The organism is Frigoribacterium sp. PvP054 (assembly GCF_040547465.1).
Classification (GTDB): domain Bacteria; phylum Actinomycetota; class Actinomycetes; order Actinomycetales; family Microbacteriaceae; genus Frigoribacterium.
On the sequence record NZ_JBEPPU010000001.1, the window covers coordinates 287494 to 344750 of the forward strand.

At 72.2% G+C, this 57257-nt stretch carries 50 protein-coding genes and 1 tRNA gene (2 of these 51 only partly in view); 25 read left to right on the plus strand and 26 right to left on the minus strand.

The features are described 5' to 3' along the window. A protein-coding gene (locus tag ABID81_RS01340) for an amino acid permease (protein ID WP_354593044.1) crosses the window boundary here: on the plus strand, positions 1-1272 show its 3' portion. The gene continues 267 nt to the left of window position 1, outside the view; 1272 of the gene's 1539 nt are visible here — the last part of the coding sequence; its start codon lies off the left edge, out of view; it ends in the stop codon at positions 1270-1272. A 401-nt stretch (positions 1273-1673) separates the two neighbouring features. Here ABID81_RS01340 and ABID81_RS01345 read toward each other — a convergent pair. Continuing rightward, a tRNA-Lys gene (locus ABID81_RS01345) sits at positions 1674-1746 on the minus strand. Between the two features lie 98 nt (positions 1747-1844). Between ABID81_RS01345 and bcp the strand changes: the two genes are divergently transcribed. Then, a complete protein-coding gene (bcp, locus tag ABID81_RS01350) occupies positions 1845-2315 on the plus strand; it encodes a thioredoxin-dependent thiol peroxidase (protein ID WP_354593045.1) in 471 nt (156 codons plus the stop codon). 133 nt (positions 2316-2448) lie between these two features. Here the strand turns inward: bcp and ABID81_RS01355 are convergent, their stop codons facing one another. Then, positions 2449-2904, minus strand: coding sequence for a hypothetical protein (locus tag ABID81_RS01355; protein WP_354593046.1), 456 nt, complete (start codon positions 2902-2904; stop codon positions 2449-2451). Positions 2905-3073: 169 nt separating this feature from the next. On the opposite strand from ABID81_RS01355, the gene ABID81_RS01360 reads away from it, so the two are divergent. Beyond that, positions 3074-3322: a WhiB family transcriptional regulator gene (locus ABID81_RS01360; RefSeq protein WP_043594001.1), complete on the plus strand. Its 249-nt coding sequence runs from the start codon at positions 3074-3076 to the stop codon at positions 3320-3322. A 134-nt stretch (positions 3323-3456) separates the two neighbouring features. Here ABID81_RS01360 and ABID81_RS01365 read toward each other — a convergent pair whose 3' ends face one another. After that, a complete protein-coding gene (locus tag ABID81_RS01365; protein ID WP_354593047.1) occupies positions 3457-4950 on the minus strand; it encodes a sensor histidine kinase in 1494 nt (497 codons plus the stop codon). Positions 4951-5114: 164 nt separating this feature from the next. On the opposite strand from ABID81_RS01365, the gene ABID81_RS01370 reads away from it, so the two are divergent. Next, on the plus strand, positions 5115-5681 hold the full coding sequence (locus ABID81_RS01370; RefSeq protein WP_354593048.1) for an Rv3235 family protein: 567 nt from the start codon (positions 5115-5117) through the stop codon (positions 5679-5681). 64 nt (positions 5682-5745) lie between these two features. Here ABID81_RS01370 and secA read toward each other — a convergent pair whose 3' ends face one another. From secA to mtrA, 6 genes are all read right to left on the minus strand, one after another. Further along, entirely contained in the window at positions 5746-8592 is a 2847-nt protein-coding gene (gene secA / locus ABID81_RS01375) for a preprotein translocase subunit SecA (protein WP_354593049.1), read from the minus strand. A gap of 201 nt (positions 8593-8793) precedes the next feature. Further along, positions 8794-9498, minus strand: a complete 705-nt coding sequence (hpf, locus tag ABID81_RS01380; protein WP_354593050.1) for a ribosome hibernation-promoting factor, HPF/YfiA family — start codon at positions 9496-9498, stop codon at positions 8794-8796. A 171-nt stretch (positions 9499-9669) separates the two neighbouring features. After that, positions 9670-10428 carry a ComF family protein gene (locus tag ABID81_RS01385; protein WP_354593051.1) on the minus strand — a complete coding sequence of 253 codons (759 nt, stop codon included), beginning with the start codon at positions 10426-10428 and terminating at the stop codon, positions 9670-9672. A 100-nt stretch (positions 10429-10528) separates the two neighbouring features. Further along, positions 10529-12229 carry an LpqB family beta-propeller domain-containing protein gene (locus tag ABID81_RS01390; RefSeq protein ID WP_354593052.1) on the minus strand — a complete coding sequence of 567 codons (1701 nt, stop codon included), beginning with the start codon at positions 12227-12229 and terminating at the stop codon, positions 10529-10531. Continuing rightward, the gene (mtrB, locus tag ABID81_RS01395) at positions 12226-13998 is read right to left on the minus strand and encodes an MtrAB system histidine kinase MtrB (protein WP_354593053.1); all 1773 of its coding nucleotides are present in this window, start codon (positions 13996-13998) and stop codon (positions 12226-12228) included. The genes ABID81_RS01390 and mtrB overlap by 4 nt, the downstream gene beginning before the upstream one ends. Positions 13999-14006: 8 nt before the next feature. Further along, positions 14007-14687 (minus strand): MtrAB system response regulator MtrA, encoded by a 681-nt coding sequence (gene mtrA / locus ABID81_RS01400; protein ID WP_056257433.1) that lies wholly within the window; start codon positions 14685-14687, stop codon positions 14007-14009. A 149-nt stretch (positions 14688-14836) separates the two neighbouring features. Here mtrA and ABID81_RS01405 point away from each other — a divergent pair, with 149 nt between their 5' ends. The 5 genes from ABID81_RS01405 (at position 14837) to ABID81_RS01425 (ending at position 20210) form a co-directional block, all read left to right on the plus strand. Continuing rightward, the gene (locus tag ABID81_RS01405; protein ID WP_354593054.1) at positions 14837-16039 is read left to right on the plus strand and encodes a DUF7847 domain-containing protein; all 1203 of its coding nucleotides are present in this window, start codon (positions 14837-14839) and stop codon (positions 16037-16039) included. Next, entirely contained in the window at positions 16036-16674 is a 639-nt protein-coding gene (locus tag ABID81_RS01410; RefSeq protein WP_354593055.1) for a DUF4129 domain-containing protein, read from the plus strand. Before ABID81_RS01405 ends, ABID81_RS01410 begins: the two co-directional genes overlap by 4 nt. Then, positions 16671-17876: a DUF4350 domain-containing protein gene (locus ABID81_RS01415; protein ID WP_354593056.1), complete on the plus strand. Its 1206-nt coding sequence runs from the start codon at positions 16671-16673 to the stop codon at positions 17874-17876. The genes ABID81_RS01410 and ABID81_RS01415 overlap by 4 nt, the downstream gene beginning before the upstream one ends. 85 nt (positions 17877-17961) lie before the next feature. Continuing rightward, positions 17962-18915, plus strand: a complete 954-nt coding sequence (locus ABID81_RS01420; protein WP_354593057.1) for an AAA family ATPase — start codon at positions 17962-17964, stop codon at positions 18913-18915. A 2-nt stretch (positions 18916-18917) separates the two neighbouring features. Continuing rightward, a complete protein-coding gene (locus ABID81_RS01425) occupies positions 18918-20210 on the plus strand; it encodes a DUF58 domain-containing protein (RefSeq protein ID WP_354593058.1) in 1293 nt (430 codons plus the stop codon). Positions 20211-20283: 73 nt separating this feature from the next. Here ABID81_RS01425 and ABID81_RS01430 read toward each other — a convergent pair whose 3' ends face one another. Further along, a complete protein-coding gene (locus ABID81_RS01430) occupies positions 20284-21279 on the minus strand; it encodes a stage II sporulation protein M (RefSeq protein ID WP_354593059.1) in 996 nt (331 codons plus the stop codon). An 18-nt stretch (positions 21280-21297) separates the two neighbouring features. On the opposite strand from ABID81_RS01430, the gene ABID81_RS01435 reads away from it, so the two are divergent. Next, positions 21298-22182 carry an RDD family protein gene (locus tag ABID81_RS01435; protein ID WP_354593060.1) on the plus strand — a complete coding sequence of 295 codons (885 nt, stop codon included), beginning with the start codon at positions 21298-21300 and terminating at the stop codon, positions 22180-22182. A gap of 4 nt (positions 22183-22186) precedes the next feature. Here ABID81_RS01435 and ABID81_RS01440 read toward each other — a convergent pair whose 3' ends face one another. The 3 genes from ABID81_RS01440 to ABID81_RS01450 form a co-directional block, all read right to left on the minus strand. Continuing rightward, positions 22187-22438 carry a metal-sensitive transcriptional regulator gene (locus tag ABID81_RS01440; protein ID WP_233568399.1) on the minus strand — a complete coding sequence of 84 codons (252 nt, stop codon included), beginning with the start codon at positions 22436-22438 and terminating at the stop codon, positions 22187-22189. Positions 22439-22597: 159 nt separating this feature from the next. Beyond that, positions 22598-24019, minus strand: a complete 1422-nt coding sequence (locus tag ABID81_RS01445; RefSeq protein ID WP_354593062.1) for a phosphomannomutase/phosphoglucomutase — start codon at positions 24017-24019, stop codon at positions 22598-22600. Then, positions 24009-24221 carry a DUF3499 family protein gene (locus ABID81_RS01450; RefSeq protein ID WP_354593063.1) on the minus strand — a complete coding sequence of 71 codons (213 nt, stop codon included), beginning with the start codon at positions 24219-24221 and terminating at the stop codon, positions 24009-24011. Before ABID81_RS01450 ends, ABID81_RS01445 begins: the two co-directional genes overlap by 11 nt. Positions 24222-24291: 70 nt before the next feature. Between ABID81_RS01450 and ABID81_RS01455 the strand changes: the two genes are divergently transcribed. Next, positions 24292-24741, plus strand: a complete 450-nt coding sequence (locus ABID81_RS01455) for a metallopeptidase family protein (protein ID WP_354593064.1) — start codon at positions 24292-24294, stop codon at positions 24739-24741. Positions 24742-24747: 6 nt separating this feature from the next. Here the strand turns inward: ABID81_RS01455 and ABID81_RS01460 are convergent, their stop codons facing one another. From ABID81_RS01460 to manA, 5 genes are all read right to left on the minus strand, one after another. Continuing rightward, positions 24748-26163, minus strand: a complete 1416-nt coding sequence (locus tag ABID81_RS01460; protein ID WP_354593065.1) for a DUF5719 family protein — start codon at positions 26161-26163, stop codon at positions 24748-24750. Next, positions 26156-28987: a glycosyltransferase family 2 protein gene (locus tag ABID81_RS01465; protein ID WP_354593066.1), complete on the minus strand. Its 2832-nt coding sequence runs from the start codon at positions 28985-28987 to the stop codon at positions 26156-26158. The genes ABID81_RS01460 and ABID81_RS01465 overlap by 8 nt, the downstream gene beginning before the upstream one ends. 201 nt (positions 28988-29188) lie before the next feature. Beyond that, positions 29189-29515: a WhiB family transcriptional regulator gene (locus tag ABID81_RS01470; RefSeq protein WP_354593067.1), complete on the minus strand. Its 327-nt coding sequence runs from the start codon at positions 29513-29515 to the stop codon at positions 29189-29191. A gap of 184 nt (positions 29516-29699) precedes the next feature. Then, positions 29700-30659 (minus strand): UDP-glucose 4-epimerase GalE, encoded by a 960-nt coding sequence (gene galE, locus ABID81_RS01475; protein WP_354593068.1) that lies wholly within the window; start codon positions 30657-30659, stop codon positions 29700-29702. Positions 30660-30764: 105 nt separating this feature from the next. Beyond that, positions 30765-31931, minus strand: coding sequence for a mannose-6-phosphate isomerase, class I (gene manA / locus ABID81_RS01480; protein ID WP_354593069.1), 1167 nt, complete (start codon positions 31929-31931; stop codon positions 30765-30767). Positions 31932-32086: 155 nt separating this feature from the next. Between manA and ABID81_RS01485 the strand changes: the two genes are divergently transcribed. The 3 genes from ABID81_RS01485 (at position 32087) to ABID81_RS01495 (ending at position 35971) form a co-directional block, all read left to right on the plus strand. Then, entirely contained in the window at positions 32087-33283 is a 1197-nt protein-coding gene (locus ABID81_RS01485; protein WP_354593070.1) for an acyl-CoA dehydrogenase family protein, read from the plus strand. A 64-nt stretch (positions 33284-33347) separates the two neighbouring features. Next, positions 33348-34667 (plus strand): O-antigen ligase family protein, encoded by a 1320-nt coding sequence (locus ABID81_RS01490; protein WP_354593071.1) that lies wholly within the window; start codon positions 33348-33350, stop codon positions 34665-34667. After that, positions 34664-35971 (plus strand): O-antigen ligase family protein, encoded by a 1308-nt coding sequence (locus ABID81_RS01495; RefSeq protein WP_354593072.1) that lies wholly within the window; start codon positions 34664-34666, stop codon positions 35969-35971. Before ABID81_RS01490 ends, ABID81_RS01495 begins: the two co-directional genes overlap by 4 nt. Before the next feature lie 81 nt (positions 35972-36052). Here ABID81_RS01495 and ABID81_RS01500 read toward each other — a convergent pair whose 3' ends face one another. Genes ABID81_RS01500 through ABID81_RS01515 form a run of 4 tightly spaced genes read right to left on the minus strand, consistent with a single transcriptional unit; the run spans position 36053 to position 39921 of the window. Next, entirely contained in the window at positions 36053-36841 is a 789-nt protein-coding gene (locus ABID81_RS01500; RefSeq protein ID WP_354593073.1) for a polyprenol monophosphomannose synthase, read from the minus strand. Positions 36842-36850: 9 nt separating this feature from the next. Next, on the minus strand, positions 36851-38221 hold the full coding sequence (locus tag ABID81_RS01505) for a hypothetical protein (RefSeq protein WP_354593074.1): 1371 nt from the start codon (positions 38219-38221) through the stop codon (positions 36851-36853). After that, complete coding sequence (locus ABID81_RS01510) at positions 38218-38964, minus strand: ABC transporter ATP-binding protein (RefSeq protein ID WP_502915166.1); 747 nt, start codon at positions 38962-38964, stop codon at positions 38218-38220. Before ABID81_RS01510 ends, ABID81_RS01505 begins: the two co-directional genes overlap by 4 nt. Before the next feature lie 3 nt (positions 38965-38967). Next, on the minus strand, positions 38968-39921 hold the full coding sequence (locus ABID81_RS01515) for an ABC transporter permease (RefSeq protein ID WP_354593075.1): 954 nt from the start codon (positions 39919-39921) through the stop codon (positions 38968-38970). Between the two features lie 172 nt (positions 39922-40093). On the opposite strand from ABID81_RS01515, the gene ABID81_RS01520 reads away from it, so the two are divergent. The 5 genes from ABID81_RS01520 to ABID81_RS01540 all read left to right on the plus strand — a co-directional run bounded on the left by ABID81_RS01520 (position 40094) and on the right by ABID81_RS01540 (position 46486). Next, a complete protein-coding gene (locus ABID81_RS01520; RefSeq protein WP_354593076.1) occupies positions 40094-40954 on the plus strand; it encodes a glycosyltransferase family 2 protein in 861 nt (286 codons plus the stop codon). Beyond that, complete coding sequence (locus tag ABID81_RS01525) at positions 40954-43212, plus strand: putative glycosyltransferase family protein (RefSeq protein ID WP_354593077.1); 2259 nt, start codon at positions 40954-40956, stop codon at positions 43210-43212. Before ABID81_RS01520 ends, ABID81_RS01525 begins: the two co-directional genes overlap by 1 nt. Positions 43213-43276: 64 nt before the next feature. Continuing rightward, positions 43277-44323 carry a glycosyltransferase gene (locus ABID81_RS01530; RefSeq protein WP_354593078.1) on the plus strand — a complete coding sequence of 349 codons (1047 nt, stop codon included), beginning with the start codon at positions 43277-43279 and terminating at the stop codon, positions 44321-44323. Positions 44324-44339: 16 nt separating this feature from the next. Beyond that, positions 44340-45317: an NAD-dependent epimerase/dehydratase family protein gene (locus ABID81_RS01535; protein WP_354593079.1), complete on the plus strand. Its 978-nt coding sequence runs from the start codon at positions 44340-44342 to the stop codon at positions 45315-45317. Further along, positions 45314-46486 carry a glycosyltransferase family 2 protein gene (locus tag ABID81_RS01540; RefSeq protein WP_354593080.1) on the plus strand — a complete coding sequence of 391 codons (1173 nt, stop codon included), beginning with the start codon at positions 45314-45316 and terminating at the stop codon, positions 46484-46486. The genes ABID81_RS01535 and ABID81_RS01540 overlap by 4 nt, the downstream gene beginning before the upstream one ends. Here ABID81_RS01540 and ABID81_RS01545 read toward each other — a convergent pair. From ABID81_RS01545 to ABID81_RS01555, 3 genes are read right to left on the minus strand one after another with little or no spacing between them, the layout of a single operon-like run. Then, positions 46483-47961, minus strand: a complete 1479-nt coding sequence (locus tag ABID81_RS01545; RefSeq protein WP_354593081.1) for a glycosyltransferase family 4 protein — start codon at positions 47959-47961, stop codon at positions 46483-46485. The genes ABID81_RS01540 and ABID81_RS01545 overlap by 4 nt on opposite strands. Further along, entirely contained in the window at positions 47958-49487 is a 1530-nt protein-coding gene (locus ABID81_RS01550) for a glycosyltransferase (RefSeq protein ID WP_354593082.1), read from the minus strand. The genes ABID81_RS01545 and ABID81_RS01550 overlap by 4 nt, the downstream gene beginning before the upstream one ends. Continuing rightward, positions 49484-49732 carry a hypothetical protein gene (locus ABID81_RS01555; protein ID WP_354593083.1) on the minus strand — a complete coding sequence of 83 codons (249 nt, stop codon included), beginning with the start codon at positions 49730-49732 and terminating at the stop codon, positions 49484-49486. Before ABID81_RS01555 ends, ABID81_RS01550 begins: the two co-directional genes overlap by 4 nt. A gap of 179 nt (positions 49733-49911) precedes the next feature. Between ABID81_RS01555 and ABID81_RS01560 the strand changes: the two genes are divergently transcribed. The 6 genes from ABID81_RS01560 to ABID81_RS01585 all read left to right on the plus strand — a co-directional run bounded on the left by ABID81_RS01560 (position 49912) and on the right by ABID81_RS01585 (position 56721). Beyond that, the gene (locus ABID81_RS01560; protein WP_354593084.1) at positions 49912-50493 is read left to right on the plus strand and encodes a hypothetical protein; all 582 of its coding nucleotides are present in this window, start codon (positions 49912-49914) and stop codon (positions 50491-50493) included. Next, entirely contained in the window at positions 50490-52625 is a 2136-nt protein-coding gene (locus ABID81_RS01565) for a LasA N-terminal domain-containing protein (RefSeq protein ID WP_354593085.1), read from the plus strand. The genes ABID81_RS01560 and ABID81_RS01565 overlap by 4 nt, the downstream gene beginning before the upstream one ends. Before the next feature lie 73 nt (positions 52626-52698). Next, positions 52699-53688: a GDP-mannose 4,6-dehydratase gene (locus tag ABID81_RS01570; RefSeq protein WP_354593086.1), complete on the plus strand. Its 990-nt coding sequence runs from the start codon at positions 52699-52701 to the stop codon at positions 53686-53688. Positions 53689-53691: 3 nt separating this feature from the next. Next, complete coding sequence (locus ABID81_RS01575; protein ID WP_354593087.1) at positions 53692-54639, plus strand: GDP-mannose 4,6-dehydratase; 948 nt, start codon at positions 53692-53694, stop codon at positions 54637-54639. Positions 54640-54718: 79 nt separating this feature from the next. Continuing rightward, entirely contained in the window at positions 54719-55858 is a 1140-nt protein-coding gene (locus ABID81_RS01580; protein ID WP_354593088.1) for a glycosyltransferase family 4 protein, read from the plus strand. Continuing rightward, positions 55855-56721: a glycosyltransferase family 2 protein gene (locus ABID81_RS01585; RefSeq protein WP_354593089.1), complete on the plus strand. Its 867-nt coding sequence runs from the start codon at positions 55855-55857 to the stop codon at positions 56719-56721. The genes ABID81_RS01580 and ABID81_RS01585 overlap by 4 nt, the downstream gene beginning before the upstream one ends. A gap of 17 nt (positions 56722-56738) precedes the next feature. On the opposite strand, the gene ABID81_RS01590 is transcribed toward ABID81_RS01585, so the two are convergent. After that, positions 56739-57257 carry the 3' end of a right-handed parallel beta-helix repeat-containing protein gene (locus ABID81_RS01590; protein WP_354593090.1) on the minus strand. It continues 726 nt past the right edge of the window, so only the last 519 of its 1245 coding nucleotides appear in the window; its start codon lies beyond the right edge, outside the window; it ends in the stop codon at positions 56739-56741.

A 57257-nucleotide genomic window follows, 5' to 3' on the forward strand; every position in this document is an offset into this window, starting at 1 on the left:
CGCCCGTCGTCCGGTTCGTTCGTCTCGTACGCTCGGGAGTTCTTCGGCGAGAAGTTCGCCTACGCGGCCGGCTGGATGTACTTCTTGAACTGGGCCATGACCGCCATCGTCGACGTCACCGCGGTCGCCCTCTACCTCCACTACTGGTCGGCCTTCACGGCGGCGCCCGACTGGCTGCTGGCGCTCGTCGCGCTGGCGGTCGTGCTGTCGGTCAACCTGCTGGCCGTCAAGGTCTTCGGCGAGATGGAGTTCTGGTTCGCCATCATCAAGGTGGCGGCCCTCGTGGTGTTCCTGGTGGTCGGCGTCGTGTGGTTGGCCGCCGCGTTCCCGGTCTCGCACGACGGTGCCGCCGTCGACACCGGCTGGGGTCTCGTGGCGTCGTCGGGCGTCCTGCCGAACGGCCTGCTGCCGGCGGTCATCGTGGTGCAGGGCGTCGTCTTCGCCTACGCGGCCATCGAACTGGTGGGGACGGCGTCGGGTGAGACGCAGGACCCCGAGAAGGTCGTGCCGCGCGCGATCAACACGGTCATCATCCGCATCGCGGTGTTCTACGTCGGCTCGCTCGTGCTGCTGTCGCTGCTGCTGCCCTACACGGCGTACAAGGCCGGCGAGAGCCCGTTCGTGACGTTCTTCAGCAGCATCGGCAGCCCCGAGGTGGGTGACGTCGCGGGGTCGATCATGAACTTCGTCGTGGTGACGGCGGCGCTGTCGAGCCTCAACGCGGGCCTGTACTCGACCGGCCGGGTGCTGCACTCGATGGGCATGAACGGCTCGGCACCGAAGTTCACGACGAAGATGTCGAAGGGCGGCGTGCCGTTCGGCGGCATCCTGCTGACGGCGAGCATCACGTTGCTGGGCGTGTTCTTGAACGCGATCGTCGGGGCGAACACGGCGTTCGAGATCGTGTTGAACATCGCGTCGCTCGGCATCCTGACGGCCTGGGGCACGATCATCCTGTGCCAGATGCGGCTGCGCCAGTGGGCGAAGCAGGGCAAGGCGAAGGAGCCCTCCTTCAAGCTGCCGGGCGCGCCGGTCACGAGCTACCTGACGTTGGCCTTCCTGGCCGCGGTGATCGTCCTCATGGCGATCGACTGGCCGATCGGGTCGTTCACCGTCATGTCGCTCGTCGTGATCGTCCCGCTGCTGATGCTCGGTTGGCACCTGCAGCGCGACCGCATCCTCGCGGCCGCCCGCCTGCGCGAGGGCATGACCGGCCCCTACCCCGTGACCGGCCGCGACGCCGCCTCGCAGGTCCCCCGCGACGGCCAGTAGGCGCCCCACCCCGGACGCCGGAGGCGCGGGCCGACCCCAGCCCCAGCCCGCGCCTCCCCCGCCCCTGCCCTCTGACGAGCGAAGCGAAGTCACCCCCACCCTGACGAGCGAAGCGAAGTCACCCACCCGCGACAAGCGAAGCGATGTCACCCACGCGTGACGAGCGAAGCGAAGTCACCCCCACCCTGACGAGCGAAGCGAAGTCACCCACCCGCGACGAGCGAAGCGACGTCGCCCCACCCGTGACGAGCGAAGCGACGTCACCCCCGTGCACCGGCGACCTGGCGGGCGCGGCAGGCACCCCGTGCGGGGTGTGCCGCGGTCCGCGGAGCGGACCAAACCCACACGACGAAAGAATCCCCCGGTCCTGCACAGCAGGACACGGGGGACCAATTCTTTCGTGCACCCCCTCGGACTTGAACCGAGAACCCACTGATTAAGAGTCAGTTGCTCTGCCAATTGAGCTAGAGGTGCGAGCTGCGGTGCGTTCCGCAACGAGGAATGACTCTACCATGAGTTCCGACCCCCTCAGAACCACCGGCCCCCTCGGGGCGCCCGCAGATCGGAGCACCATGTCCACGAAGCTCGAGAAGGGCGCCGCGGCGCCGACGTTCACCCTGGACGACGAGAACGGCTCGCCCGTCTCGTTGGCCGACTACTCGGGGCAGAAGGTCATCGTGTACTTCTACCCGGCGGCCTCGACGCCGGGGTGCACGACCGAGGCGTGCGACTTCCGCGACAACATCAACTCGCTGAAGTCGTCGGGCTACCAGGTGCTGGGCGTCTCGAAGGACGCCCCCGCCGCCCTGCAGTCGTTCAAGGACGAGCAGGGGCTGAACTTCCCGCTGCTGAGCGACCCCGACCTGACGGTGCACCAGGCGTACGGCGCCTACGGCGAGAAGAACAACTACGGGCGCATCGTGACGGGCACGATCCGCTCGACGTTCGTCGTCGACGAGCAGGGCGCGGTCGAGCTGCCGCTCTACAACGTCAAGGCGACGGGGCACGTGGCGTCGCTCCGCAAGAAGCTCGGCCTCGACTGACGCCCGGCGGCGACGCGAGCACAGGAGCCACTGCGCCACGACGTGGACATCCCGCCACGAGATCGTGTGGCGGGATGTGTCTTTCGTGGCGGAACGCGGGGCACCGACTGTCGGGAGCCGCTCGTGTCGGGGGTCAGTAGACGTGGGGCTCCTGGTCGCGGGCCGAGGTCGCGGCGACGACCGACGGCACGAGCAGCAGGCCCACGACGGCGACGGCCGGCACGATGAGCGCGACGCCGATGGCCGGGTCGGCGAAGACCCCCTGGAGGCTGCCGAAGCCGACGGCGAACTGGAGCACCTGCCAGACGATCGCGGCCCCGCGGATCCAGGCCCGGCCGCGCAGCGCACCGAGCACGATCGACCCGAGCCAGACGGTCGCGAGCACCGTCAGCACGACGATCGCGACGGCCGAGGGGTACGAGTCCGGGCGGGCCACGATCAGCTCGACGACCAGGAAGACGGCGGTCGCCGCGACGAGCAGGAACTCGGCCGCGAGCAGGACGATCACGACCCAGAGCAGGGCCGGGCGACCCGCCCCGGCAGACCGACCGGTCTCGTCTCGGGGGCCGTCGGTGCCTGCTGTCGTCACGTGTGAGCCTCCCGGAAATCCCTTGATTTGGCCGTACCAGTATGCGACCATATTCGAGGTCGAAGTGACGTGCACATTGCGGTGCGCGCCTCCCGAATTCTTCTCTTTCCCCACCACGAACCAGGCGCCTCGACGTGCCTGGTTCTGCATCTTTAAGGAGTACCCATCGATGGATTGGCGTGACAAAGCCGCTTGCCTGCAGGCTGACCCGGAGCTCTTCTTCCCCGTCGGCAACACCGGCCCCGCCGTCGACCAGATCGACAAGGCCAAGGCCGTGTGCGGACGCTGCACCGTCACCGAGACCTGCCTGCAGTACGCCCTCGAGACCTCGCAGGACTCGGGCGTCTGGGGCGGCCTGAGCGAAGACGAGCGTCGCGCGCTCAAGCGCCGCGCCGCCCGCGCCCGTCGCGCCAGCTGATCATCCGTCGACCGACTCCGGTCGGTCGACGCCCGGCCCTCGTGGCCGACGTCGGAGCCCGGCACCTCGTCGCAGGTGCCGGGCTCCGTCGCGTCCGGGGCAGTCGTCGAGCAGCGGGCTTCTCGACGCTCCGATCAGGGTTGCGTCAGCCAGCGGAACGGGATCTCGATGGTGACCTCGGTGCCGTTGCCGACCAGCGTGTGCCAGTCGATCGTGCCGCCGAGCTCGCCCTGGATGAGCGTGCGGACGATCTGGGTGCCGAGGCCCGAGCCGACCTTGCCCTCTGGCAGCCCCACGCCGTTGTCGCGCACCTTGACGGTGAGCTCTTCGGCGCGACGGTCGGCGACGATCTCGACCTCGCCGTCGCGCCCGTCGAGCCCGTGCTCGACCGCGTTCGTGACGAGCTCGGTCAGCGCCAGCGCCAGCGGCGTCGCGTACTCGCTGGGCAGGGCGCCGAAGCTGCCCGTCATCGTGGGACGGACCGTGGTGTTGTGGCTCGACGCGACCTCGGCGATGAGCATGAGCACGCGGTCGAACACGGTGTCGAAGTCGACGTTCTGGCTGAGGCCCTCCGACAGCGTGTCGTGCACGACGGCGATCGACTGCACGCGTCGCATGGCCTGCGTCAACGCCTCGCGGGCGACGTCGGTGCGCGTCCGGCGGGCCTGGATGCGCAGCAGCGACGCGACCGTCTGCAGGTTGTTCTTCACCCGGTGGTGGATCTCGCGGATCGTCGCGTCCTTGGTGATCAACTCGCGCTCTTGGTGCCGCAGCTCGGTGACGTCACGACAGAGCACGATCGCCCCGACGCGCTCACCCCTGTCCCGCAGGGGGATGGCCCGTAGCGACACGGTGACCCCCCGGGCCTCGATGTCGGTGCGCCAGGGGGCCCTGCCCGTGACGACGAGGGGCAGCGACTCGTCGATGACGAGCTTGCCGGCGAGCAGCCCCGTGGTGACCTCGGCCAGCGACTCGCCCTCGAGCTCGCCGGCGAAGCCCATGCGGTTGAAGGCCGACAGGCCGTTGGGGCTCGCGAAGGTCACCATGCCGTCGACGTCGAGGCGCAGCAACCCGTCGGAGGCGCGGGGTGCGCCCCGTCGCGGACCCGTCGGCGCCCCGAGGTCGGGGAAGTCGCCGGCGGCGATCATCGCGAAGAGGTCGTTGGAACACTGGTTGAAGGTGAGCTCCTGGCGACTCGGGGTGCGGGCCTCGCTGAGGTTCGTGTGCCGCGTGATGATCGCGATCGGGGCGTCGGTGACGTCGGGCCGGCTGGCCCCGAGACGCCGCAGCACGGGGACCGCACGGACGCGCGTGGGCGTCTCTTCGTACCAGTCGGGCGCTGCCGAGTCGACGATGCGCGTCGTCGTGAACGCCTGCTCGATCTGGTCCCGCCACTCGGGGCGCACCTCCTGCCCGACGAAGTCACGGTAGAACAGCGTGGCCGAACTGGACGGCCGGGCGTGGGCCACCGCGACGAAGCTGCCGGTCTGCGTGGGGACCCAGAGCACGATGTCGGCGAAGGCGAGGTCGGCGAGCAGTTGCCAGTCCCCCACCAGCAGGTGCAGCCACTCGACGTCCACCTCGCTCGAGAGGCCCTGGGCGAGAACGAGATCACTGAGCGTCGACACCCGATCAGTCTAGGTCGACGCCCGGAGCCGTGACGTCCGCGGGCCTCGTGCAGGCGCGGCGCCCGGACGGGTTCTCCACAGACCGTCGAGTCGGTCTGGTTTCGCCATCTCACATGTCATATCTTCGGAACGTGCCCGGATGACCGTGAACAGGAAGACTGCCGATGCCCTCGAACCACCAGGCCCTCGCCCTCGCCGAGCCCGCCGTCGAGCCCCGCGTCCCCGAGGCCCCGCCTCGGCCGCACCTCCGGCCCGTGCCTCCCCTCGTGAGCCCGCGTCGAGGCTCCGACCGCGACGACGACGCCGCTCTCGTCACCGCTGACGGGCCGTCCGACGACCACGCCCTCGACCCGGGTCGCCCGGCGGCCAAGGCGTCGACCACCTCGCCGTTCCCGGACGACCCGGCCCTGCTCGTCGAGAACCTGGTGCGGTGCGTCGTCGAGATCCTCGCCGGCGCACGAGACCTCGACCAGGTGTCGCGCTGGGTCACCGAAGACGTCTACCGGACCCTGCACACCCGCGTCGTCCTGGCGGCCCGTGCCCGTTCGGCCCACGGCACCCGGGTGCAGCGTCCGGCCTTCACCACCGGCGGCGTCCGGCTCAGCTCGCCGGTCGACGGCGTCGTCGAGGCCGTCGTCGTCCTGCACGGACGAGCCCGCAGCCGAGCGGTCGCCGTGCGCCTCGAGACCTACGACCGCCGCTGGCGGGCGACCGCTGTCCACGTGCTCTGACACACGACGACGCGCCCCCGACCGGTGCCGGAAGCGCGTCGTCGTGTGGGCGGTGCGGGGTGGGTCAGCGGCCCTTCTTGCCCGACGCGCGCCGCTCGGCGCGGTTGACCGGGCTGGCGCCGCCACCGGTCTTCTGCCCGAAGGCACCGACGGTGCCCTCGTCGGCGTCACGGGCGGCGGGGCCTCCGGAGGCGCGTGCCGCCGCGATCTCGGGCGACGTCGACCGCTCGGCCTCGTCCTGGGCCTTCTGGGCCTTCGCGGTCGCACCCTTCTCGAGCTGGCCGCGCTGGTTGCGGACCTCGACCTCACCGTCGATGTTCGGGGCGGAGTAGGCGAGCTGCGCCGGCGGCTGCTTCTCGGCCTCGAGGCCCTTGGCCGCGATGACCGGTGCCTCGGCGGCGTCGACCTGACCCTGCACCTCGACCTCGAGGTTGAAGAGGAACCCGACGGTCTCTTCGCGGATCTGGCCCATCATGCTCTGGAAGAGCGCGTAGCCCTCTCGCTGGTACTCGACCAGCGGGTCGCGCTGGGCCATCGCCCGGAGGCCGATGCCGTCCTTCAGGTAGTCCATCTCGTAGAGGTGGTCGCGCCAGCGGCGGTCGATGACCGAGAGCACCACGCGTCGCTCGAGCTCGCGCATCGCGGACTCACCGAGGGCCTCGGTGCGTGCCTCGTAGGCCACCTTGGCGTCGGAGAGGATCTCTTGGCCGAGGAAGGCCCGCGTGGCCTTGCCCTTCGAGCCGGCCTCGGTGATGACCTCGTCGATGGTGATCGAGATCGGGTAGAGGGTGCCGAGCTCGGTCCAGAGCGCGTCGAGGTCCCAGTCGTCGGGGCTGCCGTCGCCCGTGTGCTGGTCGATGACCTCGTTGACGACGTCCTCGAGGAACTTCTGGCTGCGGTCCTTCAGGTCGTCGCCCTCGAGGATGTGCCGTCGGTCGCCGTAGATGGCCTCGCGCTGGCGGTTCAGGACGTCGTCGTACTTGAGGACGTTCTTGCGGATCTCGGCGTTGCGCGACTCGACCTGCGACTGCGCCGAGCGGATGGCCCGCCCGACGATCTTGTTCTCGATCGCGAGGTCGTCGGGGACGTTGCCGCGCCCCATCAGCGACTCGGCGGCTCCCGAGTTGAACAGGCGCATCAGGTCGTCGGTGAGCGACAGGTAGAACCGGCTCTCGCCCGGGTCGCCCTGGCGACCGGAGCGCCCACGCAGCTGGTTGTCGATGCGGCGGGACTCGTGGCGTTCGGTGCCCAGCACGTAGAGGCCACCCGCCTCGACGACCTTGTCGGCCTCTTCTTGGACCGCGGCCTTCTTGGCGGCGAAGACGTCGTCCCAGGCGGCCTCGTACTCGTCGGGGGTGTCGACCGGGCTGAGCCCCTTGGCGTTCATCTCGGCGACGGCCAGGAACTCGGCGTTGCCGCCGAGCATGATGTCGGTCCCGCGACCGGCCATGTTGGTGGCCACCGTCACGGCACCGGCACGACCGGCCTGTGCCACGATCGCGGCCTCTCGCGCGTGGTTCTTGGCGTTCAGCACCTCGTGCTTGACGCCCTTCTTGGCGAGCAGACGGGAGAGGTACTCGCTCTTCTCGACGCTCGTGGTGCCGACGAGGACCGGCTGGCCCTTCTCGTGCCGCTCGACGATGTCTTCGACGACCTGGTCGAACTTGCTCGTCTCGTTCTTGTAGACGAGGTCGGTCTGGTCGATGCGCTGCATGGGACGGTTGGTCGGGATGGGCACGACACCGAGCTTGTAGGTGCTCATGAACTCGGCGGCCTCGGTCTCGGCGGTACCGGTCATGCCCGACAGCTTCTTGTAGAGGCGGAAGTAGTTCTGCAACGTGACCGTCGCGAGGGTCTGGTTCTCGGCCTTGACCGACACCCCCTCTTTCGCCTCGATGGCCTGGTGGATGCCCTCGTTGTAGCGGCGACCGCTCAGGATGCGGCCGGTGTGCTCGTCGACGATCAGCACCTCGCCGTTGATGACGACGTAGTCCTTGTCGCGCTTGAAGAGCGAGTCGGCCTTGATGGCGTTGTTCAGGAACGAGATCAGCGGGGTGTTCGCCGACTCGTAGAGGTTGTCGATGCCGAGGTAGTCCTCGACCTTCTCGATGCCGGGCTCGAGGACGCCCACCGTGCGCTTCTTCTCGTCGACCTCGTAGTCCGTGCCCGGCACGAGGCGACGGGCGATGGTCGCGAACTCGGTGAACCAGCGGTTGGCCTCGCCGGACGAGGGCCCCGAGATGATCAGCGGGGTGCGGGCCTCGTCGATGAGGATCGAGTCGACCTCGTCGACGATCGCGAAGAAGTGGCCGCGTTGCACCATGTCCTGGGCCTGCCAGGCCATGTTGTCGCGCAGGTAGTCGAAGCCGAACTCGTTGTTCGTGCCGTAGGTGATGTCGGCGGCGTACATCTCACGGCGCTCGGCCGGCGTCTGACCCGACAGGATGCACCCGGTCGTCATGCCCAGGGCGCGGAAGACGCGACCCATGAGCTCGGACTGGTAGCTCGCCAGGAAGTCGTTGACCGTGATGACGTGCACGCCGCGGGAGGCGATGGCGTTGAGGTACGCCGCCGTGGTCGCGACGAGGGTCTTGCCCTCACCGGTCTTCATCTCGGCGATGTTGCCGAGGTGCAGGGCGGCACCACCCATGAGCTGCACGTCGAAGTGGCGCAGGCCGAGGGTGCGCTTCGACGCCTCGCGCACCGCGGCGAAGGCCTCGGGCAGCAGGTCGTCGAGCGACTCGCCCGACGCGTAGCGCTCGCGCAGTTCGACCGTCTCGTTGCGCAGCTCGTCGTCGGTCAGGGTCGTGAAGTCGTCCTCGAGCTCGTTGACCGCCTTGGCGTAGGCCTTCAGCTTGCGCAGCGTGCGGCCCTCGCCGACGCGGAGGACCTTCTCGAGGACGTTGGCCACTGGTGTGCTCCCATGTGTTCGGTCGAACCCGCGGAACGCTCCGCGGTCTCGCTGAGGTGATCCGCATCGGAGCACCGAGATGTCGAAGGTCCGTCCTGGACCGGCCCACGATCTTAGCAAGCGTAGTGGCCGACCCCCTGGGAGGCGGCAGGGACGTGCCCTGCGCCTCCCGGGGTGTCGGCCACCGAGGACCTCGAGGCGTCAGCCCGCGAGCCCCGCCCGCAGCGCCGTCGCCGCCTCTTGCAGTTCGGGGGCGTCCTGGTCGAGCCCGATCACGCCGTAGTCCCAGCCCTTGCGGCGGTAGACGACGCTCGGCCGTTCGGTCTCGGCGTCGATGAAGAGGTAGAAGTCGTGGCCGACGAGCTCCATGTAGTAGAGCGCGTCGTCGACCGTCATGGGCGTCGAGGCGAAGACTTTCGTGCGGATGACCACGGGGCAGTAGTCGTCCTCGAACTCGTCGGAGGGGGCCTCGTCGCCCACCACCGGCACCGCGCCGGTCCGCACCAGGTCGAGGGTCTCGGCGGCGGCCGGCGTGACGCCGACCCCGCTGAAGTCGGCCGTCGACGCCTCTCGCAACGACGTCGGCCGGTGTTGCCCGCGATGGATCTTCTGCCGGTCCTTGGCTCGCCGCACCCGTTCGAGGAGGCGCCCGATCGCCAGGTCGAAGGCCGCGTACTTGTCGCCGGCCGTGGACTCGGCCCGCACGAGGGGGCCGGGGCCGATCAAGGTCAGCTCGACCCGGTCGTCGCCCGCCTGGCCGCCGGACTTCTCGTGGTGCCGCGAGACCTTGACCTCGAGTGCCAGCGCCTTGGTGGCGAGGGCGGCGACCTTGTCGGCCTTCTCGGTGGCGTACTCGCGGAACCGATCGGTGATGCCGACGTTTCGACCCGTGACGGAAATTTCCATGACGACCTCCTGTGGCTATCGACGTGCCGCCTGTCAGCCAGGCGGATGTCCTTTCACGCCTTTCGCCCCACCGTAGCCACCCGGACACCTCCCTGTCACGCACCGTCCACCCGGGCGCGGCGGATCGACAGGTGCGGCACGACCTCGGACACCCCGGCCCCGGCGCACCCGTCACGGCGTCGACCCCGACCACGACGGGGTCGACGCCAGGCACGCCGCACCGACCACCACCGCACCGCGGGCCCGCAGGGCACGGCACGCCTCGGTGAGGGTGCCGCCCGTCGTCACGACGTCGTCGACCAGCACGACGCGCGACCCCGACAGGTCCCGCGTGCAGCGCAGGCTGCCCTCGCGGGCGCGCAGCCGCTGCTGCCGGTCGCGACCCTTCTGACCTCCGCCCGCCGACGCCGTCGGCACGAGCACCCGACCCCCGACCACGAGGCCGAGCCGCCGCAGGACGAGCTCGACCGGGTCGTAACCCCGCCGCCGTCGGCCCCGGCGCGACGGAGGGACGGGGACGACCAGCAGCGAGAGGCCCGACCGAGCATCGGCGCACGCCCCGGCCCCGGCCCCGGCCTCGGCCTCGGCGATCCGGGCACAGCGCTCGAGGGCCGCGCCAAGGGCCGGGGCGAGCGCCTCGGCGAGGCGGACGCGCCCGCCGTTCTTGAAGGCCAGCACGACGCCCCGCACCTCGAACGCGTAGACCAGCCCGGCGAAGACGGGCAGCCCGTCGGGCAGGTCGACCCGCGTGACCTCGGGGACGAGACGGCGACGGCAGTCGCCGCAGAGCGCGACGTCGGGCGACCGGCACCCCGCGCACGACACGGGCGAGACGACCGAGAGCGCCTCGCGCGCGGCCTGCCGGAGGGCACCACGCCAGGCGCCGCTCTGGCGGCGGCGGCGGGGGCGGGAGACGGACGACGGAGGCACCCGGACAGCGTGACCCGCGAGGAGCACCCGCGCCGCACCTCCTCGTCCGGCTGGGGACGGGAGCACGGCCGGGCCGCCTGGGGAGCACCCGGCGCGGCCCTCAGCGCTGGGTCGCCAGCAGGTCGGCCGTGAGCCCGGTCGCCTGCCAGCTGCTGCCGCGGGGTTCGAGGACGTCGCCGTCGGCGCTCAGGACCAGCAACCGCTCGAGGCCGTTGCCGCCGACGACGGCCACTGCCTCGCTCGGCGGGCGTCCGGCGCTCGACGAGTCGCCGCCGACCTCGGACGTGGTCACGCGCGAGGACTCCCCCACGGTGGTGAGCACGGCCACGGTGAGCTGGTCGGCCCAGGTCGCGTCGACCGGGGCGCCGTCGGGCGCGGACAGCTCGAGGGGCGGGCCCAGGCGGATCGGGACGCCGTCGGAGTCGCGGACGACGGCGGCCACGAGGAGGCGCGACGCACCCTGGTCGTCGAGCAGCAGCAGGGCACGGGTGCCGTCGCGCGAGACGCGGAAGGTGGTCACGCGCGGACCCGTCGGCAGCGACGTCGCCACCGGGTGGGTCGTGCCGTCGGTCGAGTACGCCGTGAGGCTCGACGGGTCGTCGGCGACGAGGGACCAGACGAAGCCGCCGCCGTCGAGCGAGGGGGCCACGAGACCGGCCCGACCGTCGACCAGGCGCGCACCGCCCGAGGCCGTGACGGCGTACGTACCGGACGCCGTGCCCACGGCGGCGGTGGTCTGGTCGGAGGACAGTTCGACCGACCGGGGGCGCAGGGCCTCGACGGCCGTCGAGAGCCCGGGTAGTTGACTCGTGGCACTCGCCGTGGCGAATCCCAGCACCCCGTCGGCCAGCACGAGGGGCCGGGCGTCGACGGCGGGGTCGCGGACGGGCACGGGCTGCTGCATCGCCGGGACCGACAGCGGCGCCCCCTCGACGCTCAGCTCGACGGCGGTCACGGTCGCCAACGTCGAGAAGCTCGCCAGCAGTTGTGCCTGCATGCGGGCGCGGGCGTCGGGCGTCGCCTCGAGGGCGTCGGCGGTGAGGTCGACCCTGGCCGTGCCGTCGTCGACGGTGATGGCCGTCAGCGACAGCTGCGTGCCCTCGGGGAAGGCCGAGACGACGGCGCCCTGCAGCCAGTCGGAGGGGCCGTCGAGCAGTGCCGTGGCGAGGCGGGTGCTGGTCGAGGACCGGGCGAGGAACCAGCGCTCGTCGGGCACGAGGTAGGTGAAGGTCGGGTCGTAGAAGTACGCGGCGTGCGCCCGGAAGACCGAGTCGAAGGTGGCCGGCGAGAGGACGATGCCGTCCGGGGCGTCGCTGATGCGCCATTCGTCCCCCTCTTTCACGAACGAGAACGCCAGGGTCGTCGTCGACGACGAGGTGGCCGGGGTGTAGTGCCCCGCCGAGTCGACCGTCGCCGAGCCCACGAAGGCGTAGTCGAGCGTCGTCTCGCCGACCCGCGAGGTGGACCCCACGCCCGGGCGGATGGTCACGCTCGCCCGGGGCTCCCACTCGTCGGCGAAGCCCGTGCTGAGGAACTCCCTGGCGACGCCGTAGTTGTCCTGCGAGCCCGTGCCCGCCGAGAGGAAGTCGCGCAGCAGTCGCTCCTGCGAGCTGCCGGCGACCGGGCCGTTGGGTCGGAACACGAAGTCGCTCACGACGTCGTCGCTCACGGTGTCGCCCTGCTGCACCTGCCCGCCGTCGGGGATGCCGACGCAACCGGTCAGCACGGCGAGGGCGGCCACGAGGGTCGCGAGGGCGGCCGATGCCCGGCCCGCCCGCCCCGCCGGTCGACGCCCGGTCATCGGAGCCCCTCGTCGGAGCCGTTCGTCGGCGCCGTCGGCACGGCGGACGTCTCGTGGGCGGGGACCTGGCCCGTCCAGGGTTCACCGGTCACCGGCACGGTCGTCTCGCCCCGGCGGTCCGGGGGCACCACGGGCAGGGGGGACCCGTCGATGCGGCCGCCCGCCACCCGGGGCAGGGTCACGACGAAGCGGCTGCCCGACCCCGGCTCGGACCACACCTCGAGCCGTCCGCCGTGCAGGGCCGCGTCCTCGAGGCTGATGGCGAGCCCGAGGCCCGTCCCCCCGATCGTGCGTCGGCGCGAGGGGTCGGCCCGCCAGAACCGGTCGAACACCCGCGACGCGTCGTCGGGACTCATCCCGACGCCGTGGTCGCGCACCGCGACCGCGACCGCCGATGCGTCGCTGTCGACCTCGACCTCGATGGGCCGCCCCTCGCCGTGCTCGATCGCGTTGCCGAGCAGGTTGCGCAGGATGCGACGCAGTCGGCGGGGGTCGACCTCGGCCTCGAAGTACCCGCCCCTCGCGACGACCGACACGACGCTGCCGGACTCGGCCGCCAGCGGGCCGAACTCGTCGACGCCGTCCTCGACGAGCCGCACCACCGTGACCGGCTCGGTCTCGAGCTCGACGGCCCCGGCGTCGAACCGCGAGATCTCGAGGAGGTCGGCCAGCAACAGCTCGAACCGGTCGACCTGGGTGTGCAACAGCTCGGCCGTCCGGGCGGCCGACGGGGTGAACGACGTGCGCTGGTCGTACAGCACGTCGCCGGCCAACCGGATGGTGGTCAGCGGCGTGCGGAGCTCGTGCGAGACGTCGCTCACGAACCGTTGCTGGACGCGCGAGAGCTCGGCCAACTGCGAGATCTGACGCTGCATGGCGTCGGCCATGCCGTTGAACGACCGCCCGAGCGTGGCCACGACGTCCTGCCCCTTCTCGGGGATGCGCTCCTCGAGGTGACCGGCCGCGATCTTCTGGCTCGTCTCGGCCGCGGTGCGGATCGGCCCGACGACGAGACGGACCACCAGGTACGTGATCGCGCCGATCAGCAGCACGAGCGCGAGCGACCCGATGCCGAGCGTCCGCTGCATCAGGTCGAGGGTGGCCTGCGCGTCGCTGAGGTCGTAGACGAGGTAGAGCTCGTACTGGCCTGCGGTGGGCACCTGCAGGGTCGACCCGACCGCGATGCCCGGTGATCCGCCGCCCTGCGACGTGGGGGGCAGCGACACCGACTGCATCGACAGGCGTCCGTCGTCCGTCGCCACGGCCTCGCGGAGCGCCGGCGAGATCACCGAGTCGGGGAAGTCGGGGCTGGCGATGTTCTGGATCGTCTGGGGGCTGTTCTGCCCCGGGGTGCGGAGGATGGCGATGCTCGTCCCGCCGGGGCTCGAGGTCGAGCCGAGGATGGCGGTCTGCGCCTCGTTCTGCAGCGCGTCGAGCTCGACCTGGTTGGCGTCCTCGGTCGCGGTCGCCGAGTCGAAGATGTTCTGGGCCAACAGCGTGGCGCGGACGCTCTCGGCCTCGACCTGCTCGCGGCGCTGGTCGTACAGGCTCGTCCCGATGGTGACCGAGATGAGCGTGCCGATGATCGTCACGGCCACGGTCGAGAGCACCACGGTGAGCGCCACCGTGCGGAACGACAGGGACGAGCGCCAGAAGCGGACCACCCTCGTCGGCCAGGTGCGCCACGCCGGCGGCCACCAGGTGGACGCCGCGCCCCGTCGCCGGGCCGGCCCCGGTCCGGGCCCCTGCGTCGCGGACACGAGCGTCACCCGCCGGGCTACGAACCCGCGCCGGCGCGGTAGCCCACGCCGCGCACGGTGGTGACGATGCGCGGAGCGTCGGGATCGTGCTCGACCTTGGCCCGCAGCCGCTGGACGTGGACGTTCACGAGACGCGTGTCGGCCTTGTAGTGGTAGCCCCAGACCTGCTCGAGCAGCATCTCGCGCGTGAAGACCTGCTGCGGTTTCGACGCCAGCGCGAGCAGCAGCTCGAACTCGAGCGGGGTGAGGGCGATCGGCGTGTCGCCCCGGCGCACCTCGTGGGCGGCGACGTCGAGACGCAGGTCGCCGACGGTGAGCACGTCGTTCGTGGGCTCGGTGGCGGGGCGCAACCGGGTGCGGATGCGGGCGACCAGCTCTTTCGGGTTGAAGGGCTTGACCACGTAGTCGTCCGCGCCGCTCTCGAGCCCGCGGACGACGTCGGCCGTGTCGCCCTTGGCCGTCAGCATGATGATCGGCACCCCGCTCTCGGCGCGGATGAGCCGGCACACCTCGATGCCGTCGAGGCCCGGCAGCATGAGGTCGAGCAGCACCAGGTCGGGCGTGGCCTCGTGGAACGCCTCGAGGGCGCCGCTGCCGTCGCCGCAGAAGTGGGGGTCGAACTCGTCGGCGCGAAGGACGATGCCGATCATCTCGGCGAGCGCCGGGTCGTCGTCGACCACGAGGATGCGCGGGTTCATGTTCTCCGTCGGGGCTGGGCCGCTCGGGAGGCGGCACGTCAGGACAGATTAGTGCAGGAGGCGCGCATCGGCTGGCAGCGCTGCGTCCGGTGTGGAAACATGAACACACTCGTGAGGACGACCTCACGGGCAGGACGACCAGGGGGACCATGAGCGATCCGAACGCCTGGAGCACGCCCGGAGGCGACGCGTCGCCGCCGCGCTGGGGTGAGCGGGTCGACCCGTCGACCGCCGGTCCGGTGCCCACGCCGACGCCGCCCGTCGGGGGCCACCTGCCGGCCCCCGGCTGGACTCCCCCGCCGAAGCCGGGGCTCGTGCCGTTGCGTCCCCTGACCTTCGGCGAGATCCTCGGCGCCTCGTTCCAGGTCTTCCGCCGCAATCCCCGGACGACCTTCGGGACGGCCCTGCTGTCGCAGGTCGTCCTGCTGGTGGTGACCGTGCTCGTCACCGGTGGCAGCGCCTTCCTCGCCTTCGGCCGGGTCGAGCAGGCCCTGCCCCGCGACCGCGACGCGGTCCTCGCCGGGGCCGTCGCGATCGTGGCCGCCTCGGCCCTCGTGCCGATCGCCCTCCAGGTGATCGTCACGGCGCTGTTGCAGGGCCTCTTCGTGCTCGAGACGGCGCGTCAGACGCTCGGCGAGAAGCTGCGGCTCGGGGGGCTCTGGGCCCTGGCGAAGGGCCGCCTCGGCACCCTCGTCGGCTGGTCCGCCCTGTTGACCGCCGCCTACGTCGTGGCGCTGGCTCTCGTCGCCGGGGTCGTCGTGGTCGGCGTCGCCGTCGGCACGGGGCCGAGCATCGGCATCGGCATCGGCGTCGGGGTCCTGCTGGGCCTCGGCCTCCTCGTCCTCGGGGTGTGGGTGACCGTGAAGACCAGCCTGGTGCCGAGCGCCATCGTCCTCGAGCGGATGGGGCTGGGCGCGGCGGTGAGGCGCTCGTGGTCGCTGACCCGCACCTCCTTCTGGCGGACCTTCGGCGTGATCGCCCTCGTGTTCCTGATGGTGCAGATCGCCTCCCAGGTCGTCGCGACGCCGTTCTCGGTGCTCTTCAGCGTCCTGACCGGCACCCTCGCCCCCACCGGAGACGTGACCGACCCGACCTTCGTCGCGTTGACGGCGGGCACCTACGCGGTGACCCTCGGCATCACGGCGGTCATCGGTGCCATCGGCTCGGTGCTGCAGGCGGCGTCGGCCGGGCTCGTCTACGTCGACCGCCGCATCCGGACCGAGGGGCTCGACCTCGAGCTGGTGCGGTACGTCGAACGGGGCGGGCGGGCCGTCGACGGGCAGCCGGACCCCTTCCGCACCCCCGACGCCCCGATCGTCCCGACGACACCGCCGGGAGCACCGCGCTGGTGACCGGGCTGCCCTTCGCCGCCGGGCCGCCGCTGACACCCGACGCCGACGACGCGCGACGCGACGTCCTCCGTGAGCTCACGAAGCCCGAGTACGTGGCCGCGCAGCCGTCGTGGCTCGACCGGGCCGCGCAGGCGTTCTGGGACTGGCTCGGCTCGATCCGGTTCGGCGGCACCGAGGGGGCCCCGGCCGTCGCCCTGATCGTCCTGCTCGCGGTCGTCGTGGTGGTCGTCGTCGTCGTGCTGCTCGTCTACGGGGTGCCCCGGCTGAACCGCCGGTCGACCCGCGCCCCGGTCCTCTTCGGCGACGACGACGCCCGCGACAGCGAGGCGATGCGCACGGCCGCCCGCGCCGCGGCCGCCCGGGGCGACCTGACTCTGGCCGTGGCCGAGGCGTTCCGGGCCATCGCCCGCGGGCTCGACGAACGCGGCGACGTCGCGGTCTCGCCCGGCACGACGGCGAACGACGTGGCGCGACGGGCCGGTGACGTGTTTCCCGACCTGCGGGGCGGGTTCGCCGAGGCCGCGGCGGCCTTCGACGGCGTTCGCTACCTCGACCGGCCGGGCACCGACGACGCCTACCGGGCCGTCGCCGACCTCGACCGCCGCGTCACGGCCTCTCGGTGGGTCGACGCGTGACCACCACGGCACGCGACGGTGCGACCGGCATGGTGACGACGCCGACCCTCGGGGCCACGCTGCGCCGCGCCCGGTTCTGGCTCGCGCTCGCCCTCGTGCTGGCGCTCGGGGTGGCGGCCGCCCTCGTCGTCGGCTCGGGTTCGGGCGAGGGACGCCCCCTCGGGCCCGCGAACGCCGCCCCCGGCGGGGCGAAGGCGCTCGTCGAGGTGCTGGGCGCCCAGGGCGTCGACGTGACCGTGACGACGCGCTTCGACGCGACGACGGACCGGCTCGCCGGCGGGGACGGCACGGACGGTTCCGGCGGCGGCACGGTGGTCGTGGACGACGCCGACGGGTTCCTCGTCGCCGAGCAGTGGCGACGACTCGCCTCCGAGGCCTCCCACCTCGTCCTGCTCGCGCCCGGGCCCGCGGCGCTCGAGAGCCTCGGGGTCGACGTCCGAGCCACCGCCGAGGTGACCGACGCCGTGGCGTCCCCCTCGTGCGCGCTGCCCGCGTTGCGCCAGGCGTCCCGCGTCGACGTCACGGGCGTGGCGTACGACTCCGACCTCCCCGGAGCGGTCCGCTGCCTGCCGAGCGACGACGGCCACGGCCTCGTCGAGGTCGAGGACGGCGGCACCCGGGTGACGGTCGTGGGGGCGACCGGCGCCCTGAGCAACGGCTCGATCTCGTCGGACGACGACGCGGCCTTCGCCCTCGCCCTGCTGGGCGAGTCCTCCGAGCTGACCTGGTACCTGCCCTCGGCCGACGACCTGCCCGAGGGCTCCGGGACGCTGGCCACGCTCACCCCCTCGTGGGTCACCCCGTCCCTGGTCGTGTTGCTGCTCGCCGGCGTCGCGGCCATGGTGTGGCGGGGTCGACGACTCGGCGCCCTCGTCGTCGAACGGCTGCCGGTGACCGTGAGGGCGTCCGAGACCACCGAGGGCCGGGCCCGGCTGTACGAGCGGTCGGGGCACCGCGGTCACGCCCTCGACCAGCTGCGCATCGGGACGCTGGGTCGTCTCGCCCGGGTGACCGGCCTGTCGACGACCGCCTCGGTCGACGAGGTGGTCGCGCGCGTGGCCGTGCTGACGGCTGCCGACCCACGGGGCCTCCGCCACGTCCTCGTCGACGCCGATCCGGTCGACGACCGAGAGCTGGTGGCGCTCAGCGACAGCCTGCTCGACCTCGAGCGCGCGGTGCACCGGGCGGTGGCTCCGTCGTGACCCGCCCCGCGCCTCCCGTGTCCGCCTCGGGCGTCCCCGCCTCCCTCGTCCCCGCACCGATCCCCCTCACGGAGAAGACCACCAGATGAGCTCAGAACTTCAGCAGACCTTCGCCCGCGTGCGCACCGAGGTGGGCAAGGCGGTCGTCGCCCAGGACGGTGCCGTCACGGGCCTGATCGTGACCCTGCTGGCACAGGGGCACGCCCTGCTCGAAGGTGTCCCCGGGGTCGCCAAGACCCTGCTCGTCCGTGCGCTCAGCCACTCGTTGTCGCTCGAGACGGCCCGGGTCCAGTTCACCCCCGACCTGATGCCCGGCGACATCACCGGGTCGCTCGTGTACGACGCGAAGTCGGGTGAGTTCGAGTTCCGGGCGGGCCCGGTCTTCACGAACGTCCTGCTCGCCGACGAGATCAACCGCACGCCCCCCAAGACCCAGTCCGCCCTGCTCGAGGCGATGGAGGAGCGCCAGGTCTCGGTCGACGGCGTCAGCCGCCCCCTGCCGACGCCGTTCCTCGTCGCCGCGACCATGAACCCCGTCGAGTACGAGGGCACCTACACGCTGCCCGAGGCCCAGCTCGACCGCTTCCTGATGAAGCTCACGCTCGACCTGCCGCCGCGGGACGCCGAGGTCGAGGTGCTCGGGCGGCACGCCGCGGGATTCTCGCCCCGCGACCTGCGGGCCGCGGGGGTCACCGCCGTGCTCGGCCCCGACGACCTGGCCCGCGCCCAGGCCGAGGTGGCCCGGGTCGGCGCCTCCCCCGACGTGCTGGCCTACATGGTCGACCTGGCTCGCGCCACGCGGGAGAGCCCGTCGGTCAAGATCGGCGTCAGCCCCCGCGGGTCGACGGCCCTGCTCGCGGCCTCGAAGGCGTGGGCCTGGCTGACCGGCTTCGACCACGTCACCCCCGACCACGTGCAGGCCATGGCGCTGCCCGTCCTCCGACACCGCCTCCAGCTGCGTCCCGAGGCCGAACTCGAGGGCGTCGACGCCGACGGCATCGTCCGCTCGGTGCTGCAGCAGGTCCGGGTGCCGCTCTAGCCATGGCGATCACCGGGTGGTTCGTCGCGCTCGTCGCGTTGGGGGTCGTGCCCGTCGTCGCGACGGGCAGCGGTTGGGCGATCGTCGGGTGGCTGGGGGTCGTCGTCGCCCTGACGGTCGTCGACGTGGCCCTCGCGGCGTCCCCGCGGTCTCTCTCGCTGCGCCGTGACCTGCCCGGTGCCATGCGCCTGGGCGAGAGCGCGCCGGCTCGGCTGGTGGTCGTGAACGAGGGCCGACGGACCCTCCGCGGCCTGCTGCGTGACGCGTGGCCGCCCTCGGCCGGCGCCACGCCGACCCGTCACCGGGTGACGCTGCGACCGGGCAGGGCGACGACCGTCACGGTCTCGCTGACCCCGTTCCGCCGGGGCGAGCGCCGGGCCGGCGGGGTGACCGTCCGGACGATCGGGCCGCTCCGGCTCGCCGGGCGCCAGGCGACGCACGACGTGCCGGGGGCGGTGCGCGTCCTGCCCCGCTTCTCGTCACGGAAGCACCTGCCGTCGCGGCTGGCGCGCCTCCGTGAGCTCGACGGGCGCACGAGCGTCATGATCCGAGGCCAGGGCACCGAGTTCGACAGCCTGCGCGAGTACGTGCGTGGCGACGACGTCCGCTCCATCGACTGGCGGGCGACCGCCCGCCGCGACGGCCTCGTCGTCCGCACCTGGCGACCCGAGCGCGACCGCCGCGTCGTCGTCGTGGTCGACACCGGGCGCACCTCGGCGGCCCGCATCGACGACGAGCCCCGGCTCGACACGGCGTTCGAGTCCGCCCTGCTGCTCGGGGCCCTCGCGTCACGGGCCGGTGACCGCGTCGACGTGGTCCTCTTCGACCGGCGCGTCCGTGGTCGGGTGCAGGGCACGACCGGGCCGGCCCTGCTGTCGTCGATGGTCGAGACCATGGCCCCCGTCGAGCCCGAGCTCGTCGAGACCGACTGGGCCGCGGTGCCCGCCCTGGTCCGCTCGGTGACCTCGCGACGGGCGTTGGTCGTCCTCGCCACGACGGTCGACAGTCCGGGCGCCTCGCGCTCACTGCTCGCGGCCGTCCCCCAGCTGACGCGCCAGCACCTCGTGGTCGTCGCGTCGGTGACCGACCCCGCCCTCGACGAGACGGTGCTGCGCCGGGGCGACCGCGCCGAGGTCTACCGGGCCGCGGCAGCCGAGAGGGCACGCCTTGACCAGGCTCGCGTCGCGGCGGCCCTCCGCCAGGTCGGTGCCGACGTCGTCACCGGGGCACCGGCCGACCTCCCGCCGGCCCTCGCCGACCGGTACCTGGCGCTGAAGGCGGCCGGCCGGCTCTGACCCCGCCCCGACGGTGGGGCGACGGGAGGCGGCCGACCGGCTCCGACCCCGCCCGGCGGTGCGGACGACCGGGTCAGTCGGCGACGAGCTGGGTCGCCCCGGCCTCGAACTCGTCGAGGTCGCCGGTCTGACCGGCCCGGTGCGCCCGGCCGCCGAGCACCCACTGGTAGGCCAGGAAGCCGAGCAGGGCCACCGTGCCGATGCCGATCTTGACCGGCCAGGGCCAGGCCTGACGGGTCACGAACCCCTCGATGACCCCCGAGACCAGCAACGAGAGCACGAGGCCGACGGCGATGGTCACGAGCGCCCGGCCGTCCTGCGCGAGCGCCTGGCCGCGGGTGCGGGCACCGGGTGCCACCCACGACCAGAAGATCATCAGGCCGGCGGCCCCGGCGACGAAGATGCTGTACAGCTCGAGCTGGCCGTGGGGCGCGATGTAGAGGAAGAACTGGTCGAGTCGCCCCTGGTCGGCCATCAGCCCGGCCGAGATGCCGACGTTCATCGCGTTGCTGAGGATCGCGTACGGCACCCACACCCCCGTGATGCCGAACGCCACGCACTGGGCCGCGATGTAGGCGTTGTTGGTCCACACCTGGCCCGTGAACGAGGTGGACGCGCTCTCGGAGTAGTACTGCACGAAGTCCTGCTCGGCGAACTGACGACGGAACTCCTCGCTGCCGAACGACGCGAGCAGGGCCGGCGTGTTCGCCGCCCAGACGGCGAACACCGCGGCGACGACGACCGTCACGAGCGTCAGGACGAGCGACAACCAGCGCACCCGGTAGAGCGCGGCGGGCAGTTGCGCGACGAAGAAGGCGGGCAGTTGGGCGAACAGGTCGCGACCGGCGCCCGTGAACCTCAGCCTGGCCCTCGACAGCGACATCGACAGGCGGTCGGCGGGCACCGAGTCGCCGGTGGCGGTCTTGAGCGCGGACAGCTGCCCCGCCCCCGACTGGTAGAGGCGCACGAGTTCGTCGGCCTCGGGTCCGCTCAGGCGACGCCGTCGGGCCAGACGGTCGAGCTCGGCCCAGTCGTGACCGTGGGCGGCGGCGTAGGCGTCGATGTCCATTCTGCTTAGATGATAGGCATGTCGCGCACGAAGGCACGAGGCGCCTCCCCGGTGGCGTTGCGCCCCGACCAGGTCGAGGCGTTCACGGCGGGCGGCGACGAACTCGTCACGGGCGAGGCGGTCGCCCTCGACCTCCGCCCGACGAGCTTCGTGCTGCGGGCCGCGGGCGTGCTGATCGACTACCTCGCCTACGCCCTGCTGCTGGTGGGCGCGCTGGTGCTCGTCTCCCTGCTCAACGAGGCCGGGGTGCTCGACGACGCGATCTCCCAGGCGTTCCTGGTGGCGTCGATCGCCGTCTGCTTCATCGTGGTGCCGACCGTCGTCGAGACCGCGAGCCACGGGCGGTCCCTCGGCAAGCTCGCCGTGGGTGCCCGCATCGTCCGCACCGACGGAGGCGCGATCGGCCTGCGTCACGCCCTGACCCGCGCGCTGGTGGGGTTGCTCGAGATCGTCTTCACGAGCGGCGGCCTGGCCGTCGTGGTCGCGCTGCTGAACGGCTCGTCCCGGCGCCTCGGCGACCTCATGGCCGGCACGTACAGCCGCAACGAGCGCGTGCCGAGGGCGACGCACGTGGTCTACGGGGTCCCCGCACACCTGCAGGGGTGGGCCCGGGTCGCCGACGTCGCGCGCCTCCCGGACGGGCTCGCCCGCCGCATCGCGTCGTTCCTGCAGCAGGCCCCCCAGCTCTCGCCGGCCAGCCGTCGTCGCGTCGCCGACGAGCTGGCGGCCGAGGCGGTCCCCTACGTCTCGCCCGTGCCGCCCGGCGACGCGGAGTTCCTGCTCGCGGGCGTCTCGGCGCTGCGTCGGCAGCGCGAGGCCGCGGCGCTGGCCCGCGAGGCGGCGCTGCTCGCGCGTCTCACGCCGGCCCTCACCGAGACCGTGCCGGGGTTCCCCCGCCGCTAGTGCGTCACGACCGGACGAGCCGAGCGATGGCCGCCGACGCCTCGCGCACCTTGGCGTCCGCGACGTCGCCGCCCTCCCGGGCGGCCTGGGCGACGCAGTGGGCGAGGTGGTCCTCGAGCAGCTGCAGGGCCACGGTCTCGAGGGCGCGGGTCGCGGCGCTGACCTGGGTCAGCACGTCGATGCAGTAGGTGTCGTCCTCGACCATGCGTTGGATGCCCCGCACCTGGCCCTCGGCCCGGCGCAGCCGCTTGACGATCTGTTCCTTGTCGCCGCTGTAGCCGACGTGCGCCGCCGACGTCCGCTCACCGTGCTGCGCCACCCGCGCCTCCTGACCGTGTCGTGACCTCGGGCCAGGATACCCCGTGGGGGTACGCTCCCCGACGCGGCCACGGGCCGCGACGAGGAGCGCCCCGGGTCAACCCCGGATCAGGCCCAGCACGTGGTCGCGGACGCGCTCCATGCCGGCGGGCGTCGCCGCCTCGGCGTTGAGGCGCAGCAACGGCTCGGTGTTCGAGGGGCGCACGTTGAACCACCAGAACCCGTCGTCGGACGAGCCGCTCACCGTCAGGCCGTCGAGCTCGTCGAACTCGCCGACGCCCGTGTAGGCCTCGACGATGCGGGCGTAGGCCGCCGGGACGTCGGTGACCGTCGAGTTGATCTCACCACTGGCGGCGTAGGGCGTGTACCGGTCGGTCAGGGTCGACAGCGGCTCGGACTGCGAGCCGAACTCGGCCAGGACGTGCATCGCCGCCAGCATGCCGTTGTCGGCGCTCCAGAAGTCGCGGAAGTAGTAGTGGGCCGAGTGCTCGCCGCCGAAGATCGCCCCGGTCGCGCGCATCTCGTCCTTGATGAGCGAGTGGCCGACGCGCGTGCGCACCGGCGTGGCCCCCGCGGCCTGGATGGCCTCTGGCACGGCACGCGAGGTGATGAGGTTGTGGATCACCGCGATCTCGGCGTCGGGTTCGGCCGCCCGGACGCGGGCGATCTCGCGCACCGCGACGATGGCGGCCACGGCCGACGGCGTGACGGCGTCGCCCTTCTCGTCGACGACGAAGCACCGGTCGGCGTCGCCGTCGAAGGCGAGCCCGAGGTCGGCGCCGTGCTCGAGGACGGCCTTCTGCAGGTCGACGAGGTTCGCCGGGTCGAGCGGGTTGGCCTCGTGGTTCGGGAACGTGCCGTCGAGCTCGAAGTAGAGCGGGACGATCTCGATCGGCAGCTTCGGCAGGCCCGCGGCCTCGCCGAGCACGGCGGGGACGGTCAGGCCGCCCATGCCGTTGCCCGCGTCGACGACGATCTTGATCGGTCGGATGCCCGACAGGTCGACGAGGCCGCGCAGGTACGCCGCGTAGTCGGGCAGGGCGTCGTGCTCGCGCACGGCGCCGGGCTCGTCGACGGCCTCGATGCCGTCGGCCAGGAACGAGGAGGCGCGGTCACGGATCGAGGACAGCCCCGTGTCGAGGCTGATGCCCTGGGCACCGGCTCGGCTCATCTTGATGCCGTTGTAGGTGGCCGGGTTGTGGCTGGCGGTGAACATGGCGGCGGGAGCGTCGAGCGAGCCGGAGGCGAAGTACGACTCGTCGGTCGAGCACAGGCCGAGGGCGACGACGTTCGCGCCGCGGGCGCGGGCGCCGCGCGCGAAGGCGGCGGCGAAGCCCGGCGACGAGTCGCGCATGTCGTGGCCGACGACGAGGTCGCGGCCGGCGGCGTCGATCTCGTCGGCGAAGGCCGCACCGAAGGCCTCGATCACGGTCTCGGTCAACTGGCTGCCGACGAGCCCGCGGACGTCGTAGGTCTTGACGAAGGCGGTCAGGTCGACGGGGTCGTTCTCAGTGGTCATGGCCCAAAACTACCTGGCGCAGCACCTGCCATCCCTGAGGCACCGAGAGCGAGGCCGCGTGTCGGGCGCAGAGGTCGTACCCGTGGGGCTCCACCCGGCCGCTGAGCGGACCCACGACGACCATCGAGTCGGCGTACACGTAGGTCAGCGTCGCGACGGCCTCGTCGTGGCACGTCACCTTGCTGCAGGGTCGTCCGTTCATCTGCCCGCCAGACTACCGCGACGTCCCCGGGGGCCGACCCGCGCCTCCTCGACGGGCCTACGATGGGCGGATGAGCAAGGCCCGCCGCGCACGCGTCACCGACCGGTCCCGTCGGCGGGACCGCCACGGACGAGGCCTCCGGTCGTCGGCCGCAGGGCCCCACCTGCCGTTCCTCCGCACGCGGGTCGACCTCTTCGACGACATCGTCGCGGCGACCGCCGACTACCTGCGCGAGGCGTGGCCCGACGAGCTGGCCGACACGTCGTTCGAGGTCGCCGGCCTGCCCGCCGAACCCGATCGCACGAGGGTCGAACGGTGGTCGGTCGACCGGGCCGCGGGTCGGGTCGTCCTCTACCGCCTGCCGATCGAACGGCTGGCGCCCTCGCACGACCGTCGCGGCTCGGCCGAGGACGAGTGGAACCACCGCGTGCTCGTCGAGGGCTACGTGTTCCGGGCCGTCGCGGACCTCCTCGGCAAGGACCCGTGGGAGCTCGCACCCGACCGCTGGCGCGACGGCTGACCGGGGTCAGGGGTAGACGGTCACCGGGGTCGACGCCGCGAACGGCGAGGTCACGGGCCAGGCCGCGATCGCCGCGGTGGCCGAGAAGCTGACGCCGGCCCGCAGTCCGTCGGCGTCCTCGACCAGGACGGCGTCGCCGGAGGCCACGTCGAGGCCGACCGTCGACCCCCCGGCCACCTCGACGTCCTGCTCGTCGGCGTCACCGATCGTGACGCGCGCCGTGACGGCCTCCTGCCCGGGGTTGACGAGCCAGAACCGGCCCCCGTCCCCCTCGGGCACGACGGTCTGGGTGTCACCCGACAGACGCGGCGACGACGCGGCCCAGCTGAGGTCGACGCCGGCGCCGTCCGAGCCGACGGTCGAGGTCCTCGCGGCCACGGCGACGGCGGTGGAGGACCGCACGGTGGCGGTGTAGACGCCGTCCTCGAGGCCGTCGATCGGCACGTCGGTGACGCGGCCGCCCTCGACCCGGGTCTCGAAGGTGGTCCCGGTGCCGTCGTCGGTGGCCAGCGAGACCGTCAGGCTGGCGGCGTCCCGGCCCGGCACGAGGACGCGCAGGACCGACTGCAGGTCGGACGACGACGGGTCGGCCAGTGCGCCCTCGAGGTTGGCGGAGTCGCGCACGACGATCCCCGGCACGACCGACTCCCGCGCGGGCGCGGCCGAGCCGGTCACGATGTCGACCCCGCCCGGCTCGAGGGTCCGGACGACGCTCTGCTGCAGGGTCGCGACGATCTGCCCACCTCGGCTCGACACGTGCACCGCCGGCGACACGAGTCCCGTGGCGAAGCCCGAGAGGGGCACCACCTTCTGACTGCGGGGGGCGACGACGATGCCGTCGATGCCCGGGCCCTGCACGTCACCGGTCTCGGACCGGATGTCGAGGTCGACGGTGGCGTTCACGTCGCTGGGGTTCACGAGACTGATGAGCGAGACGCGCCCGGTCTCGGTCGAGCCGCCGATCAGCCAGGTCGAGCTGGTGGGTTCGGTGCACGGCGCCGAGGCGAAACCCCGCAGGTCGCCGTCGTCGACCGACTGGCTCTGTGCTGCCGCGACGAGGGGGACGTCGTCGCCCTCGACGGGGGCCGTCACCACGGACGGGCGCGAGTCGCTGCCGTCCGCGCCGGTGAGGACGTCGACGTCGACGTCTCCCCCGCTCGATCGACGGACGACGTCGGCCCGGCCGACCGAGCTGGCGGTCGTCGCCTGCTGCCCCTCGGCGTCGGAGAGCTGCAGGAGCGACCCCGTGCAGACGCGCTGCTGGTCGACGGGCACCGGTGTGACGAGCTGACCGGCCGGCACGGTCTCGAAGCGCGGCAGGGGCAGCACGGCCGCACCGCCGACGACCGCCGCGGCGACGGCGAGGCCGACGACGCCGACCGCGACGCGTCCCGTGGTCGAGAAGACCGATCGCTTATTCATCTCGCTCCTCGTCGAAGGTCGTGGCGGGCTGCTCGGCCTCGGGGGTCCCCGCCCGCGAACGGCGTCGGCGGGGCGACGTCGGGATCGCGAGCAGCAGGGCCGAGCCGAAGACCAGGCCCCAGCTGATCAGGACGATCGGGCGCAGCGGCCCGGCGCCGGGGTGCCCCTCTCGCTCGTCGGCTGCCTCGACGTACCGCCAGAGCAGGCCGTTCGAGGTGTCGCCGACCGGCAGGAAGAGCGCGTCGGCGTCCAGTGCCTCGCCGGCTCGCTGACCGAGGCGGTCGGCGTCGCCGTCGTCGTCCGTCGCCGAGAGCAGCACGAAGCCCACGCCGAGCCGGCGGAGGTCGTCGGTGGGGTCGAAGCCGCTGCGGCTGACGAGGTTGCCCGCCAGGACGGTGAGGTCCTCGTTGACCGAGGTGAGGCGCTGCGCGGTCGAGTCGAGCGTCGACTGGTCGTCGAGCGTCGCCCCCTGGCCGTGCTCGAGCGAGACGGCGAGCGAGCCGTCGGGCTGGGGCGTCAGCACGAGGGTCCCGACGTCGGGGGTCGCCTCGGCCTCGGCCGTGACGTACGCCGACAGGATGCGACCCGAACTCGGGCGGACGTCGGCGACGGGACCGAACGAGGCCACGACGGTGGGCGCCGCGGCCGCGACGGCGAGCACGGCGACGAGGGCCCCCGCGGGAGGCGCGGCCCTCGGCAGCCGGTCGAGGGTGACGGCGGCGGCGCCGACGAGTCCGAGCAGGTAGAGGCTCAGGCCGCTGCCCGCCCAGATGGTCGTCGTGTCGCTGCCCACGCCCGTGACCGACACGTGGGTCGCGGCGACGGCGGTGAGGTAGCCCAACAGGGCGAGGGCCAGCGCGGGCACGGCCCGGCGCTGCGAGCCGACGAACGGCGAGGCCACCGCCAGCAGGGCGAGGGGGGCGATCGCCACGGCGACCAGGACGGCGAGGGTGGCCGCCGAGAAGCCCGTGCCGATGATGACGGCCGTCCAGCCGTTCAGGCCCGTCTCGGGCGAGGTCAGCAGCAGCTGCAGGGGCGAGGCGGGGTCGGAGCGGGTGGGCACCCCCGGATCGGCGAACACGGCCCACCAGGTGCCCCGCTGCAGCTGGGCGATCACGAGGGGGGCGAAGAGCGCCAGGGCGGGCAGCGGCACCGCGACGAGCCGGTGGGTGCCCCGGGGCCTGCTGACGATCGAGCCGAGCCAGCCGACGAGCAGGGCGGGGATCAGCGAGGGGGCGGCGGCCGCGGCGACCGCGAACAGCAGGGAGGCGGTGGCCCCGGCGGTCCACGACCTCGCGGCCCCGACCATGGCCCAGACGAGGAACGGCAGCGTCACGTGCGCGATGACCGCGCCCAGGTGACCGGACTGCAGACCCGAGAGCAGGGGGGACGACAGGGCGTAGAGGGCGGCGGCGACGGCCGGCACCCACGCGCGGCGGGTGACGCGACGCGTGGCGAACCACGCGCCGAGGGCGGTGAGGGGCAGGGCGACGACGTAGACACCGACGATCGCCGTCGAGGGCGACCAGAACGTGATCGTGCCCAGGACGGCGACGAGCGCCGTGAAGGGGTCGGACGGGCCGACGAACCCCGTGCCGATCTCGCGCCAGCCGTAGCCGACCGACGACCACAACTGCCCCACCGAGGTGCTGAGCGGCAGCAGTCCCCCGCCGGTCACCGCGGGGTTGCCGAGCAACGGCAGGAACGCGACGACCCCGACGACGGCCGCGACCAGCACGACCCACAGCCCACCGGAGTGGACGAAGCTGGCGCGGGGGTCGGGTGCGTCCTCGACGGACGCGACCTGGGCGTCGCGGTCGGTCACGCGACGTTCGCGCAGCAGCGACCGTGACGCCCGGAGCGGTTCGACCGACGCCCAGCCGACGGTCCTCGTGCGGGCGAGCGAGCGACGCGCCGTTCCGACGTGCGAGCCCCCGAACGCGGCCCGGAACGCGGTGGCGAACTCGCCGAGGACGGCTCCGGGGTTCTTGGTCAGCAGGTGCCAGACGCTGCGGACGACCGCGAGGGGCACGAGGCTCAGCCAGTGCAGCGGCAGCAGGACGGCCGACGAGTAGACCAGGCGCCGGTGCAGCTGGGCGGCCCGGTGCAGGCGGGCCCGACGGGCGTGCCCGACCGGACCGTGCCCGAACTCTTCCGGCGGGCCCGCGCTGTCGACCTTGGCGTCGGGCACGAGCACCACGCGGTGTCCCGCGAGCCGGGCCCTGATCGAGAAGTCGAGGGCGGCGTCGACGTGCGGCAGGGCGGGGTCGAATCCCCCCAGGGCGTTCCAGACGGTGCGGCGGACGAGCATGCCGCCGGCCGCGACGCCGAGCACGTCGTCGATCACGTCGTGCTGCCCCTGGTCGAGTTCGTTCTCGACCCGGGCGAGCGAGGCCCCGTACCGGGTCACCGTCTCGCCGAACTCGGCGATGACGCCGGGTCGTCCCCAGCGCATCAGCTTCGGGCCCGCGACGGCGACCGACGGTGAGACCTCGACCGTGGACATGAGGTGCTCGAGCGCCTCGGGTGCGGGGGCGTTGTCGTGGCCGAGCAGCCACACCCAGTCGTCCGGAGACGCGTCGCCCGGGTCCGAGAGCCGGACGCCGTGGGCCGCGGCCGCGCCGAAGGTCCCGACGTCCGGAAGCGAGGCCAGCTGCGCGGCGCCGCTCAGCGAGAGCCGACCGGCGGCCGAGTCCTTGCCGCCGGTGTCGACCACCACCAGCGCCTCGGGGGGACGCGTCTGACGCGACAGCCCGTCGAGGGTTCGGTCGAGGTAGGTCGCTCCACCAGGGGCGACGAGGATCGCTGTGACTCTCGGCTGCATGACCTGAGCAGCCTAGGTCGCACCGACGCGGGCACCTGGTCGGCGCGCCGACGCGACGGGCGAGTCGTGGCGACCCGCGCCTCCTCGTCCCTCCGCGCCCCGCGGCGAGCGTCGCCACCCGCCCGCCACGTGGCGACGGCACCGGCCCCGGAGGGTCGGTGCCGTCGTGGCCGATGCGGTCGAGGACCGAGGAGGCGCGGGTCAGGCCCGCTTGCGCAGCTTGCGACGTTCGCGCTCGGACAGCCCGCCCCAGATGCCGAAGCGCTCGTCGTTCTGGAGGGCGTACTCGAGGCACTGGGCCCGTACGTCGCACGAGGCGCAGATCTTCTTCGCGTCGCGGGTGGAGCCGCCCTTCTCGGGGAAGAACGCCTCGGGGTCGGTCTGGGCGCAGAGCGAGTCCGCCTGCCAGGCCAGCTGGTTCTCGTCGTCGACCGTGGTGCGCGACGCCGGCGAGCCGGGGACGCCCAGCTGGATCGGGTCGACGTGCCAGTCGTCCGGGACGCCGGCGCGGTTCTCGTGGATGCCCACAGCGCATCTCCCCTCGTGTCGATCGCCCGTGAATGTACGCGACAAGGTAATTACACCGGTGTCATTACCCATCCGTCAAGTCGAGGGCCAATAAACCCTGCACCCCCCGATCAGGGGCAAGGGAGCCTCGGCGTGTCGGGGGACGTTTCGGGCGGAACGGGTGACTTCGACCTCGCGCCCGCCCTCAGGCGCGCGGTGCGGCCTGCCAGGCGCTGGTCACCATCTCGAGCAAGGTGTGGCGCATCCGCCAGTCGAGGTCGCGGGCCGCCAGGCCGCCGTCGGCGACGATGCGGTCCGGGTCACCCGGGCGACGCGGGCCGATCTCGGGCGTGAAGTCGACGCCGGTGCCCTCGCGCATGGCGGTCATGATCTCGGCGACCGAGACGCCGCCACCCGAGCCGAGGTTGTAGGCGGGCTCGACGGCTTCGCCCGCGTCCAGTCGTCGGGCCGCCGCCACGTGGGAGACCGCCAGGTCGGCCACGTGGACGTAGTCCCGGACGCAGGTGCCGTCGGGGGTGTCGTAGTCGGCGCCGTTGATCCGGGGGGCGCGGCCCTCGGCGAGCGCCGCGAACACGAGCGGGAAGAGGTTGTGCGGGCTGGCGTCCCAGAGGTCGGGGCGACCCGAGCCGACGACGTTGAAGTAGCGCAGGCTCGTGTGGCGCAGGCCCTCGGCGACGGCCTGGTCACGCAGCAGCCACTCGCCGATCAGCTTGCTCTCGCCGTAGGGCGACGCGGGGGCCTTCGGGGTGTCCTCGGTGACGAGCTCGGTCGGCGGGGTGCCGTAGACGGCCGCGCTCGACGAGAAGACGATGCGGTCGACGCCCCGGCTCGACATCGCCTCGAGCAGGCGGGCGGTGCCGGTGACGTTCTGTTCGTAGGTGTGGAGCGGTCGCTGGACCGACACCCCCGCGTACTTGTAGCCCGCGACGTGGACGACGCCGGTCACGCCGTGGGCGTCGATCGTCCGCTCGACGAGTTCGCGGTCGAGGATCGACCCCCGGACGAACGGCACCCCGTCGGGCACGAAGCCCTCGAGGCCCGACGAGAGGTCGTCGAGGACGACCGCGTCCATGCCCGACCCCGTGAACTCGCGGACGACGTGCGAACCGATGTACCCGGCACCGCCGGTGACCAACCAAGACATGGGGCCAACCTATCGGGTCGCGTCCGACCGCCCCGCCGTCGGTGGACGGCGGCCGGGGGCCGCCGACGGAGGGCCGCCGGCGACGGCCAGGGGCCGGGGCCGGCCTCAGGCGGGCGTGGCCACGTAGGCGGTCCCGCCACCGGTCATCGCGAGCCGGACCTCGTCGGGGGTGACGAAGGCGGACTCGCCCCGGCCGAGGCGGATGGTACCGTCCTGGCCCTTCACGTGGACCTCGCCGTCGGTGACCAGGACGATGCTCGGGCCGCCGATCTCGACGACCGCCCCCTGGCCCGCCGCGTCGACCCGGACCAGCGCGAAGCCCGTCCCCGCGGGGGCGAACCGTTCGACGCCACGGGCCACCTCGACGGGCTCGAGGCGGGGCACGGGGAGGGGGTCGAAGTCGAGCACCTCCATGAGCTCTGGCACGTCGACGTGCTTGGGCGTGAGACCGCCGCGCAGGACGTTGTCGGAGGGCGACATGAGTTCGACGCCGAACCCGCCGAGGTAGGCGTGCACGTTGCCCGCGGGCAGGAAGAGCGCCTCGCCGCGGCGCAGGGTCACCCGGTTGAGCAGCAGCGACAGCGCGACGCCCGGGTCGCCCGGGTACCGCTCGGCGAGGTCGACGACCGTGGCGATGCCCGGGCTGCCGGACCGGTGGGCGGCGGCCAGCTCGCTGACCGCCGCGATCGTGTCCGCCGACTCGTCGGTGCCCTCGAACAAGAACGCGAGGGTCGCCCGGAGGGAGTCGCGCAGGTGCCCGCGCAGTCGGTCCAGCCGCCCGGAACCGCCGTCGAGCAGGTCGACGTCGACCAACGTCTCGGACGGCTCGCGGAAGCCGCACAGGGCGTCGAAGGTGTCGCTGAGGGCCACGATGATCTCGGGCTTGGCCGAGGCGTCCTTGTAGTTGCGTTCGGGCGCGTCGAGCGGGACGCCGGCGGCGTTCTCGCGCTCGAAGCCCTCTCGGGCCTGCTCGGGCGTCGGGTGCGCCTGGATCGACAGGGGGCCGTCGGCGGCCAGCAGCTTGAGCAGGAAGGGCAGCTCGTCGCGGTCGCGGCCGAGGGCCCTGGCCGGCTCGGCGGCGAACCAGTCGGCGAGCGTGTCGGCCCCGCCGACGACCGCCGGGGCGACGACCACGCTCGGCGACCCCGGGTGGGCGCCGAGCCAGAGCTCGGCCTCCGGGCGGCCGCTGGGCCGCCGGCCGAGGAGTTCGGCGATGGCCGTCGTCGATCCCCAGGCGTAGTCGCGGGGCGTGTTGGTGATGGCGAGGAACATCGTTCTACCTGCTTGTCGGAGCTCGTGCTTGGTCGCCCCCTACAAAGCCGTGCGGTCGACGGCCTGGGGGCGTTGACCAAAGCTACCAACCCCTTGGTCTCGGGCGGGCGGCTGCCTAGGCTCCTGTCGTCCCGACACGAAGCAATGGAGCACGGATGTCATCAGCGACCCTCACCTCGTTCACCTCTCTCGTCAGCGACTTCTACGGTTACGAAGACCTGCTCTCCGACCGTGAGAAGGGCGTGCTGGCCGACCTCCGTCGGTATCTCGAGACCGAGGTCAAGCCGGGTGTGAACCGGCACTGGGCGGACGCGACCTTCCCGCACGAGATCGTCAAGGGCCTCGCCGGGCTCGGGCTCTTCGGCATGCCGTGGGAAGAGACGCGCCCGTTCGAGAACTCCGCGGTCTTCCGCGGCTGGGTCGCCCTCGAGCTCGCCAGGGTCGACGCGTCCGTCGCGACCTTCGTCGGCGTGCAGAACGGCCTGGCGATGGGGTCGATCGGCGTCGGGGGGTCGGCCGAGCAGCGCGCCGAGTGGCTGCCCCGCATGGCGAGCGGAGACCTCGTCGGGGCGTTCGGCCTGACCGAGCCGCTCTCGGGCTCGGACTCGGCCCAGGGCCTCCGCACGATCGCGACGCGTGACGGCGACGACTGGGTGCTCAACGGCTCGAAGCGGTGGATCGGCAACGCGACCTTCAGCGACATCACGATCATCTGGGCGAAGAGCGCCGAGGACGGCCAGGTCAAGGGGTTCATCGTCCCGACCGACACCGCCGGGTACACGGCGACCAAGATCGAGGACAAGCAGAGCCTGCGCATCGTGCAGAACGCCGACATCACCCTCGAGGACGTGCGTGTGCCCGAGAGCCACCGCCTGCAGCAGGCCGACTCGTTCCGCAGCACCGCGGCCGTGCTCCGCCTGACCCGTGCCGAGGTCGCCTGGGCCGCCGTCGGCAACTCGATCGGGGCCTACGAGGCCGCCCTGGCCTACGCGAACGAGCGCGTGCAGTTCGGCAAGCCCATCGCGAAGCACCAGCTGATCCAGGACCTCCTCGTGAAGTGCATCGGCAACATCACGGCGTCCATCGGCATGGTGGTGCGGTGCTCGCAGATGCTCGACGAGGGCACCCAGCGCGACGAGCACGCCTCCCTCGCGAAGGCCTTCACGACGGCCCGCATGCGCGAGACCGTCGGCTACGCCCGCGAGGTCATGGGCGGCAACGGCATCGTGCTCGACTACGACGTGGCCCGCTTCTTCGCCGACGCCGAGGCCCTCTACAGCTACGAGGGCACCCGCGAGATGAACACGCTCATCGTCGGCCGCAGCATCACCGGGCAGGCCGCGTTCGTCTGAGCCGTCCGGCGGGGCGGCCCCCGGTCGCCCCGCCGCGCCTCCCCCGTCGTCTAGCCTGGTGCCCATGACCTCGACGCTGCCCGCGCGGCCCGCCCGAGTGGCGCCGGCTCGCGGTGCCACGACGTTCGCGACGCTCGCGTTCCTCGTGCTCTTCGGGGGCGACGTCCTGCGCAACGGCACGGGGTGGTGGGGCTGGGGCGCGGCCTGCGTGGCGATGGTGGTCGCGGCGGTCGTCCTCGTCGTGCGGCAGCCGCCCCGGGTGCGGACGCTGCCGCGCCTCCTCGTGCTCTACCTCGCGTTCGCCGTCGCGTCCCTCGCCTGGTCGCAGTACCCGGTCGGGACGGCCGTCGGCGTCGTCACCACCCTGATGACCACCGTGGGCGCCCTGGCGATCACGGTCGTGGCCCCGTGGCCTGCCATCGTCACCGCGCTCGGCCGGGCGCTGCGCATCCACGTGGTCGCCTCGTTGCTCTTCGAGGTCGTCGTCGGGCTCGTGGTGCGCCGTCCCGTCTGCCCGGTCTACCTCGACTGCACCGGGCGACCGCCGGCCTTCCTCTGGTCCCGTGACGTCCTGTTCGAGGGGGGTCGCATCCAGGGACTGCAGGGCAACAGCAACATCCTGGCCGTGATCGCCCTGCTCGCCCTGATCGTCACGGCCGTCCAGGCGGCGGACCGCTCGATCACCCGCGGCTCGACCGTCGTCGGCGTCGCGGCGTCCGTGCTCGCCCTCGTGCTGACCCGTTCCGCCACCGTCGCCGTGGTCGCGGTCGCCGTGGGTCTCGTGCTGCTGCTCGTCGTGGCGACCCGCCGACGCGGTCCCGGCCGCCGCGCACCCGTCTACGGCGTGGCCGCACTCGTCGTGCTCGCCGCCGCCGCGACCCTCACCGTCGCCCGCGGTCCACTGCTCGAGCTGGCCGGCAAGAGCGCCGACCTGACGGGTCGCACCGACATCTGGTCGGCGGTCCACGACCTCGGCGTCCAGCACCCCGTCGTCGGGTGGGGCTGGGTCAGCTACTGGTTCCCGTTCGTCGAGCCCTTCACCGACCTGGCCGAGCGCAACGGCGTCGTGTACCTGCAGGCCCACGACGCCTACCTCGACGTGTGGTTCCAACTGGGCTGGATCGGCCTCGTCCTCTTCGGCCTGACGATCGTCGGGGTCGTCGTGCGGTCGTGGTGGTGGGCCGTCGACCGCCGCATGCTGTCGCGCGAGGTGGCCGCCCCGTACAGCGCCCACGACCTGCTGCCGCTGCTGCTCGTCACGGCGCTGCTCGTCCACGGGCTGACCGAGTCGAGGCTGATCGTCGAATGGGGCTGGGCCACCTTCGTCGTGGTCGTCCTCGTGACCCGTCGCGACCCCTTCGGCTGGACGGGCCACGACCGGTGAGTTCGGGCTTCGACCGCAGCCGTGACCCCCTGCGCCGGTACCTGTCGGCCTGGATCGGCTTCTCGGCCGGTGGGCACTTCTCGCAGGCGCTGTCGGTCGCGATCGTGCTGTACGCGTTCTCGACGCAGTCCGTCAGGGCCCTGATGGGCTGGCCCGGCTCGTTGGCCGTCCTGGGAACCCTCGTCGTCCTCGCCGCGCTGTCGCTCGTCGGCGGCCGGCACCACATCGAATGGCACGGCATCCTGCCCGTGTCGCTCATCGCCCTGTTCGGCTTCATGGGCCTCAGCGTCTTCTGGAGCGAGTACACGTGGGTCACGGTCGGCGGCGTCGCCTACGCCGTCGGGTTCGGCGCCCTGGGGCTGTACCTCGCCCTGGGACGCGACCTGGTGCAGGTGGTCCGGGCGTTCGGCGACGCCCTGCGCATCCTGCTCGTCGCGTCGCTGTCGCTCGAGGTGCTGAGCGGCCTGCTGATCGACCAACCGATCGCGTTCCTGGGCATCCAGGGCAACCTGGCCTCGGGCGGACCGATCCAGGGCATCTCGGGCACCCGCAACTACCTGGGGTTCCTGGCCACGCTCGCCGTCATCACCTTCGCCGTCGAGTTCCTCACCCGGTCGGTGCCGAGACGGCAGGCCGTGGCGTCCGGCGTGCTGGCCCTCGCGGCGTTGGTCTTCGCCCGCTCCCCCGCGACGGCGATCGCCGTCATCGTCCTCATCGTGGCGGGCGTGGCGCTCGACGCCCTGCGGCGGGCCCCCGAATCACGGCGGCCCCTGATGCAGTCGGTCTTCGCGGTGATCGTGGTGCTGGGAGGCGCCCTGGCCTACGCGGGCCGGGTGCGCCTCCTCGACGCGGTCGGCGCGACCGACGACCTCTCGGTGCGGACGCTGCTGTGGGCACGCATCCGCGAGCTGGCGGCCGTGCACGACATCGTCGGCTGGGGCTTCGTCGGCCAGTGGCCGACCGACATCTTCCCGTACTCGACGATCATCGCCCCCAGCGGCCGTCCGCACGAGACGGGCCTGAACGCCTTCTTCGACATCTGGCTGCAGCTCGGGCTCGTCGGGGGGCTGTTGCTCGTCGTCGCCGGCACGTTGGCGTTCGTGCGTAGCTGGATCACCGCGTCGGGCCACCCCATCGTGGCCTACGTCTGGCCCGCCCTCGTGCTCGTCCTGATCGGCGTGACCGCCGTCGCCGAGAGCTTCGTGCTGTTCGAGGGTGCCCTCATGACCTTCGTGGCCATCGCGACGATCGCCGCCCGCAAACGCTCGTGGCGGTCACGCCTGCCCCAGGCGTCCCGCCGCTGACGAGCGCCGGGCACCAAGAGGCGCGGCGCGGTGCGTCGACCCGGCCGACCGGGCCCGACGACGGGTGCCGTGCGGCCGACGTCAGTCCTCGACGACCCAGCGGGGCCCCGGTCGCCGACCGAGCAGGGCCTGCACCCGACGCTGGACGCCCCACCTCGTGACGCGGAGCATCGCCTCGACGACGATCGCCTGGCTCATCTTGGACTCGCCGAGCTCGCGCTCCCGGAACTCGATGGGCACCTCGACGACGCGACCGCCGCCGTCGAGGACGCGCAGGGTCATGTCGACCTGGAAGCAGTAGCCCTTCGAGTCGATGCCCGTGAGGTCCATCGCCTCGAGGGCCTCGCGCGTGTAGGCGCGGAACCCGGCCGTGACGTCCTTCAGCGACAGCCCGAGCGCGAGGCGGGCGTAGAGGTTGCCGCCCCGGCTGAGGACCTGCCGCGAGACCGGCCAGTTCACGACGGAGCCGCCCGGCACCCAGCGCGAACCGATCGCGAGGCTGGGGGCGCCCGGGCCGCCGGCGCCGACGAGCGCGATCATCTCGGGAAGCTTCTCGGGCGGGTGCGAGCCGTCGGCGTCCATCTCGACGACGACGTCGTAGCCGCGTTCGAGCGCCCAGCCGAAGCCCATCACGTAGGCGGAGCCCAGGCCGAGCTTGCCCGTGCGGTGTGCCACGTGGATGCGCTCGTCGTCGGCGGCCATGGTCTCGGCGAGTTCGCCGGTGCCGTCGGGACTGCCGTCGTCGACCACGAGGACGTGGGCCTCGGGCACCGCCGCGAAGAGCCGGCCCAGGATGATCGGCAGGTTCTCGACCTCGTCGTAGGTGGGGAGGACGACGAGGGGACGGGGTCGGTGATCTGCAGAGCGCACCGCTGGAGTTTAGTGCACCGGGTCAGCCCCGGCCGTGACGGGCGCGGACGCCCGTCCGGCGCCCTCGCGCCGGATCGACCAGGCCAACCCGACGGCGGCGGTCACGAAGGTGGCCGCCGTGCCGGCCAGCATGGCTCCCCCGACCGCGACGCCGAGGTCGGCCCAGGGCAGCGCGAAGACCACGAGCAGGACGATCAGCCCGACGGGCCAGGCGAGGACCGACGTGCGGTCGCGGTGCAGGGCCAGGAGGCCCTGGACGGTGACCATCGTCGCGATCTGGAACACGCAGGACGCCGCGAGCAGCACCAGCTGACGCGTGGCAAGTTCGTAGTCCGGTCCGAAGAGCGTCAGCGCCGTCGTGCCCCCGACGTCGACGAGGACGACCCACACGACGCCGAGCACCAGCACGACGGCGTTCCAGACGGCGACGGACCGGGCCAGGGGTCGCAGGCGGCCGGCCTGGGCGTCCACGGTGAAGCGCGTCAGGAGGAACGACTGCACCGCGTTGAAGAGGAAGAGCGGGATGCGCGCGATGGCCAGTCCGGCGACCAGACTCGCGGTGAAGGCCGTCGCCCGGCCGTCCACCGACAGCTGCGTGAGCAGCACGCCGGCGTTGACGAAGACCTGCAGGAGGAGCGACCCCGTCGTCAGGGCGGCGAACGACCGCAGACCGACGCCCGCCCCGGGGTCGGTGGTGCGCCGGTCGAGTCCGTCGCCGTCGGGCGACGCCGCCGGGGCGGGGGCGCCGGAGCGGCGCGCGGCCCTCGACACGAGGACGGCGACCGCGGAGGCGGCCAGCGGCGCCAACACCAGCGAGATCGCCAGCACGATCGGGTCTCGTACTCCGGCACCGGCCAGGACGGCGACCGCGCCCACCTTGATCAGACCCTCGGACGCCATCTCGAGGGCGTACGACCCGAAGCGCCCCTGACCGGCGAGCCAGCCACGGACGAAGAAGAGCACGGTCGACGAGACCAGGCCCACGGCCAGCAGGACCGTGAACTCGGGACGCCCGGAGAAGAGCAGTCGTGACGCCGGCTCGGAGGCCGACGCGAGGACGATCGAGGAGGCGACCAGCAGGCCGCCGGCGAGGAGGGCGACCCGACGCATGGTCGGCCGCACGTCGAGCCCGTTCGCCCGGCGCCGGGCGAGCGCCCGCGACAGCAGCTGCTCGACGGGTTGGAACAGACCGACGGCGAGCCCCGCCATCATCGTCCAGAGCACCGAGACCGGTGCGCTCTCGACGCCGCCCACCACGTTCCCGACGAGGGCCAGGTAGACGTAGTTGCTCGCCCCGAGGACGATGGTACCGGCCGCGAGGCCGACGACCGGGTTCCGCGGGGCGGGGGTGCCCTCACCGGGGCTCGCGCTCGCGGTCACCCGAACTCGGCGCGCAGGGCGGCGACGCCGTCGACGGCGCCCCCGTCGAAGATGACCTGGCCGTGGGCGAGGACGATGGCACGGTCGCACAGTGACTCGACGGTGCCGAGGTCGTGGGTGACGATGACGATCGTGCGCCCCTGGCGTTGGAACTCCTCGATCTTGTCGAGGCACTTGCGCTGGAAGGGCTCGTCTCCCACGGCGAGGACCTCGTCGACCAGCAGCACGTCGGGATCGACGTGGATGGCGATGGCGAAGGCGAGTCGCACGTACATGCCCGACGAGTAGAACTTCACCTGCGTGTCGATGAAGTCGCCGATCTCGCTGAACTCGACGATCGAGTCGAAGAAGCCCGCGATCTGCTGCTGCGACAGACCCAGGATCGCCCCGTTCAAGAACACGTTCTCGCGACCCGTCAGGTCGGGGTGGAAGCCGGCCCCGAGCTCGAGGAGGGCGGCGAGCTGACCCCGTCGCCTCACCTCGCCGGTGGACGGCTGCAGGATGCCGCCGATGACCTTGAGCAGCGTGCTCTTGCCCGACCCGTTCGCACCGATCAGGCCGACGGTCGTGCCCGCCTCGATGTCGAGCGAGATGCCCCGGAGGGCCCAGAAGTCGTCCTTGTGCTTGTTCGAGCGGGCCAGGTTGACGATGCGTTCCTTGAGCGACTTCTCTTTGCGGATGACGAAGCGCTTGGACACGCCTGCCATCGTGACGACGGGGACGGGGACGGGGGTGGGGCTCACGGGTCAGATCTCCTGTGCGAAGTTGCCCTGCAGGCGGGCGAAGATGCGCTGGGCGACGACGAGCAGGGCGAGCCCCACGACGCCGATGACCAGCAGGCGGAAGTCGAGGTCGACGGGGTAGGGCTGCGGACCGACCACCGTGCCGTCGGCGAGGGTCGTCGTCTCGGTGCCCGCCCGCCAGATGCCCTTCTGGAAGGCCAGGATGATGTCGGTCATCGGGTTGAGCTGGTACAGGGTGACGATCCACTCCTGGCCGCGCGCCGCGGCGCGGTCGACCACCATGCCGAACGAGTACACGATCGGGGACGCCCAGAAGAGGATCAGCAGGGCCACCTCGACCAGGTACTGGATGTCCCTGAGGTAGACGTTCAGGGCCGAGAGCAGCAACGCCAGGGCGAGGCCGTAGACGACGGTCAGCACGAGGGCCACGGGCACGTAGAGCAGGTTCCACGAGACGGGGAACTGCCCGAGCAGCACGACGGCCGCCACCAGCACCAGGAACTGCACGCCGAAGTTAAACAACGCCGACCCCAGGGACGCCAGCGGGAAGAGCTCGCGGGGCACGTAGACCTTCTTGATGAGCCCGGCGTTGGCGAGGATCGACGTCGTGCCGCTGGCGATGATCTCGTTGTAGAGGCCCCAGAGGGTGAGGCCGGCGAACACGTAGATGGCGAACTGCGGCACCGAGCGGGCCGCGCCGAGGACCTGCCCGACGGCGAAGTAGTAGATGGCCAGCATCGTCAACGGTCGGATGAAGCTCCACACGAAACCGAGCGCGCTGTCCTTGTAGCGAGCCTTCAGCTCGCGACGGATGAGGAGGTCGAGGAGGCTCCGGTGCGACCAGATGTCGCGGACCGCCGGTGAGATGCCGCTCACGAGGCCGCCGGCGGGGGCCCCGGCCTTCTCGAACGGCAGCGTCGCGATGCGTTCGATGCGCGCCTGCGATTCAGTACTCACGACTCTCCAAGACTCTCGACGCCACGACGGCCACGACCCGCCGACCGGCGGTGCCGAGGTCACGGCGACGAATCATTATCACAGGCCGTCACCGACAGCCCGGGGCAGCTTACCCGTCGCGTCCCGGGGCATCGGTAGACTCTGCCTCTGGTCAAGCCAGAGAGTTGCGTGAATGTCACCCCGTCTATCCGTCGTCGTGCCCGCCTTCAACAACGCCGACTTCGTCGACGAGACCGTGCGATCGATCCTCGACCAGTCGTACGACGACTTCGAGTTGATCATCGCCGACCACGCATCGACGGACGACACCTGGCAGGTGCTGCAGCGCCACGCACACGACGAGCGCGTCACGCTGCTCCGCACCCCCGCCGGCGGAGGCGCGGCGGCGAACTGGAACCGCGTGACCGAGGCCGCCACGGGCGAGTACCTGCGTCTCGTGCCCGGCGACGACGTGCTCTTCCCCGACACGCTCGCGCAGCACGTCGCCGCCCTCGACGCCCACCCCTCGGCGGCGATCGCCTCGTCGCCCCGCTCGTTGGTCGACGCCTCGACGAAGACGATCATCGGTCGCCGCGGTCCGCGCTGGCGGTCCCGCCTCGTCCCCGGCGCCGAGGCCGTCCGCGCGACGGTCCGGGCGGGCACGAACGTCTTCGGCGAGCCCTTCTGCGTGACGTTCCGGCGAGAGCCCTTCCTCGCCGCGGGCGGATGGGACTCCTCCTTCCCGTACCTGATCGACCAGGCCAGTTACTGCCGGGCCCTCCTCCAGGGCGACCTCGCCGCCGTCCCCGAGCTGGCCGGTGGGTTCCGACTCAGCTCCACGCAGTGGAGCGTGGCGCTGGCCGCCGAGCAGTCGCGCCAGGCCCGCGGGTACCACGCCGAGTTGCGACGCACGCACCCCGAGGTCGTCAGCGAGGCCGACCGCCGCGTCGGCGACCTGCGCGTCCGCCTGGTCGCTCAGACGCGTCGCCTCGCGTACATCGTGCTGAGACGGCGGATGACCGCCGCGACGACCGGACCCGGGGGGAAGAGCTGATGGCGACCACCCGACCCGACGACACCGGGCGCCTGCAGCGCGTCGTCCGCTCCCCCGGCGTCGCGTACCTCGTCACGGCGCTCGTCACCCTCGCGGCGACGACCTGGGTGCTGAAGCTCTGGCGGGCGGACTGGAGCGTCCCCTTCTACTACGCGGGCGACGCCCTGGCCGTGTCGGCCCACTTCAAGACCCTGCTCGAGACGGGCTGGTACGAGTCCCAGCCCCTGCTCGGCGCGCCGATCGGCCAGACGTACCACGACTTCCCGACGGCCGACAACCTCAACTTCGCCGCGGGTCGCGTCCTCGGCGTGCTGTTCGGCGACTGGGCCGTCGCGATGAACGTCTACTACGTGCTCGGCTTCGTCCTCTGCGCGATCGGCGGCCTGTTCTTCCTGTCCAGGGTGGGAGTGTCGCGCCTCCTGGCCATGGCCCTCGCGGTGTTGTTCGCCCTCGCGCCCTACCACTTCGTCCGCAACGAGAACCACCTCTGGTTGGCGTCGTACTTCCTCCTGCCGGTCGCCCTGTGGGTGGTCTGGCTGGTCGGGACGGGCCAGCCGCTCTGGTCCCGTCGAGCCGGGGTCTCGAACCCCGTGCTCGCCGTCCTGACCGGCCGGGGCGCCGGGGTCCTCGTCGGCCTCGCCCTCGCCGCCGCGAGTTCGACGTACTACGCGTTCTTCTCGATCGTGCTGCTGGCCGTGGCCGGCGTGGCCGCCTTCTGGCGGCACCGCTCGTGGCGACGGTTCATGGGTGCCGTCGCCGCCGGCGCCGTCCTCGCGGCCAGCGCCGTGGCCAACATGCTGCCCGACACGATCTACGCCTGGCAGAACGGCGAGTCGAACGGCGGCCTCACCCGCTCGCCGGTCGAGACCGAGTTCTACGCCTTCAAGCTGACCCAGCTGCTGCTGCCCATCCCGAACCACCGCGTCGCGGCCCTCGGCGCCCTGCGCAACTTCTACGACTCGTACTACCCCTTCCCGTCCGAGACCCCCGTCCTCGGGGCCGTCGCCGCCGCGGGCTTCGTCGCCCTGCTCGTGCTGGCGCTCGTGACCCTCTTCGGCCGTCGTCGGACGGCGGTCGCGACCACGCCGGCCGAGTCCGACCGCTTCCGCACGCTCCGCGTCCTCGCCGCCCTCAGCATCGTCGCTTTCCTCTTCGGCACGCTCGGCGGCGTCTCGAGCCTGCTGTCGTTCGTCACGAGCGACCTCCGCGGCTGGAACCGCCTCTCGATCGTCATCGGGCTGCTGGCGTTGGCGGCGGTCGGGCTCGTCGTCGACGTGGTCCTGTCGCGACTGGCCCGCTGGCGACCCCGCTGGCGGCGTGCGCCCGTGCTCGTCAGCGGACTCGTGGCGCTCGTGCTCCTCGGCGGGGGCGTCTACGACCAGACGAACTCGGGGGCGATCCCCACCTACGCCGCCAACGACGCGTCCTTCTCGTCCGACCAGGCCTTCTTCTCGGCCGTCCAGGAGGACGTCGGACAGGGCGCGGACGTGCTGCAGCTGCCCTACGTCGACTTCCCCGAGGCCAGCACCCCGAACGGCCTCAGCTACACCGAGTTCCTCAAGCCGTACCTCCACACCGAGGGCGTCCACTGGTCCGCGGGTGGCATCAAGGGCCGCGCGACGAGCGAGTGGGTCCAGTCGCTGCAGGAGTACCCGGGCACGTCCATCGCCGACCAGCTCGCCGTCGTCGGCTTCTCGGCCGTCCTGGTCGACCGTCAGGGGTACGCCGACTCGGGCGACGAGGTCGAGCAGTCGCTCGAACCGACGTTGGGCGCCCCGACCCTCGAGTCCCCGGGGGGACGCTGGGCGCTGTACTCGATCCCGGCCGACCTCGCCGCCGCGGCCGCCTCCCTGCCCGCCGACGAACGTCAGCAGCTCACGGAAGAGATCACCGACCCCCCGGTGGCTCGCCCGGGCAGCACCGACGTCGCCAGCGGCGGCGACGACACCGTCAACAGCGTCGTCGTGCAGAACGACCGCGACTCCGCCGTGCCGGCGACGCTCGAGATCGACCTCACCACGCTGCCGAGCGTGACCAGCGTGGTCGTCACGGCCTCCGGCACGACCCGCGTCGTCCCGGTCGACGAGAGCTCGGCGACCGTCACGCTCGACCTCGACCTGGCCCCCGGGGTCACCACGGTCACCCTCGAGGGGTCGACCGACGGTGGCAGGACGACCCTCGGCCAGTCCGCGGCCGTCGGCTTCACCTCCATCGCCGTCCTGCAGCCCTCGGTCGAGGCCCTCGACCTCACCCCGTGAGCCGTGACGCACCGTCGCCGTCACCCCTGATCCCCCGAGAGGCCCTGTGATAAAGTCACGACCCGTGCCGAGCCAGCCCGACGACGACGAGACGCCGGTCCACCGCCTCTCGGTGGTCGTCCCGGTCTACCAGGGCGAGAAGACGCTGCCGGGCCTGATCGACGAGATCGTCGCCCTGGCGTCGGTGCGCCGGACGCCCGACGGGCACCGCCGTGAGGTCACGGAGATCCTCCTGGTGCACGACAACGGGCCCGACGGCTCCGACCGTGTCATCCGCGAGCTCGAAGTCGCCCACGACCTCGTCCGGGGCGTGTGGCTGAGCCGCAACTTCGGCCAGCACGCCGCCACCCTCGCGGGCATGGCGTCCACCGGGGGCGACTGGATCGCGACCATCGACGAGGACGGCCAGCACGACCCCGCCTACCTCGACTCGATGCTCGACACGGCCATGCGCGAGCAGGCCGCGCTCGTCTACGCACGGCCCACGAACGCCGCTCCCCACGGCCCCCTGCGCAACGCCGCGTCGAAGGGCGCCAAGACCGTGCTGCGCGCCGTCTTCGGCGACGGCGACGCGTCGTTGTTCCAGTCGTACCGGCTGATCCTCGGCGACGTGGGCCGCAGCGTGTCCGCCTACGCCGGGTCGGGGGTCTACCTCGACGTCGCGATCAGCTGGGTCACTCGCCGCGTCACCACGAGCCCGGTCCTGCTGCGCGACGAGGGCGACCGCACCAGCGGCTACTCGCTGCGCAAGCTGCTGTCGCACTTCTGGCGGATGGTCCTCACCTCCGGCACCCGGGGCCTGCGCATCGTCAGCGTCCTCGGGGTCGTCCTCGGCGTCCTGGGCGTCCTCTTCGCGCTCTACGTCGTCATCTCGACCCTGGCCGGTCAGCAACTCGAGGCCGGCTGGTCGTCCACCATCGTCGTGGTGCTCCTGTCGTCGGGGGCCATCCTCTTCTCGCTGGGCATCGTCGCCGAGTACATCGGCGTCGCCGTCAACATGGCGATGGGGCGCCCGTCGTACCTGATCGTGAGCGATCCCGGTCGTGGGCCGTTGGGCCGAGGCGTCGCGGCGTCGCGACGGGACGGCCGACGCGACCCCGACCCCCGATGACGGCAGAGACCGCACCGTGAGCGTCGAGTCGGCCCGCGCCTCCCGGCGGTTCTTCGTCGTCGGGGCCGGCGGCCTGCTCGGAGGAGCGGTCGCCGCCCAGCTCGACCGCCGACCCGACGCGGCCGTCACCCGGGCGTCGGTGCCGTGGCAGGACGAGGCCGGGTCGATCGCCGCCCTGACCGAGCAGTTCGCTGCCGTCGTCGCGTCGGGTGACCCCTGGTCGCTCGTCTGGTGCGCGGGCGCCGGCGTGGTCGCCAGCGGCCCGGACGCCCTCGAGCGCGAGCGCCGGGTCGTCGAGGCCTCGCTCGCCGCCTTCGGCCGCCTGCTCGCGGCTCGCGACACCGCCACGGACGGAGGCGCGCCCCACGGCAGCGCCTTCGTCGCCTCGTCCGCGGGCGGGGTCTACGCCGGATCGTCGGGGTCGCCCTTCGACGAGCACACCGAGCCCCTGCCCCTCGCCCCCTACGGCTGGAACAAGCTCGGCGTCGAAGAGCTCTTCACCCGCTGGGCTGCCGACTCGGGCGTGCCCGTCGTGGTCGGCCGCTTCGCGAACCTGTACGGCCCGGGGCAGGACCTCACCAAGGCGCAGGGGCTCGTCTCGCAACTCTGCCTGGCGCACCTGCAGGGGCGACCGTCGTCGATCTACGTGCCGATGGACACGATCCGCGACTACGTGTTCGTCGACGACGCGGCCGCGATGACCGTCGACGCACTCGAGCGCGCCTCCCTGCTCGACGCCGGGACGGTCGTCACGAAGATCATCGCGTCCGGGCTGGGCGTGACCATCGGGGCCCTGATCGCCGAACTGCAGAACGTCGTGAAGCGGCGACCGCGCATCGTGTGGGGCAGCCACGCCTCGGCCTCGCGGCAGGCCCTCGACCTGAGGTTCCGCTCGCTGGTGTGGCCCGAGCTCGACCGGCGGTCGCTGACCCCGATCGCGGCCGGCATCCACCGCACCCTGATGTCGCTCAACGAAGGAGGGGTCCGACGATGACGTCGACCGACACCCGTCCCACCCGACGGGTCACCATCCTGTCGTCCCCGGCCCCCGAGGTCTCGGTCGTCGTCCTCGCCTGGCGCCTCGGCGACGAACTGCTCGACTGTCTCGAGGCCCTGTCCGCCCAACGCGGCGCACCGCCCTTCGAGGTCGTGGTCGTCGCCAACGGAGTCGTCCCGGCGGCCCGGGCCGCGCTCGACCTGGTCGACGGCGCCGTGGTCGTCGAACTCGCCGAGAACGCCGGGTTCGGCGGCGGATGCGCCGCGGGCGCCTCGGTGGCCGGGGGCGCCGCCCTCGTCTTCGTCAACGACGACGCGGTCGCCGAGCCCGACTGGCTCGCCCGGCTGAGCGCCCGGGCCGTGGCCGACGATCGCCCGGCCGCCGTCGGGAGCCTGCTCCTCGACACGGACGGGACGGTCCAGGAGGCCGGCAGCCGCGTGCTCTCGACGGCGGGCACCGTCCAGCTCGGACGCGGCCTCGGCCTCGAGGACGCCCGGTCGGCCGGCCTGCTCGTCTCACGCGAGGTGGACTACTGTTCCGCCGCCGCGCTCTGGGTCGACCGTGCCGCCTTCGACGCGATCGGCGGCTTCGACGAACGGTTCGCACCCGCCTACTTCGAGGACGTCGACCTGCAGTTCCGCCTTCGACTCGCCGGGCGACCGGTGGTCGTCGCACCGGACGCGGTCGTGCGTCACTCGTCGGGCGCCTCGACCGACGCCATGCCCTTCTACCGCGAGTTCCTCGGGCAGCGGAACGGCACGACGTTCAGGGCGAGGTGGGCCGACACCCTGGCCTCGGCCCCGGCGCCGGAGGCTCCCCTGGACGAGCTCTGCGAGGTCGTGCCGCCGGACGAACCTGTCGGGGCGGTGGGCGAGGGTGTCGCCGCGTCGACGACGAGCCCGACGCCCGGCATCCCGCACGCCGCCGTGGCCGACGACTACCTGCGGTGGCTCACCGAGCAACTCGGGCGGGCCCGCGAGCTCACCGCGGTCGTCGAGGCACAACGAGTCGAGGCGGCCGACCTCCACGAGCAGTTCGCCGAACTGCAGGCGAAGCACCACGAGCTGTCGCAGAGCAACCACGCACTCTTCGTGCACGTGCAGCACCTCGAGTCCATGACGACAATCGACCGGGTCAGGGCCCGCCTGCCGCACCGACGCGACTAACGGGCGTCGGCCCCCTCGACCAGGGTCCACATCTCGGTCGCGTAGTCGTCCCAGGTCGGTCGGGGCAGCGTGGCCGAGGCCTCGACCAGCTCGGCACGGAGTCCGTCGTCCGTCAACAGCTGCTCCATGGCCGCGGCCATGTCGAGCGGCGAGTGCGGATCGACGATGACGGCCCCGTGGCCCTCGCCGAGTTCGCGCATGCTGCCGAAGTCGCTCGTGATGACGGGGACCCCGCTGACGAGCGACTCGACGACCGGCAGGCCGAACCCCTCGTTGACGCTGCAGAAGACGCTGAACCGGGCCATGCGGTACAGGCTCCAGACGACGCTGTCGTCGACGCCGGACAGCATCTGGACCGACCGGCCCTTGCGCCGCAGCCGACGGACCATCGCCTGGAACTCGCCGTCACCCCAGGCGTTGCCGCCGACGAGCACCAGGGTGAAGTCGTGCCCGCGTCGCCAGTTGAGCTCGGCCGCCGTCAGCAGTGCGAGGTGGTTCTTGCGCGGTTCGTGGCTGCCGACCGACAGCACGACCGTGCTGTCGACCAACCCGAGCTCGCTTCGGACGCCCTCGACGGTGTCGTCGTCGACCCGGCCGACCTGGGCCGGCAGCGCGACCGTCGTGATCGCGGGCGGCGTCAGCCCGGCACCGGGCAACATGGACGCCCAGCCCGAGTACTCGGTGTGGGCGGCACTCGAGATCGGCGCGACGGCGTCGAACGTCGCCAGGGTCGCGAGGTACTCGGAGAACGCGCCGGGCATGCCCGGTCCGCTCGTCTCGGCCGTCGTGACGGGGATGCAGTCGTAGCCGATGGCCACCGACCGGGCCGCCCCGTAAGCGACGACCGACCTCAGGCTCGCGGTGCGGTCGGCGTTGACGGTGATCTCGGGCAGCACGAACGTCGCGTCGAACGGGATGACCACCGAGCCCGCAGGCACCGAAGTGACGGCGCCCGCACCGTCGAGCAGCACGCGCCCGGTCTCGTCGGGGGTGAGCCCGGCGAGGTGACGACCGGTGACGTCCCAGGCCGCGAGGACGACTCGGTGCTCGCGCGTCCATCGGGTCACCGTCTCGCGGGCGACCCGCTGGATGCCGGTGGTGAAGCGACTGCGGCTCGTGTCGGTGACGTCCATGACGACGCCGTCGACGATGACGAACGGCGTCGGTCGGCGCGGCGCGCGCAGACGGCGGTACTCGACGGTCAGCGGTGCGGACAGGCCTTCGACCCGCCAACGCCGCGTGAACTCGACCACTCGGGCTGTCGAGGGGATGCGCCGTTCGAGCAGCGCGAGCAACAGGTACGACAGGCGGTCACTGGCCTCGCCGAGGTCGCGCGAGAGCGCGTCGACGAGCTCGCCGCCCGAGAGGCGGTCCCAGTCGACGGGGGCCGAGGAGGCGCGGCGTCCGGCCGCCCGGAGGGCCAGGTCGTGGCCCGGTCGCGCCCGCAGCCGGGGCGTCGGTGAGGTGAGGTTCATGCGGTGACCGCCGTCCAGATCTCGTCGGCGTAGCTGCGCCAGGTCTTCGGTCGCTGCTCGGCGATCTCGGCCACGAGCCGGGCGTGCTCGGCGTCGTCGGTCAGCAGGGTGCGCATGGCATCGACGATCGCCGTGTCGTCGCGGGGATCGACCTGCAGGCAGCCGCCGACCCGGGCGATCTCGTCCAGGCTGCCGAAGTCGCTCGTCACGACCGGAACGCCCAGGGCCAGCGACTCGGCCACCGGCAGGCCGAAGCCCTCGTGCAGCGAGACGAAGACGGTGAAGCGGGCGACGCCGAAGAGGCCCCACAGCTCGGAGTCGCCGAGGCGCCGGTGCGACTCGACCCTCATGCCCGAGGCCGAGAGCTTGGCGACGCGCTTGTCGAAGTGCATGGTGGCCAGACGGCTGCCGCCGCCGACGAAGACGATGCGGAACCGGTGCCCCTCGCGGTGCAGCAGCTCGGCCGCGAAGAGGGTGGCGTCCTGGTTCTTGCGGGGCTCGTGGCTGCCGACGCAGAGCACGACCGGCTCGGCGTCGGCGTCGACCGTCACCGCGGAGGCGGCGGCCCGGGCGACGGGCGAGACCTCGGTGGCCAGGGTGACGTCGACGACCTCGGGACCCGAGAGCCCCTGACTGGGCAGGGTCGCCACGAAACCGCGGAACTCGTCCGCGGCCGAGACGCTGATGCCGTAGACGCGTCGGGCGTGCTTGACGATCGTGAGGTAGTGCGCGAAGCGCTCGGACTCGGCGTTCGGCACGGAGTCGGCGCTGACGAGCGGGATGGCGTCGTAGCCGATCAGGTCGACGGCCGTCCCCGACCAGCGGGCGATCGAGGTCAACGAGTCGCACACGTGGAAGGCCGGCACCTCGGCGACGAGCAGGGTCGCGCGCCAGGGCACGAGGACGTGCTCGCGTCGCAGGTCGGCGTCGGTGAGGACGGGGTCGTCCGTCTTCGGCAGCCGCCGGTCGTTCCAGTGGAGGACGCGGTCGACCTGCTCGGCCGTCAGCTCGCGGTAGCCCGTGCTGTCCTGGTTCCAGGCGACCAGCCGATGACGGTCGTCGCGATCACCGCTCCACTCGGGCACCATGTGCCGGACGACGCGTTGGATGCCCGTGTTGTGCTCGTACTTGGCACAGAAGTCGACGTCGACGAGCACCGTGTCGGTGACCAGCTCGATGGTCCGGAGGCCCGAGTGCGTGCGCGACTGGACGTCCATCGTGCGCTCGAGGACGGCGAGCATCGCCGTCGCGGGCGTGGCGAGCAGCAGCGCCCGACGAAGGGACGCGAGGTCGGCGGTCGACGGGAACGTCGCCGTCACGCCGACGAAGAGCAGCCACGCCGAGGCCGGGTCGGCGCTCGCGTGCACCGAGCGCGCGAGGCGGTCGAGCTGCTCGGACGGGGTGAGACCCGAGACGTCCACGCCGAGGGCGGGCGCGACCACCTCGAGTCGGGCGCCCAGCGCGGCGCGGAGGGCGCCGATCTCGTCGGAGACGTTCTCGGTCGTGACCGGGGCCGTCCGCGTCATCGGCGCCCCAGGCGACGGGCGACCTCGACGGCGGCCAGTCGGCCGGCCGGGACCACGCCCACCTCTTCGGCCTTGCGCGAGAAGGTCTTGGCGGCGCGCAGCGGCCTCGTGACGCGCCACGACACGGTCTGCTGGATGTCCCGCAGGGCGTCGGTCACGTTCGACGTGACCGTCAGCCAGTCGTCGAGCACGGCCTCGCGCAGTTCTTCGAGGTCTCTCTCGGCGCTCGTCTGGTCTTGGTTCATCGCTGGTTCTCCGTCTCGGACGCTCCGTGCGGCCCGTCCGACCCCGCGAGGACGTGGGCGGGACCCCCCGAAGGGGAGCATCGACGACAGGCCGACCGACCCGATCGGCCGGAGCGCCCGGCTAGCATATCGTCTAACCCATCAGGGTCGGAGCAGGGTCCGACCCGGAAGAGTGAGCCATGAAGAAAGCCACCGTCGTCACGCTGAGCGTGGTCGCCGGCGTCCTCGTCGTCGCGGGCGTCGTCACGGCCGTGGTCGCCTCGACCGGTGGACCGGGCCCCGGGGGCGAGCCGTCCGCGACGACGTCGTCGACGCGTGCCTCGACCTCCCCCACCCCCTCGGCGTCGGCTCCGGAGACGCCCTCGGCCTCGCCGACGGCCGGGTCGACCCCGCGGCCCACGGCGACGCCGGTCGGTCCGGGCCAGACCACCACGGCGGCACCGGAACCGGCCCCCGAGGCCGCGGCCGTGACCCCGCTGATCACGTTCGACCAGTGGTCGGCCGACACCCGCACCCTGACGATCGGGGCGACCGTCCCCGGCACCCTCGAAGACGACGGCACCTGCACGGTGACCGCGACGAACGGCGGCACCGAGGTCTCGGGGACGTTCACCGCCCTGGCGTCGGCCTCCAGCACCGACTGCGGGTCCATGCCCCTGCAGAGCGACACCTTCACGTCCGGCACCTGGTCGGTGAGCGTCGCGTACGCCTCGTCGACGTCGGCCGGCTCCGTCACCGATTACGAGGTCACCATCCCATGAGACGTCCCTCACGCCTGATCGCCCTCGTCGCCTCGGTCGCCGTCGCCGCGGGGCTGATGACCGCCGCGACCGTCGCCGGTCCGGCCGCGCCGGCCTCGGCTGCCGCCGACGCCCGGAAGTTCGACGCGGGCAACATCATCTCGAACGACACCTTCTACAACTCGGCGGCCATGACGCCCGAGAGCATCCAGTCGTTCTTGAACTCGAAGGTCGTGACCTGCAAGGCCGCCGCCGGTCAGCCCTGCCTCAAGGACTACAAGCAGACGACGTCCGGCCGGGCGGCCACGGCCTACTGCTCGGCGATCGACGGTCGCAGCAACGAGAGCGCGGCGTCGATCATCTACCGCGTCGGGCAGGTGTGCGGCATCAACCCCCAGGTGCTGCTGGTCATGCTGCAGAAAGAACAGGGCCTCGTCCAGGCGGTCAGCCCCACGGCGACCGCCTACAAGATCGCCATGGGCTACGGCTGCCCCGACACCGCCCCGTGCGACACCGCCTACTACGGCTTCTTCAACCAGGTCTACAACGCGGCCCACCAGTTCCAGCGGTACACCAAGACGAGCTCGTCGTGGAGCTACCAGCCGGGCCGCAACAACAATGTCTACTACCACCCCAACGCCGCGTGCGGGACGAAGACGGTCTACATCGCCAACCAGGCGACCGCCAACCTGTACCTCTACACGCCGTACACGCCGAACCAGGCGGCACTCAACGCGGGCTACGGCACGGGCGACTCGTGCAGCGCCTACGGCAACCGCAACTTCTACCTCTACTTCACCGACTGGTTCGGCAACCCGTCGAACTGGCTGCAGTCGGCCTCGTTCGAGGGCGGGTCGGTGTCGGGCTGGGGCTGGAGCAACGGCGCCATCAACCGCGCGGCGGTCAAGTCGCCGGCGCTCAGCCAGAACGGCGACTACTTCCTGGCGATGAACACGTCGGTCGTCGGTCGCGCCATCACGCAGGACGTGCAGCGGACGACCAACGTCGGCGAACAGGCGACCGCCACGGCGTGGGTCCGGTCGGGCTCCGCCGCCTCGTACTCGGGCGAGATGGTGCTCTGGGGTCTGGGCGGCAGCCAGGAGGTCGCGATCTCGAAGTTCACCGTCGGCACCTCGTGGACGAAGATCCAGGTCAAGCTGCCGGTCCGCAAGTCCTCGCACTCGACGATCCGCCTCGACGTCTACATGGGGTCGAACACGGGCGACCTGTGGCTCGACAACACCGAGCTGACCTTCGGCGCGGCCCCGAGACCCCAGAACGAACTGAGCAACGCCTCGTTCGAGGGCTCGTTCGCCCGGTGGGTGCCGGGCAACGGCTTCGTCAACCAGCAGATCTTCAAGGACGCGAACGAGGCGGTCGACGGCTCGTGGTTCGCCGCCTCGAACACGCCGGCACGAGGACGCAGCTTCGCCCAGACGGTGCCCGTCTCGGCGACCTCGACGAACCAGCGCTACACCTTCTCGATCTGGCTGCGCTCGGACAGCGCCACCACCCCGTTCAAGGGCACCCTCGCCCTCTGGGGGCTCGGCGGCAAGGCGAACGTGGTCGAGCAGACCCCCTTCACCGTGAACTCGACCTGGCAGAAGATCACCGTCTCGACCGACATGAAGTCGACGGCGTCCAGGCAGCTCAAGGCCGAGGTCTACATGGAGACCACCAACGCGACGTTGTGGCTCGACGGCGGGGGCCTCAGCGACAACCTGCTCGCGTCCGGCTCGTTCGAGGGCAACACGTCGGCCGGCTGGACCCGCGGCAACTCGCGCATGAACCTGGCCGTCTACTCGAAGGCGCAACTCCCCCCGAAGGACGGCTCGTACCTGGCCGCCACGAACACCCCGGTGGCCTCGTCGCTCTACCAGACGGTGAGCGCCAAGCCCCTGGCCGGCGAGAAGTACACCGCCGAGCTGTGGGTCCGGTCGGGCGGCCCCACGCCGTTCAAGGGCCGGCTCGCCCTGTGGGCGCTGGGCGGCGCGACCGAGGCGGGCAGCGCCTCCTTCACGACGACGGACGCCTGGACGAAGGTCACCTTCGAGGTGCCGATCACCCACGACGACCACACGCAGTTCAAGTTCGAGATCTACCAGGACTCGACCGACTCCACCCTGCTGATCGACTCGGCCCAGGTCTACTGACCCGGGTCGGACCGTCGCGAACGGCCACGGCTAAGATGTCGTGTCGGCCCGAAATCAACGTAAGGAACCTGAATTGACCAAGCGCGCCCTCATCACCGGTATCACGGGCCAGGACGGCATGTACCTGAGCCGCCTGCTCCTCTCGAAGGGGTACGAGGTCTACGGCCTCGTCCGCGGCCAGAACAACCCCAAGATCCCCGTGATCAACGAGTGGGCCCCCGAGGTCAAGATCCTCACCGGTGACCTGCTCGACCAGTCGAGCCTGCTGCGCGCGCTCAACAGCGCCCGTCCCGACGAGGTCTACAACCTCGGTGCCATCTCGTTCGTGGCCTACTCGTGGGAGAACGCACAGCTGACCAGCCAGGTCACCGGCCTCGGCGTGCTCAACATCCTCGAGGCGATCCGCCTGTACGCCGGCGACGACATCGGCAAGGTGCGCTTCTACCAGGCGTCGTCGTCCGAGATGTTCGGTCGCGTGCAAGAGGTCCCCCAGCGCGAGACCACCTTGCTGTGGCCGCGCTCGCCGTATGGCGTCGCCAAGGTCTTCGGCCACTACATGACCATCAACTACCGCGAGTCGTACGGCATGCACGCCTCGTCCGGCGTGCTCTTCAACCACGAGTCGCCCCTGCGCGGGCCCGAGTTCGTGACCCGCAAGATCAGCATGGCCGTCGCGCGCATCGCCCTCGGCCTGCAGGACCAGCTCAGCCTCGGCAACCTCGACGCCAAGCGCGACTGGGGCTTCGCCGGCGACTACGTCGAGGCCATGTGGCGCATGCTGCAGCAGGACGAGGCCGACGACTACGTCATCTCGACCGGTGAGACCTACTCGGTGCGTCAGTTCCTCGACATCGCGTTCAACCACGTCGGCATCGCCGACTGGGAGAAGCACGTCTTCCAGGACCCCCAGTTCTTCCGCCCCGCCGAGGTCGACCTGCTGATCGGTGACTCCGCCAAGGCCCGCGAGACCCTCGGCTGGACGCCCGCCACGAAGTTCGAGGAGCTCGTGACGATGATGGTCGACGCCGATCTCGAGCGCGAGAAGGCGACGCAGGGCAAGTAGGGCATGTTGCGCGCCCTCGTCACCGGAATCGCCGGCCAGACCGGCAGCTACCTCGCCGAGAACCTCGTGGCCCGCGGCCTCGAGGTCCACGGCGTCGTCCGGGACGGGGGCGAGGACGCGCCGGTCGCAGACCTGCCGGCCGACGTCGTCCTGCACCGCGGCGACCTGACCGACCTGGCCGGGATGCGCTCCACCGTCCTCGCGGTCCGGCCCGACGTCGTGGTGAACCTCGCGGCGCTCAGCAGCGTCGCGGCCTCGTGGCGCCTGCCCGTCGAGACCGCACAGCTGAACGGCACCGCCGTGGCCGGGTTGCTCGCCGCGGTGGCCGAGCTGCGCGACGGCGGGCACGACGCCGCCTTCGTCCAGGCCTCGAGCGCCGAGATCTTCGGTCAGGCCGGCGTCTCACCGCAGGACGAGACCACGCCGATCGCACCGGTCAACCCGTACGGCGCGGCGAAGGCGTACGCGCACCTGCTCGTCGGGGCCTACCGCGCCGCCGGCATGCGCGCCTCGAGCGTGGTCCTCTACAACCACGAGTCGCCGCGACGGCCCGAGCAGTTCGTCACCCGCAAGATCACCGCCGCGGCGGCCCGCATCGCGCGCGGCGAACAACGCGAGCTCGTGCTGGGCGACCTCACCGTCCGCCGCGACTGGGGCTGGGCGCCCGACTACGCCGAGGCCCTCGCCCTCGTGGCGACGTCCGACACGGCCGACGACTACGTCGTGGCGACCGGCGAGTCGCACAGCATCCAGGACTTCGTCGACGCGGCGTTCGCCCGGGTGGGCATCACCGACACGACCGACCTCGTCCGCAGCGACGCCGAGTTCGTCCGGCCCGCCGACGCCTCCGAGCTGCGCGGCGACGCCTCGAAGATCCGCTCCTCGCTGGGATGGACGCCGACCCGGTCGTTCACCGAGGTCGTCGAGGCGATGGTCGACGCCGACCGCTGATCCGGCGGCGTCACGACCGCCCAGCCCCCCCACCGCCCGTCCGCACCGCACCGCACCGCACCGATCGAGGAGTCCCGTCGTGAGCGTCACCGTCCTCCTCGACGCCACGTCGATCCCCGCCGACTCCGGCGGCGTGGGTCGCTACCTGCGTGAACTCGTCCCGGCGTTGTCCGTGCGCGACGACGTCGTCCTCCACGTGGCCTGCCAGGAACGCGACCTCGAATGGCTGCGCGCGGACGCACCCGCGGCGATCCTGCACCGGGTCTCGCCCCGCACGACCTCGGTCGGCGTGCGCCTGCTGTGGGAACAGCTCGTCCTGCCTCGCCTCGCGCGCCGTCTGGGCGTCGACGTGATCCACTCGCCGCACTACACGATGCCCCTGCTCAGTCGGCGTCGACGGGTGGTCACCCTGCACGACGCGACCTTCTTCTCGCACCCCGAGCTGCACGGGCGACTCAAGGGACCCTTCTTCCGCACCTGGATCCGCCTCGCCGCCCGTCGTGCCGACCGTTGCCTCGCCCCGAGTCAGGCCACCGCCGACGAGGTCGCCCGGTGGGTGACGGGCCGTCTGGCGCCGATCGTCGTGTCGTTCCACGGGGTCGACACCGTGCGGTACTCCCCCGACGCCCGGCGCGACGAGGTCGAGATGCGTGAGCGGTTGGCGATCGGCGAGGGTGGCTACTGCGCGTTCGTGGGCACCATCGAGCCACGGAAGAACGTGGGGCCGCTGCTCGACGCGATCGCCCGGGTGGGCGAGCGGCGGCCCGACCTGGCACCGCGCCTCCTGCTCGCGGGCGGACGCGGCTGGGACGACGCCGTCCTCGCCCGCCTCGAGGCGGCGGGGCCGACGTCGCCCTACCGCTGGCTCGGCTACGTCGACGAGCGACTCCTGCCGGCGTTCGTGGCGTCGTCGACGCTCGTGGCCTACCCGAGCGTGGGCGAGGGTTTCGGCCTGCCGATCCTCGAGGCCCTGGCCAGCGGCGTCCCGGTGGTCACGACCGACCGGCTCGCGGCCCCGGAGGTCGGCGGTGACGTGGCCGTCTACTGCGAGCCCGACGCCGCCTCGCTCGAGGCGACGCTCGAGGCACTGCTCGACGAGGGCGACCGCCGGGCCGAGCTCGGTCGCCGCGGCCGCGAGCGGGCCCTCGGCTTCACCTGGCAGCGGACGGCCGACGAGCACGCCGTGGCCTATCGCGACGCCGCGGGAGGCACCCGATGAGCGAGATCCTCTGCATCACCGTCACCTACTCACCCGGCGACACCCTCGAGACCTTCGTCGACTCGCTCGCGCCGAACGGGTTCCCCCCCGGCCGGGTGCTGGTGGTCGACAACGGGTCGACCGACGGAGCCCCGGAGGCGGTGGCCGCGTCGCACGACGAGGTCACGCTCGTGAGGTCCCCCGGCAACGTCGGGTACGGGCGCGCCGTCAACCTCGGCACCACGTCGGCCACCGCCGACGAACGGTGGTACCTGATCTGCAACCCCGACGTCGTGGCCACGCCCGGGACGGTCGGGGCCCTGCTGGCCGCGGGCCGGGAGAACCCGCGAGCCGGTGCCCTGGGCCCGCGCGTCCTCGACCCCGACGGCACCGTCTACCCGTCGGCCAGGGCACTGCCCTCGATCCGCACCGGCATCGGCCACGCCCTGCTCTCGGGGGTCTGGCCGTCGAACCCCTGGACGCGCCGCTACCAGCAGCGCGACGTGTCGAAGTCGGAGAGCACCGCTGCCGTGGGCTGGCTCTCGGGTGCGTTCCTGCTGGTGCGGCGCGAGGCCTTCGAGGCGGTCGGCGGCTTCGACCCCGACTTCTTCATGTACTTCGAGGACGTCGACCTCGGGCGCCGACTGGCCCGGGCCGGCTGGTCGAACCTCTTCGTCCCCGACGCCGAGGTGATGCACATCGGCGGCGAGAGCACCGCTCGGTCGGCCGACGTCATGATCACGGCCCACCACCGGTCGGCGCACCGCTACATCGCCAAGACCCACCCGGGGCCGCTCTGGCGCCCCGTCGTCGCCGCGGTCGGCCTCGGGCTCCGCGTGCGGGCGCGCGTCACCATCGCGGCGGGGCGCGGGCGGCGAGCGTAGGCGCGACGACGCCCCGGTCAGCGGGCCATGTGGCCGTAGGACGAGCGGATCGTCGCCGAGGCCGCCGTGGCGGTGCAGTTCGCGATCGAGCCCGTGTACGAGAACGGGGTCGCCGTGTCGTTGCGTGCCGTGAAGATGTGGCGAGTCACGCCGAAGTCCTCGCTGATCGGCCGGGCGTACCCGCTCAACAGGGAGTCCTTGACCGCGTTCTTGCCGGGCTGGTCGAGCTGGTAGGTCTTGACCGCCCCGTCGTAGCGACCGGACCCGTTCGGGACGGCGATGATGTTCCGCTGGGCCTCGACCCCTTCTGCTGCGAGACCGATCGTCAGGCCCGACGCTGCGGACAACAGGGTGTTGTACCTGATGGTGACGTTCCGCGGGCTCCCGGACGCCGTCGCAGGGGTGCTCCCGGCGGCCTTGATGTTGGCCCCTCGCGGCGCACCAGCGATCAAGTTCCTCTCGATGAGGCCGCCAGTGGACCAGATGGACGACATGAGATAGATGTTGTGGTCCGTCCCGGCGGCGTCCACGGCTCG

What these genes read in the sequence shown, in the direction of transcription:
- bcp (WP_354593045.1), top strand. Translation starts at nt 1,845, where the DNA reads ATGTCCACGAAGCTCGAGAAGGGCGCCGCGGCGCCGACGTTCACCCTG.
- ABID81_RS01360 (WP_043594001.1), top strand. Translation starts at nt 3,074, where the DNA reads ATGGATTGGCGTGACAAAGCCGCTTGCCTGCAGGCTGACCCGGAGCTC.
- ABID81_RS01370 (WP_354593048.1), top strand. Translation starts at nt 5,115, where the DNA reads ATGCCCTCGAACCACCAGGCCCTCGCCCTCGCCGAGCCCGCCGTCGAG.
- hpf (WP_354593050.1), bottom strand. Translation starts at nt 9,498, where the DNA reads ATGGAAATTTCCGTCACGGGTCGAAACGTCGGCATCACCGATCGGTTC.
- ABID81_RS01390 (WP_354593052.1), bottom strand. Translation starts at nt 12,229, where the DNA reads ATGACCGGGCGTCGACCGGCGGGGCGGGCGGGCCGGGCATCGGCCGCC.
- mtrA (WP_056257433.1), bottom strand. Translation starts at nt 14,687, where the DNA reads ATGAACCCGCGCATCCTCGTGGTCGACGACGACCCGGCGCTCGCCGAG.
- ABID81_RS01405 (WP_354593054.1), top strand. Translation starts at nt 14,837, where the DNA reads ATGAGCGATCCGAACGCCTGGAGCACGCCCGGAGGCGACGCGTCGCCG.
- ABID81_RS01420 (WP_354593057.1), top strand. Translation starts at nt 17,962, where the DNA reads ATGAGCTCAGAACTTCAGCAGACCTTCGCCCGCGTGCGCACCGAGGTG.
- ABID81_RS01425 (WP_354593058.1), top strand. Translation starts at nt 18,918, where the DNA reads ATGGCGATCACCGGGTGGTTCGTCGCGCTCGTCGCGTTGGGGGTCGTG.
- ABID81_RS01430 (WP_354593059.1), bottom strand. Translation starts at nt 21,279, where the DNA reads ATGGACATCGACGCCTACGCCGCCGCCCACGGTCACGACTGGGCCGAG.
- ABID81_RS01435 (WP_354593060.1), top strand. Translation starts at nt 21,298, where the DNA reads ATGTCGCGCACGAAGGCACGAGGCGCCTCCCCGGTGGCGTTGCGCCCC.
- ABID81_RS01445 (WP_354593062.1), bottom strand. Translation starts at nt 24,019, where the DNA reads ATGACCACTGAGAACGACCCCGTCGACCTGACCGCCTTCGTCAAGACC.
- ABID81_RS01450 (WP_354593063.1), bottom strand. Translation starts at nt 24,221, where the DNA reads ATGAACGGACGACCCTGCAGCAAGGTGACGTGCCACGACGAGGCCGTC.
- ABID81_RS01455 (WP_354593064.1), top strand. Translation starts at nt 24,292, where the DNA reads ATGAGCAAGGCCCGCCGCGCACGCGTCACCGACCGGTCCCGTCGGCGG.
- ABID81_RS01460 (WP_354593065.1), bottom strand. Translation starts at nt 26,163, where the DNA reads ATGAATAAGCGATCGGTCTTCTCGACCACGGGACGCGTCGCGGTCGGC.
- ABID81_RS01465 (WP_354593066.1), bottom strand. Translation starts at nt 28,987, where the DNA reads ATGCAGCCGAGAGTCACAGCGATCCTCGTCGCCCCTGGTGGAGCGACC.
- galE (WP_354593068.1), bottom strand. Translation starts at nt 30,659, where the DNA reads ATGTCTTGGTTGGTCACCGGCGGTGCCGGGTACATCGGTTCGCACGTC.
- manA (WP_354593069.1), bottom strand. Translation starts at nt 31,931, where the DNA reads ATGTTCCTCGCCATCACCAACACGCCCCGCGACTACGCCTGGGGATCG.
- ABID81_RS01485 (WP_354593070.1), top strand. Translation starts at nt 32,087, where the DNA reads ATGTCATCAGCGACCCTCACCTCGTTCACCTCTCTCGTCAGCGACTTC.
- ABID81_RS01490 (WP_354593071.1), top strand. Translation starts at nt 33,348, where the DNA reads ATGACCTCGACGCTGCCCGCGCGGCCCGCCCGAGTGGCGCCGGCTCGC.
- ABID81_RS01520 (WP_354593076.1), top strand. Translation starts at nt 40,094, where the DNA reads ATGTCACCCCGTCTATCCGTCGTCGTGCCCGCCTTCAACAACGCCGAC.
- ABID81_RS01525 (WP_354593077.1), top strand. Translation starts at nt 40,954, where the DNA reads ATGGCGACCACCCGACCCGACGACACCGGGCGCCTGCAGCGCGTCGTC.
- ABID81_RS01540 (WP_354593080.1), top strand. Translation starts at nt 45,314, where the DNA reads ATGACGTCGACCGACACCCGTCCCACCCGACGGGTCACCATCCTGTCG.
- ABID81_RS01545 (WP_354593081.1), bottom strand. Translation starts at nt 47,961, where the DNA reads ATGAACCTCACCTCACCGACGCCCCGGCTGCGGGCGCGACCGGGCCAC.
- ABID81_RS01550 (WP_354593082.1), bottom strand. Translation starts at nt 49,487, where the DNA reads ATGACGCGGACGGCCCCGGTCACGACCGAGAACGTCTCCGACGAGATC.
- ABID81_RS01555 (WP_354593083.1), bottom strand. Translation starts at nt 49,732, where the DNA reads ATGAACCAAGACCAGACGAGCGCCGAGAGAGACCTCGAAGAACTGCGC.
- ABID81_RS01560 (WP_354593084.1), top strand. Translation starts at nt 49,912, where the DNA reads ATGAAGAAAGCCACCGTCGTCACGCTGAGCGTGGTCGCCGGCGTCCTC.
- ABID81_RS01565 (WP_354593085.1), top strand. Translation starts at nt 50,490, where the DNA reads ATGAGACGTCCCTCACGCCTGATCGCCCTCGTCGCCTCGGTCGCCGTC.
- ABID81_RS01575 (WP_354593087.1), top strand. Translation starts at nt 53,692, where the DNA reads ATGTTGCGCGCCCTCGTCACCGGAATCGCCGGCCAGACCGGCAGCTAC.
- ABID81_RS01585 (WP_354593089.1), top strand. Translation starts at nt 55,855, where the DNA reads ATGAGCGAGATCCTCTGCATCACCGTCACCTACTCACCCGGCGACACC.